Origin of the sequence: Phytomonospora endophytica (genome assembly GCF_014202425.1) — a bacterium.
GTDB lineage: Bacteria > Actinomycetota > Actinomycetes > Mycobacteriales > Micromonosporaceae > Phytomonospora > Phytomonospora endophytica.
In genome coordinates this window covers 1-54,959 of the sequence record NZ_JACHGT010000010.1, presented here as the reverse complement: position 1 = coordinate 54,959, position 54,959 = coordinate 1, and the positions used below count along the sequence as shown (strand labels likewise).

The 54,959-nt window shown below is 70.4% G+C and carries 55 protein-coding genes and 1 pseudogene (1 of these 56 running past the window's edge); 28 read left to right on the top strand and 28 right to left on the bottom strand.

Features of this window, described 5'->3' with window-relative positions:
* Together HNR73_RS22665 and HNR73_RS40820 are read left to right on the top strand one after the other, a co-directional pair.
* Window positions 1-448 carry the 3' end of a cytochrome P450 family protein gene (locus HNR73_RS22665; RefSeq protein WP_184789601.1) on the top strand. The gene continues 767 nt to the left of window position 1, outside the view, so the window shows 448 of its 1,215 coding nt (coding positions 768-1,215); its start codon lies beyond the left edge, outside the window; its stop codon occupies window positions 446-448.
* 10 nt (window positions 449-458) lie between these two features.
* Entirely contained in the window at window positions 459-1,673 is a 1,215-nt protein-coding gene (locus HNR73_RS40820) for a cytochrome P450 family protein (RefSeq protein ID WP_184789600.1), read from the top strand.
* Between the two features lie 295 nt (window positions 1,674-1,968).
* On the opposite strand, the gene dacB is transcribed toward HNR73_RS40820, so the two are convergent.
* Entirely contained in the window at window positions 1,969-3,585 is a 1,617-nt protein-coding gene (gene dacB / locus HNR73_RS22655) for a D-alanyl-D-alanine carboxypeptidase/D-alanyl-D-alanine endopeptidase (RefSeq protein WP_184789599.1), read from the bottom strand.
* A 162-nt stretch (window positions 3,586-3,747) separates the two neighbouring features.
* Here dacB and HNR73_RS22650 point away from each other — a divergent pair, with 162 nt between their 5' ends.
* The gene (locus HNR73_RS22650; RefSeq protein ID WP_184789598.1) at window positions 3,748-4,224 is read left to right on the top strand and encodes a pyridoxamine 5'-phosphate oxidase family protein; all 477 of its coding nucleotides are present in this window, start codon (window positions 3,748-3,750) and stop codon (window positions 4,222-4,224) included.
* A gap of 87 nt (window positions 4,225-4,311) precedes the next feature.
* Complete coding sequence (locus tag HNR73_RS22645) at window positions 4,312-5,913, top strand: CLIPPER-2 domain-containing protein (RefSeq protein WP_184789597.1); 1,602 nt, start codon at window positions 4,312-4,314, stop codon at window positions 5,911-5,913.
* A 629-nt stretch (window positions 5,914-6,542) separates the two neighbouring features.
* On the opposite strand, the gene HNR73_RS22640 is transcribed toward HNR73_RS22645, so the two are convergent.
* A complete protein-coding gene (locus HNR73_RS22640; RefSeq protein ID WP_184789596.1) occupies window positions 6,543-7,283 on the bottom strand; it encodes a MarR family transcriptional regulator in 741 nt (246 codons plus the stop codon).
* A gap of 226 nt (window positions 7,284-7,509) precedes the next feature.
* Between HNR73_RS22640 and HNR73_RS22635 the strand changes: the two genes are divergently transcribed.
* Complete coding sequence (locus HNR73_RS22635; RefSeq protein WP_184789595.1) at window positions 7,510-8,181, top strand: DUF4097 family beta strand repeat-containing protein; 672 nt, start codon at window positions 7,510-7,512, stop codon at window positions 8,179-8,181.
* A 46-nt stretch (window positions 8,182-8,227) separates the two neighbouring features.
* Window positions 8,228-9,463: a serine hydrolase domain-containing protein gene (locus tag HNR73_RS22630; RefSeq protein ID WP_184789594.1), complete on the top strand. Its 1,236-nt coding sequence runs from the start codon at window positions 8,228-8,230 to the stop codon at window positions 9,461-9,463.
* A gap of 80 nt (window positions 9,464-9,543) precedes the next feature.
* Here HNR73_RS22630 and HNR73_RS22625 read toward each other — a convergent pair whose 3' ends face one another.
* Both HNR73_RS22625 and HNR73_RS22620 read right to left on the bottom strand, forming a co-directional pair.
* The gene (locus HNR73_RS22625; protein WP_184789593.1) at window positions 9,544-10,047 is read right to left on the bottom strand and encodes a hypothetical protein; all 504 of its coding nucleotides are present in this window, start codon (window positions 10,045-10,047) and stop codon (window positions 9,544-9,546) included.
* Between the two features lie 150 nt (window positions 10,048-10,197).
* Entirely contained in the window at window positions 10,198-11,325 is a 1,128-nt protein-coding gene (locus HNR73_RS22620) for an FAD-dependent monooxygenase (protein ID WP_239122215.1), read from the bottom strand.
* Window positions 11,326-11,415: 90 nt separating this feature from the next.
* Here HNR73_RS22620 and HNR73_RS22615 point away from each other — a divergent pair, with 90 nt between their 5' ends.
* From HNR73_RS22615 to HNR73_RS22605, 3 genes are all read left to right on the top strand, one after another.
* Window positions 11,416-12,108 (top strand): TetR/AcrR family transcriptional regulator, encoded by a 693-nt coding sequence (locus tag HNR73_RS22615; RefSeq protein ID WP_184789592.1) that lies wholly within the window; start codon window positions 11,416-11,418, stop codon window positions 12,106-12,108.
* Between the two features lie 265 nt (window positions 12,109-12,373).
* Window positions 12,374-13,798: a basic amino acid/polyamine antiporter gene (locus HNR73_RS22610; RefSeq protein ID WP_184789591.1), complete on the top strand. Its 1,425-nt coding sequence runs from the start codon at window positions 12,374-12,376 to the stop codon at window positions 13,796-13,798.
* A 25-nt stretch (window positions 13,799-13,823) separates the two neighbouring features.
* On the top strand, window positions 13,824-15,083 hold the full coding sequence (locus HNR73_RS22605) for an arginine deiminase (RefSeq protein WP_184789590.1): 1,260 nt from the start codon (window positions 13,824-13,826) through the stop codon (window positions 15,081-15,083).
* Window positions 15,084-15,090: 7 nt separating this feature from the next.
* Here HNR73_RS22605 and HNR73_RS22600 read toward each other — a convergent pair whose 3' ends face one another.
* Window positions 15,091-15,348, bottom strand: a complete 258-nt coding sequence (locus HNR73_RS22600) for a hypothetical protein (protein WP_184789589.1) — start codon at window positions 15,346-15,348, stop codon at window positions 15,091-15,093.
* Between the two features lie 335 nt (window positions 15,349-15,683).
* On the opposite strand from HNR73_RS22600, the gene HNR73_RS22595 reads away from it, so the two are divergent.
* A complete protein-coding gene (locus tag HNR73_RS22595; RefSeq protein ID WP_184789588.1) occupies window positions 15,684-16,106 on the top strand; it encodes a pyridoxamine 5'-phosphate oxidase family protein in 423 nt (140 codons plus the stop codon).
* A gap of 12 nt (window positions 16,107-16,118) precedes the next feature.
* On the opposite strand, the gene HNR73_RS22590 is transcribed toward HNR73_RS22595, so the two are convergent.
* Both HNR73_RS22590 and HNR73_RS22585 read right to left on the bottom strand, forming a co-directional pair.
* Window positions 16,119-17,306, bottom strand: coding sequence for a serine hydrolase domain-containing protein (locus tag HNR73_RS22590; protein WP_184789587.1), 1,188 nt, complete (start codon window positions 17,304-17,306; stop codon window positions 16,119-16,121).
* A gap of 75 nt (window positions 17,307-17,381) precedes the next feature.
* A complete protein-coding gene (locus HNR73_RS22585) occupies window positions 17,382-18,320 on the bottom strand; it encodes a LysR family transcriptional regulator (protein WP_184789586.1) in 939 nt (312 codons plus the stop codon).
* A gap of 71 nt (window positions 18,321-18,391) precedes the next feature.
* On the opposite strand from HNR73_RS22585, the gene HNR73_RS22580 reads away from it, so the two are divergent.
* The 8 genes from HNR73_RS22580 (at window position 18,392) to HNR73_RS22545 (ending at window position 26,870) form a co-directional block, all read left to right on the top strand.
* The gene (locus HNR73_RS22580) at window positions 18,392-19,078 is read left to right on the top strand and encodes a succinate dehydrogenase cytochrome b subunit (RefSeq protein WP_184789585.1); all 687 of its coding nucleotides are present in this window, start codon (window positions 18,392-18,394) and stop codon (window positions 19,076-19,078) included.
* On the top strand, window positions 19,075-21,015 hold the full coding sequence (locus HNR73_RS22575) for a fumarate reductase/succinate dehydrogenase flavoprotein subunit (RefSeq protein ID WP_184789584.1): 1,941 nt from the start codon (window positions 19,075-19,077) through the stop codon (window positions 21,013-21,015). The genes HNR73_RS22580 and HNR73_RS22575 overlap by 4 nt, the downstream gene beginning before the upstream one ends.
* Window positions 21,012-21,761 (top strand): succinate dehydrogenase/fumarate reductase iron-sulfur subunit, encoded by a 750-nt coding sequence (locus HNR73_RS22570; protein WP_184789583.1) that lies wholly within the window; start codon window positions 21,012-21,014, stop codon window positions 21,759-21,761. Before HNR73_RS22575 ends, HNR73_RS22570 begins: the two co-directional genes overlap by 4 nt.
* 110 nt (window positions 21,762-21,871) lie before the next feature.
* Window positions 21,872-22,456 (top strand): GNAT family N-acetyltransferase, encoded by a 585-nt coding sequence (locus HNR73_RS22565; protein ID WP_184789582.1) that lies wholly within the window; start codon window positions 21,872-21,874, stop codon window positions 22,454-22,456.
* 101 nt (window positions 22,457-22,557) lie between these two features.
* Entirely contained in the window at window positions 22,558-23,793 is a 1,236-nt protein-coding gene (locus HNR73_RS22560) for a hypothetical protein (protein ID WP_184789581.1), read from the top strand.
* A gap of 43 nt (window positions 23,794-23,836) precedes the next feature.
* On the top strand, window positions 23,837-24,808 hold the full coding sequence (locus HNR73_RS22555; protein ID WP_184789580.1) for an ABC transporter substrate-binding protein: 972 nt from the start codon (window positions 23,837-23,839) through the stop codon (window positions 24,806-24,808).
* Window positions 24,809-24,810: 2 nt separating this feature from the next.
* Entirely contained in the window at window positions 24,811-25,860 is a 1,050-nt protein-coding gene (locus tag HNR73_RS22550; RefSeq protein ID WP_184789579.1) for a FecCD family ABC transporter permease, read from the top strand.
* Window positions 25,857-26,870: a FecCD family ABC transporter permease gene (locus HNR73_RS22545; RefSeq protein WP_184789578.1), complete on the top strand. Its 1,014-nt coding sequence runs from the start codon at window positions 25,857-25,859 to the stop codon at window positions 26,868-26,870. The genes HNR73_RS22550 and HNR73_RS22545 overlap by 4 nt, the downstream gene beginning before the upstream one ends.
* Window positions 26,871-26,913: 43 nt before the next feature.
* On the opposite strand, the gene HNR73_RS22540 is transcribed toward HNR73_RS22545, so the two are convergent.
* Entirely contained in the window at window positions 26,914-27,726 is an 813-nt protein-coding gene (locus HNR73_RS22540) for a lytic polysaccharide monooxygenase auxiliary activity family 9 protein (protein ID WP_184789577.1), read from the bottom strand.
* A 171-nt stretch (window positions 27,727-27,897) separates the two neighbouring features.
* On the opposite strand from HNR73_RS22540, the gene HNR73_RS22535 reads away from it, so the two are divergent.
* Window positions 27,898-28,884, top strand: a complete 987-nt coding sequence (locus HNR73_RS22535; RefSeq protein WP_184789576.1) for a DUF6528 family protein — start codon at window positions 27,898-27,900, stop codon at window positions 28,882-28,884.
* A gap of 69 nt (window positions 28,885-28,953) precedes the next feature.
* On the opposite strand, the gene HNR73_RS40815 is transcribed toward HNR73_RS22535, so the two are convergent.
* Entirely contained in the window at window positions 28,954-30,957 is a 2,004-nt protein-coding gene (locus HNR73_RS40815; protein WP_184789575.1) for an STAS domain-containing protein, read from the bottom strand.
* Window positions 30,958-31,702: 745 nt separating this feature from the next.
* Complete coding sequence (locus HNR73_RS22525; RefSeq protein ID WP_184789574.1) at window positions 31,703-32,665, bottom strand: NADP-dependent oxidoreductase; 963 nt, start codon at window positions 32,663-32,665, stop codon at window positions 31,703-31,705.
* 91 nt (window positions 32,666-32,756) lie between these two features.
* Between HNR73_RS22525 and HNR73_RS22520 the strand changes: the two genes are divergently transcribed.
* Window positions 32,757-33,350 (top strand): TetR/AcrR family transcriptional regulator, encoded by a 594-nt coding sequence (locus tag HNR73_RS22520; RefSeq protein ID WP_184789573.1) that lies wholly within the window; start codon window positions 32,757-32,759, stop codon window positions 33,348-33,350.
* A 169-nt stretch (window positions 33,351-33,519) separates the two neighbouring features.
* Window positions 33,520-33,756 carry a DUF7489 domain-containing protein gene (locus HNR73_RS22515; protein WP_184789572.1) on the top strand — a complete coding sequence of 79 codons (237 nt, stop codon included), beginning with the start codon at window positions 33,520-33,522 and terminating at the stop codon, window positions 33,754-33,756.
* 9 nt (window positions 33,757-33,765) lie between these two features.
* On the opposite strand, the gene HNR73_RS22510 is transcribed toward HNR73_RS22515, so the two are convergent.
* Both HNR73_RS22510 and HNR73_RS22505 read right to left on the bottom strand, forming a co-directional pair.
* Complete coding sequence (locus HNR73_RS22510) at window positions 33,766-34,713, bottom strand: right-handed parallel beta-helix repeat-containing protein (RefSeq protein WP_184789571.1); 948 nt, start codon at window positions 34,711-34,713, stop codon at window positions 33,766-33,768.
* 48 nt (window positions 34,714-34,761) lie between these two features.
* Window positions 34,762-35,472, bottom strand: a complete 711-nt coding sequence (locus tag HNR73_RS22505) for a TioE family transcriptional regulator (protein ID WP_184789570.1) — start codon at window positions 35,470-35,472, stop codon at window positions 34,762-34,764.
* A gap of 81 nt (window positions 35,473-35,553) precedes the next feature.
* On the opposite strand from HNR73_RS22505, the gene HNR73_RS22500 reads away from it, so the two are divergent.
* A complete protein-coding gene (locus HNR73_RS22500; RefSeq protein ID WP_184789569.1) occupies window positions 35,554-36,687 on the top strand; it encodes an erythromycin esterase family protein in 1,134 nt (377 codons plus the stop codon).
* 72 nt (window positions 36,688-36,759) lie between these two features.
* Here the strand turns inward: HNR73_RS22500 and HNR73_RS22495 are convergent, their stop codons facing one another.
* The 4 genes from HNR73_RS22495 to HNR73_RS22480 form a co-directional block, all read right to left on the bottom strand.
* Window positions 36,760-37,038, bottom strand: coding sequence for a hypothetical protein (locus tag HNR73_RS22495; RefSeq protein WP_184789568.1), 279 nt, complete (start codon window positions 37,036-37,038; stop codon window positions 36,760-36,762).
* An 89-nt stretch (window positions 37,039-37,127) separates the two neighbouring features.
* Window positions 37,128-38,360: a cation:proton antiporter gene (locus tag HNR73_RS22490; RefSeq protein WP_184789567.1), complete on the bottom strand. Its 1,233-nt coding sequence runs from the start codon at window positions 38,358-38,360 to the stop codon at window positions 37,128-37,130.
* A 5-nt stretch (window positions 38,361-38,365) separates the two neighbouring features.
* On the bottom strand, window positions 38,366-38,836 hold the full coding sequence (locus HNR73_RS22485; protein WP_184789566.1) for a cation:proton antiporter regulatory subunit: 471 nt from the start codon (window positions 38,834-38,836) through the stop codon (window positions 38,366-38,368).
* Between the two features lie 128 nt (window positions 38,837-38,964).
* Window positions 38,965-39,390, bottom strand: a complete 426-nt coding sequence (locus HNR73_RS22480; protein WP_184789565.1) for a hypothetical protein — start codon at window positions 39,388-39,390, stop codon at window positions 38,965-38,967.
* 156 nt (window positions 39,391-39,546) lie between these two features.
* Here HNR73_RS22480 and HNR73_RS22475 point away from each other — a divergent pair, with 156 nt between their 5' ends.
* Window positions 39,547-39,750, top strand: coding sequence for an EF-hand domain-containing protein (locus HNR73_RS22475; protein WP_184789564.1), 204 nt, complete (start codon window positions 39,547-39,549; stop codon window positions 39,748-39,750).
* 3 nt (window positions 39,751-39,753) lie between these two features.
* On the opposite strand, the gene HNR73_RS22470 is transcribed toward HNR73_RS22475, so the two are convergent.
* Together HNR73_RS22470 and HNR73_RS22465 are read right to left on the bottom strand one after the other, a co-directional pair.
* Window positions 39,754-40,605 carry an alpha/beta hydrolase gene (locus HNR73_RS22470; protein ID WP_184789563.1) on the bottom strand — a complete coding sequence of 284 codons (852 nt, stop codon included), beginning with the start codon at window positions 40,603-40,605 and terminating at the stop codon, window positions 39,754-39,756.
* A 69-nt stretch (window positions 40,606-40,674) separates the two neighbouring features.
* On the bottom strand, window positions 40,675-41,220 hold the full coding sequence (locus tag HNR73_RS22465) for a DinB family protein (protein ID WP_184789562.1): 546 nt from the start codon (window positions 41,218-41,220) through the stop codon (window positions 40,675-40,677).
* A gap of 173 nt (window positions 41,221-41,393) precedes the next feature.
* On the opposite strand from HNR73_RS22465, the gene HNR73_RS22460 reads away from it, so the two are divergent.
* Entirely contained in the window at window positions 41,394-41,693 is a 300-nt protein-coding gene (locus HNR73_RS22460) for a hypothetical protein (RefSeq protein WP_184789561.1), read from the top strand.
* A gap of 42 nt (window positions 41,694-41,735) precedes the next feature.
* Here HNR73_RS22460 and HNR73_RS22455 read toward each other — a convergent pair whose 3' ends face one another.
* Window positions 41,736-42,155, bottom strand: coding sequence for a VOC family protein (locus HNR73_RS22455; RefSeq protein ID WP_184789560.1), 420 nt, complete (start codon window positions 42,153-42,155; stop codon window positions 41,736-41,738).
* Window positions 42,156-42,387: 232 nt separating this feature from the next.
* Between HNR73_RS22455 and HNR73_RS22450 the strand changes: the two genes are divergently transcribed.
* Window positions 42,388-43,326 carry an MBL fold metallo-hydrolase gene (locus tag HNR73_RS22450; RefSeq protein WP_184789559.1) on the top strand — a complete coding sequence of 313 codons (939 nt, stop codon included), beginning with the start codon at window positions 42,388-42,390 and terminating at the stop codon, window positions 43,324-43,326.
* On the opposite strand, the gene HNR73_RS22445 is transcribed toward HNR73_RS22450, so the two are convergent.
* Window positions 43,323-44,993 carry an FG-GAP-like repeat-containing protein gene (locus tag HNR73_RS22445; RefSeq protein WP_184789558.1) on the bottom strand — a complete coding sequence of 557 codons (1,671 nt, stop codon included), beginning with the start codon at window positions 44,991-44,993 and terminating at the stop codon, window positions 43,323-43,325. The two genes, HNR73_RS22450 and HNR73_RS22445, sit on opposite strands and share 4 nt — an antisense overlap.
* A 79-nt stretch (window positions 44,994-45,072) precedes the next feature.
* Window positions 45,073-45,372, bottom strand: a complete 300-nt coding sequence (locus tag HNR73_RS22440) for an ArsR/SmtB family transcription factor (RefSeq protein ID WP_184789557.1) — start codon at window positions 45,370-45,372, stop codon at window positions 45,073-45,075.
* A gap of 80 nt (window positions 45,373-45,452) precedes the next feature.
* Here HNR73_RS22440 and HNR73_RS22435 point away from each other — a divergent pair, with 80 nt between their 5' ends.
* Both HNR73_RS22435 and HNR73_RS22430 read left to right on the top strand, forming a co-directional pair.
* Window positions 45,453-46,523: a questin oxidase family protein gene (locus tag HNR73_RS22435; RefSeq protein ID WP_184789556.1), complete on the top strand. Its 1,071-nt coding sequence runs from the start codon at window positions 45,453-45,455 to the stop codon at window positions 46,521-46,523.
* 77 nt (window positions 46,524-46,600) lie between these two features.
* The gene (locus tag HNR73_RS22430; protein ID WP_184789555.1) at window positions 46,601-47,593 is read left to right on the top strand and encodes a methyltransferase; all 993 of its coding nucleotides are present in this window, start codon (window positions 46,601-46,603) and stop codon (window positions 47,591-47,593) included.
* Here HNR73_RS22430 and HNR73_RS22425 read toward each other — a convergent pair.
* Window positions 47,590-47,784: a hypothetical protein gene (locus HNR73_RS22425; protein WP_184789554.1), complete on the bottom strand. Its 195-nt coding sequence runs from the start codon at window positions 47,782-47,784 to the stop codon at window positions 47,590-47,592. The genes HNR73_RS22430 and HNR73_RS22425 overlap by 4 nt on opposite strands.
* 125 nt (window positions 47,785-47,909) lie before the next feature.
* Between HNR73_RS22425 and HNR73_RS22420 the strand changes: the two genes are divergently transcribed.
* On the top strand, window positions 47,910-48,698 hold the full coding sequence (locus HNR73_RS22420) for an alpha/beta fold hydrolase (RefSeq protein WP_184789553.1): 789 nt from the start codon (window positions 47,910-47,912) through the stop codon (window positions 48,696-48,698).
* Between the two features lie 82 nt (window positions 48,699-48,780).
* Here the strand turns inward: HNR73_RS22420 and HNR73_RS22415 are convergent.
* From HNR73_RS22415 to HNR73_RS22390, 6 genes and pseudogenes are all read right to left on the bottom strand, one after another.
* Window positions 48,781-49,221, bottom strand: a pseudogene (locus HNR73_RS22415) (ATP-binding cassette domain-containing protein); the annotation flags it as partial.
* Entirely contained in the window at window positions 49,170-50,555 is a 1,386-nt protein-coding gene (gene ltrA / locus HNR73_RS22410; RefSeq protein ID WP_239122217.1) for a group II intron reverse transcriptase/maturase, read from the bottom strand. The pseudogene HNR73_RS22415 and the gene ltrA, both read right to left, overlap by 52 nt.
* A 597-nt stretch (window positions 50,556-51,152) precedes the next feature.
* Complete coding sequence (locus HNR73_RS22405) at window positions 51,153-52,319, bottom strand: hypothetical protein (protein WP_184789550.1); 1,167 nt, start codon at window positions 52,317-52,319, stop codon at window positions 51,153-51,155.
* An 85-nt stretch (window positions 52,320-52,404) separates the two neighbouring features.
* The gene (locus HNR73_RS22400; RefSeq protein ID WP_184789801.1) at window positions 52,405-53,142 is read right to left on the bottom strand and encodes an SDR family NAD(P)-dependent oxidoreductase; all 738 of its coding nucleotides are present in this window, start codon (window positions 53,140-53,142) and stop codon (window positions 52,405-52,407) included.
* A gap of 549 nt (window positions 53,143-53,691) precedes the next feature.
* On the bottom strand, window positions 53,692-53,892 hold the full coding sequence (locus tag HNR73_RS39130) for a hypothetical protein (protein ID WP_203686490.1): 201 nt from the start codon (window positions 53,890-53,892) through the stop codon (window positions 53,692-53,694).
* 686 nt (window positions 53,893-54,578) lie between these two features.
* Window positions 54,579-54,959: transposase (locus HNR73_RS22390; RefSeq protein WP_184789549.1), on the bottom strand; the 381-nt coding region annotated here is incomplete at its 5' end.

Genomic DNA, 54,959 nt, shown 5'->3' with positions numbered 1-54,959 from the left:
CAACGACGACTACAGCGGCGACCTCACCGCCGGTGCCGTCAGCGTCCGCCGCGCCATGGAGAAGGCGCTGTGGGAGGCCAGCCCGCTGTCGACCTTCACCTTCCACTTCGCGATCAGCGACACGCGGCTGCACGGCGTCTTCATCCCCAAGGGCGTGCCCGTGATGATCAGCCACCACGCCACCAACACCGACCCGTCGCTGCCGTCGACGATCTCCTACGACTCCCGCGCCCACCTCGCGTTCAGCGCGGGCGAGCACCGCTGCCCCGTCCCCGTGCACGCCGCGATCATCACGCAGGAGGCCATCACCGCCGTCCTCGAACATCTCTGGGACGTCCGGCTCACCGACCGCGGGCGGATCCCCAACCGGCCCGGTCTGTTCCACCAGTGCCCCGCCCACCTGAACGTCGCGTTCACCCCGGCGGCGGCCGCCACCCCCACCAGGTAAGGAGCACGACGTGAACCACCCCTCCACCGCTCCGGTCCTTCTCGACTCCACCGGCACGAAGTTGTATCAGCAGACCGAGGAGCTGCGAGGCTTCGGCGATGCCACCCGCGTGGCCCTGCCCGGCGGTTTAACCGCGTGGTCGGTGACCTCCACGGCGATGATCAAGTCGCTGGCGACCGATCCCAGGGTCACGCGCGACCCCCGTCGCGGATGGCCCGGTTTCAGTGAGGAGACGCAGCCTCCGTGGCTGATGCCGTGGACGCCGGCGTCGATGTTCAACGCGACCGGGACCGACCACGGCCGGCTCCGCAAGCTGATCAGCCCGGCCTTCACCGTGCGGAGGGTCGAGGCGATGCGCCCGGCCATCACCGCCATCGTCGACGAGCTGCTCGACGCGCTGGGGACGACGCCGCCCGGTACGGTCGTCGATCTGCGCGAGACCTTCTCCTACCGGGTGCCGATCACGGTCATCTGCGATCTGCTCGGGGTGCCGCAGGATCAGCGTGCGCTCATGGCGGAGGTGATGGAGGCGGCGGTCAACACCTCGCTGTCGGCGGAGCAGGCCGTCGCCAACGGATACGCGATGTTCAAGGCCGCCATCGACCTCATCGCCTACAAGCGCGAGAACCCCGGCGATGACATGACCACGCGGCTGCTGGGCATCCACGAGGACGGGGACCGGCTCACCGAGCAGGAGCTGGTCGCGATGGTGATCACCACCGTCGGCGCCGGTTCCGAGACGGCGGTCAGCCTGATCGACCACTCGGCGGTCGCGTTGCTCACGCACCCCGGGGCCCTCGCCGCCGCGCAGGACGGTGACCGCTGGGACGACGTGCTCGACGAGTCGCTGCGCCGGGATCCGCCGATCATGCACATCCCGCTGCGGTACGCCCTCGACGACATAGAGACGCCCGACGGGACGGTGATCGCGAAGGGCGATCTCATCCTGATCGGTTTCGGCGCGGTCGGGCGCGATCCCTCGGCGCTGGCCGACCCGGACGTGTGGGACCTCGACCGGGAGGACAAGTCGCACCTGGCCTTCGGGCACGGGATCCACTTCTGCATGGGCGCGCCGCTGGCGCGGCTTGAGGCGACGGTGGCGTTGCGGCGGCTCTTCGAGCGCTTCGACGTGGAACTGGCCGTCAAGCCGGACGAACTGCGGCGGCAGCCGTCGTTCATCGGCAACGACTACAGCGCGGTCCCCGTCCGGCTGACGCGCCGCTAGGGACGGCGAGGATTCGAGCCCCGGGCCGCGACGGTGCCCGGGGCTCGCCCGTCGGGGCCATCGTCGCGCGTTCTGGCGGGCGATACCTGCGCGGTCGAGCGCCTGGGCGAGGCGATGTGGGCGTTCCCGCCGCCGAGGTCCCGACATCGGTCCACGGGCTCGTGCCGCGGCCGCGCGAGGTGGTGGGCAGTCGGTAAACCCGGCGCCGGTAAGCGGCACGACCTGAGCGGCCGCCTCCCCTCGGGAACCCGCCGGGGAGGCGGCCGCGTTCCTCGACCGGCCGTGAGGCCGGGGCTCAGAGCGTCAGGTAGGCGGCCGTGGCGATCTCACCCATCGCCTGGGCGACCACGCCGCCGTGGGCCATCGGGTCGCCACCCGGCAGGCGCTGGTTCATGAACAGCCCGAAGGTGACCCAGCGTCCACTGGGGAGGCGCACGAACCCGGCGAGGGCCTTGTTCAGGGCCACCGGGGCCGGGTCGCCCGGCGGCGGCATCAGTGCCGCCGTGCCGGTCTTGCCGTAGACGTGCCCGGCGGCGGGAGAACCGGGCTGGACGTCCTTGAGGCTGCCGTCGACGCCCATGATCGGCAGCGCCTCGCGAAAGCGCCGGAAGTCGCGCCGGCGCGAGACGTGCCGGAGGAAGGTGGTGAACGTCGCCGGGGTGTAGAGGTCCCCGGGCGACTCGGCGGTGTCGGGGTCCAGCCCGGCCTCGGCGAAGAGTTCCCGGCGCAGGGCGGAGTAGCGGGCCTTGGGTGCGGCGGGGTCGCCGCCGGCCGTCGCGCCGACCACGTACGGGAAGGTGACGGTGTGCAGGTTCGAGCTCACCTTGAGCATGACCTTGACCTGGTCGTGCAGCGGCGGTGAGACGTGCTCGGCGAGCAGGTGCCTCCCGTCGTCTCCTCCGGGGGTCTCGGCGGAGGGCCGGGCGTGCACGCCGTGCCGCCGCAGCGACTCCGCGAAGAGTGTCGCGGCGAAGCGGGTGGGCTCGGCCACGAAGTAGGCGATGAACTGGTCGGGGCCTCCGGCCGTCACGTCGCCGGTGAGCGTGACGGTGCGGGAGCCGTCGGGGGCGGCGGTGTCGGCGGTGAAGGCGAGCCTGCGGGGTTGTCCCGTGCCGTCGGTGGTGGTCACGTCGTTTCGGACGGTGACGTGGCCGGTCCGCGGCGAGACGCGCAGGCGGGCGAGGTCGCCGGGACGTGCGCCGGGGACGACGGTGACGTCGACGATGTTGTCGTTGACCATGATCGGGGAGATGGTGGCCTTGAGGCCGCCGTTGGCCATGTCCTCCTGTGCCTCGCGGAACAGCGACGTGTCGATGAGGACGCGGCCTTCGACGCGTCGCAGTCCTTGGCGTGCGACCTGCGCGGCGAGGTCGTCGACGACGGCGAGGGGATCGCCGGGCGCGGGCCGCGCTCCGGGCATGGTGCCGTAGGAGTGGTCGGGTTCCGGGAGGGCGATCGTGCCGTCGCGGCGCAGGCGCCCGCCGATGAGCAGGTCGCCGCCGGCGACGAGGACGAGGTCTCCGTGGAGGACGCCTTTGACGACGCGGCCGGTGCGGTGGACCGTCGTGTGGAAGCGGCGGTCGGCGCCGAGCGCGGCGAAGGCCGTCCCGGCGACGAACACCTTCATCGAGGAGGCGGCGGTGAAGAGGGTTCCGGGTTCGACGGAGTACGCGGCCTCGCCGGTGTCGGCGTAGCGGAACTCCATTCCCCAGTGGGCTCCGGCGAACTCCGGGCGGCCGGTGATCGCCCTGACCCGCGCGTCGAGGTCCCGGGACGATCCGGCGGCCGTGGCGGTGTGCGGGCCGAGCAGCGATCCGGCGGCGGCGAGGGGTGCCGCGCCGAGCATCCCGAGGACCGAGCGCCTGCCCCAGCGGGGCGCCTGCGTCCGGGGGTGCGGGGGGACTTGAGCCATGGGACGGACTCCATCCGTCGAGGTGGGAAGGTCCGCCCAGTTCTACCGGCGGGAACGTATGGCGGGCGAACCGCTGGAACATACGCGGGCGATATGCCGACCGTGGGCCATCGTACGGTCGTGCCACAGTGGTCGGTCACCGACGACCGAACGGAGCCGTACATGAACGAGTTCGCCGATACCGCCCGCGCACTCATCGCCGAGAACAAGTACATGGTGCTCGGTACCGCCGACGCCTCCGGGACACCGTGGACGACCCCGGTGTTCTTCAGCCCGGACGGGCATCGCGACTTCTACTGGGTCTCGGGGCCGACGACCCGCCATTCGCGCAACATCGCCGGCCGCCCCGAGGTCTCGATCACCGTGTTCGACTCGCGCTGCGAGATCGGCACCGCCGAGGCCGTGTACATGAGCGCGACGGCCGCCGAGGTGCCCGCGGACGAGCATGAGCGCGCCCTGCGGATCTTCAACGCCAAGCTGGACGTGGCCAGGCACTTCACGGTCGCGATGGTGCGGGAACCCGACGTGTTCCGCCTGTACCGGGCGCGGGTGACGGAGCACTCGGTGCTCATCGGCGGCAGCCACCCGCTCAACGGGAAGGGGCACGACTCGCGCGTGGTGGTCGACCTGACGGCATAGACGCCGAGGTGAAAGCCGCCGGGACCGGCTCCCGCCCGGCGGGAGATCTCCGCATGAGCAGGAACTGTCTCCTTTAGACTGTTTTGCATGCTTCTCTCCGCAAAACGGATGTTCGCCGCCCTGAGCGCGCTCGCGGTCTCCGCCGTCGTGGCCTGCCTGCCCGGCGCCGTCGAGGCGGCCCCCGCCGCCGACGGAACGCTGCTGGTCGCCGAGCCGTTCACCGGAGCGAGTGCCGACGCCCGCTTCCGCGCCTATGGGAGCGCCTGCCTCACCGGTGCCGCTCCCGGCTCGACACCCCCGGCGGGCCTGCACCCGCTGGGCGCGTGTCCCGACGGCCGCGTCGGTCCCGTCCCGCCGGCCGACGGTGCGCCCTACGGCTTTCTCCAGCTCACCGACGCCGGCAACGACCGCACCGCCGCCGTCCTCTTCGACCAGGCGCTCCCCGCCGAGGAGGGCGTCGAGGTCACCTTCGACCAGTACCAGTACGGCTCGACCTCGCTGCCCAATCCCGCCGACGGCATCTCCTTCTTCCTCGTCGACGGCTCCGGCGGGCTCACCGCGCCGGGTGCCTTCGGAGGCAGCCTCGGCTATGCCCAGAAGCAACCCGACAGCGACCCCTCCCGGCCCTTCATCCCCGGTGTCGACAACGGCTACCTCGGCATCGGCCTCGACGTGCTCGGCAACTACTTCGGCGACTGGGAACGCCGCGGCGACGACTGCGACGAGCGCTCTCCCTCCGGGACCGCCTTCTACGTGCCGGCGCCGGGCCGGAACATGGTCACCGTGCGCGGCCCGGGCAACGGAACCTCGGGCTACTGCTTCCTCACCGCGACCACGAGCAACTTCTCCACCACCGGCCCGTGGCCGTCGACGCTCCCGGGCGAGCTGCACGGCCCCCTCACGAACATGCCGGCGGGAACGACGCCGCAGCAGGCGGCCGCGCTGCTCGCGCCGTCGAAGCGGACGGTCACCGTGCGGATCACGCCCGGCCCGAACCCGCGGGTGACGGTCGCCATCGACTTCAACGACGGCGCCGGTTCGCAGCAGGTGCTCGCCTTCGCCGCGCCCGAGCCGGTCCCGGCGACCTACAAGTTCGGTTTCGGCGCCTCCACCGGCCTGTTCACCGACGTCCACCTCATCGGAGACGTCACGGTCCGCTCCCTGCGCCCACTGGCGATGCTCGACCTGGCCAAGGACACCGACACCGAGCGCGTCTACCGTCCCGGCGACGAGGTCGAGTACACCTACGCCGTCACCAACGTCACCGGCGTTCCGGTCCCCGACATCAAGGTCGTCGACGACCGTCTGACCGGTGTCACCTGCGACTCCACGAGCCTCACCCCGGCCGGCACCGACGGGGACTCGACGACCTGCAGGGGGACCTACACGGTCACCGCCGCTGACGCCACCGCCGGGAAGGTCACCAACACGGCCCACGCGACCGGCGACGACGACCGGGTGGTGTCACCGGACGACAGCGTGACGATCAAGGTCGAGGCCGGTCCCGGCCCGAGCCCGTCGTCGCCCGATCCCTCGTCGGCGGGTCCGGTTCCGCCGGCGGAACCGGAGCCGCCGAACCTCGCGGTCACCGGGACGAGCGTGTGGCGGATCGCGGCCGCGGGCGGCACGGTTCTCGCGGCGGGCGCCCTGCTCATCCTGGTGTTGCGCAGGCGCGCGAACGATCACTGACCGCGCGACGAGCTCCGCCGGCCCGTTCCCGGCGGGGCATCCCGCTCGGCCCCGGACAGGGCCGTCGGCGCACTGGGTAATGACTCCGTCACATCCTTCGTTTCGCCCTCGACGCCTCCGGCGGACCGTCACCTACCGCGATGGCATCCCCGCCGGAGGTCGACCACGGTCCCTCCGCCGAATGAACGACCGCTACCGGGTCTCCGGACCCGGGACCCGCCACTCGCGCAACGTCGCCGGACGGCCCGAGGTGTCGATCACGATGTTCGACTCGCGCCGCGAGGTCGGCACCGCCGCGGCGGTCCACATCGGCGCCACCGCCGCCGAGGGGCACGAGCGCGCCTTGAGGTCGTCAACGCCAGGCTGGACGAGAGCGGGCACTTCACGGTCGCGATGGCGCGTGGGCCGGACGTCTTCCGCCTGTACCGGGCGAGGGCGAGCGAGCACTCGGTGCTCGTTCGCGGCAGCCGCCCGCTCAACCGGCAGGGGCGTGACTCGCGGGTCGTGGTGGATCTTCGTGAGCAGGGCCCATCGGCCCGCGGTGTCCTGACCTGGGCGCGGCTCACCGCCACCCTCACTCCAACACCACACATCGTCGATCCTCCCGGCGCTGGAGCTCCGATGCCTCCTCAGCCGGCAGCGTCATCCTCGCTACCGGCGGGCGGCTGGGAGTGGAGGAGTTCGCGGACCTGGTCGGCGGCGCGGATGATGCTCTCGCCGATGTGGTCGCCGAAGCGGGCCATGTTCTCCAGGCGGCCGCCGGCCGGGGTCTCGCGGCCGAGGACGGTGACGCCCTGGCGGGCGACCTCGGCGAGCCGGAGCATGCCGCGGGCGCTTTCGATCGTGGACTCGTACCAGACGTCTCCGTCGACGAAGTAGCGCTCGCGGCGACGGTCTTCGCGCTCTCGGCGGATGAGGCCCTGGCCTTCGAGACCCGCGATGGCCTTGGACACGGTCGCCGGGCTGACTGCGAGGCGCTGGACGAGTTCGGCGGCGGTGACGCTGCCGGTGTCGGCGATGAGCAGGCAGGTCATGACGCGGGCGGTCATCGTTGGCATGCCCTGCTGCATCAGGAGAGCGGTGAACGTCTCCTCGTACTCGTGCACGGCCGCGTCGTCGCGTCCGAAGCCCGGCGCGGGCGCTCCTCGCCGTGGCGGTGCGGTGCGCTTCGGCCGGCGGACGCGTCGCTCGGTGGCGAGGTGGGCCAGGTCGGCGCGGTAGCCGTTGGGGCCGCCGTTGCGCATCACCTCCCGCGTGATGGTCGAGGTGGGGCGGTCGAGTCCGCGGGCGATCTCGGCGTAGGGAAGGTCTTCGGCCAGCCCGCGCGCGATCCGCTGCCGCTCCTGCTGGGTCAGTCTTCGTCCCGACACCGTCGTCTCCCATCGTGTCGGCCGCGTGGCCGACGGCATAGCGTTCGATTTCAAACCAACGCAACGGTATCACCCATTGCGTTGCGTTAGATTTACCCGGCTCGCAACAGTTTCAGGCCCTTGACCTGCTTATTTATGGATTCCACGCCGCCATCTTGTTGCTGTACATCTGAACGCAACGTAGCGTTCCTCATGTCAGAAACAAACAGAGCACGAGGAGAAGGTCATGCGGAAGTTCGAGACCCCGACCCCGATCACCGCCGTCATCAACGTCCCCGCCGGGCGCGTTCAGGTCATCGCCGCCGACCGGAACGACACCACCGTCGAGGTCCTGCCCGCCAGGTCTGGCAGGGGTCGCGACGTCAAGGCCGCCGAACAGACCGCGGTCGCATGCGGCGACGGATCGCTGAAGGTCACCACCACATTGGCGGGCGGGCAGATTCTGGGCCCATCCGGCTCGGTCGAGGTGACCGTCCAGGTCCCGTCCGGCTCGAACATCGAGGTCGAGTCCGGCGGCGCCGAGTTCCGGGGCGTCGGGCGCTTCGGGGATCTCAAGGTCAACGGGGTGGCCGGGGCGGTCAAGGTCGACGAGGCGGCGAGCGTCCGTCTGGCCGTCCTCGGCGGCGACGTCACCATCGGCCGGCTCACCGGTCCCGCCGAGATCAGCACTCACCAAGGCGACGTCCGCATCGGCGAAGCCGACTCCGGCTCGCTCGTGCTCAGCACCCAGATGGGCGACGTGATCGTCGACGCCGCCCCCGGCGTCTCCGCCACCCTCGACGCCCGAACCGGCCTCGGTCGCATCCACAACGCCCTGAGGAACACCGAAGGCGCCACGGCCGCCCTGGCGATCCGCGCCACCAGCGGCCATGGCGACATCACCGCCCGCAGCCACTGACCCCACCCGACTTCCACCGATCGACCACTGAGCGAGGAGATCCACCATGACGAACGACAACGGCTTTTCGAAGACCGGACTGACCAAACTGCACGACCTACTGGCGCGGCGAGTCGCATCCGGGAAGATCCCGGGCCTGGTCGCGCTGGTCAGCCGCGGCGGGGAGACCCACGTTGAGGTACACGGGACGATGCACCACGACGGTGGCGCGCCGACGAGCCGGGACACGATCTTCCGGATGGCATCGACGACCAAGCCCGTCGCGGTCTCGGCGACGATGGTGCTGCTGGACGAGTGCCGGTTGCGGCTGGATGACTCGGTCGTGGAGTGGCTCCCCGAGCTGGCCGACCGCCAGGTGCTCACCGACCCCAACGGTCCACTGGACGACACCGTGCCCGCGGCGCGTCCCATCACCGTGCGGGACCTGTTGACCTCGACCTTCGGGCTCGGCATCGACATGACCGCACGGGAATCCCCGTTCCTGGGTGCGCTGTTCGAGAAGGGCGTCTACGGCCAGGAGGACGGCTGGATGCTGCCCGGGTGCGACCCGGATGAGTGGATGCGACGCCTGGGCACCATGCCACTGCGATACCAGCCCGGCCGGCGCTGGCAGTACCACATCAGCGACGACGTGCTCGGGGTGCTGGTCGCCAGGGTGACAGGCCGGCCGTTCGAGGAGTTCCTGCGGGAGCGCATCCTCGACCCGCTGGGCATGAAGGACACCGGTTTCCACGTCCCCGCAGGCAAGATCGACCGCTTCGGGCCGCTGTACGCTCCCAACGCCGAGACCGGAGAATTCCACGTCGAGGACAAGGCCGTGGGCGGACACCACGACCGGCCGCCGGTGTTCCCGTCCTGCGGTGGCGGACTGGACTCCACCGCCGACGACTACCACGCCTACTTCCGGATGCTCCTCAACGGCGGCGTGCACGACGGCGAGCGGATCCTGTCCAAGGCGGCCGTGGAACTGATGACCACCAACCGCCTCACCCCCGAGCAGCTGGCCGACCGCGTGGAATTCGGTCGCAGCCTCGCTCACCTGGCGCACGGCCTGGGACAGCACGGCGGCTGGGGCTTCGGTATGGCGGTGCGCACCTACCGCAACGACTACGCGCCCGTCGGCCAGTTCGGCTGGGACGGCGGAGCGGGCACCACCGCCTACGCCGACCCGCACAACGGGCTCACCGGCATCCTGCTCACCCAGGTCGGCATGTCCAGCCCGGACTCGGCCCTGCTCATCAACGACTTCTGGACGACCCTCTACCAGGCCATCGACGACTGACACCGCACCCGATCACACCGGCACCCGTGCGCAGCGGCCATCGAACCGATGGCCGCTCCACGGCGTTCTGGTGGAGACGATCACGACGGCGGAGCCGACAGGTGATCGACCCAGGACCCGGTCGTGGCGTCCGGGTCGGGGGTGGGTGCCAGCAGCGGGGTCAGCACGAGGACCCAGGCGCCGTCGCCTCGCGGGTTGAGCGGCAGGGCGTACGTCGAGCCCACCGCCAGGGGATCCACGTCCTCGACCAGCCAGGTGTCCTTGCCGTCGGTGCCGCCCGTCTGCTGCACGAGGATGTGCCCGGTCGCCGAGCCCTTCAAGGAGTCGGTGACGGTGACCTCGAAGACCGTGTGGGGCGGTGTACCGCCGTCGTGATGGAAGTCGGCGATCCCGGTGACGGTGGCGATGACGACGGCCTCGGAGTGGGCGACGACCTTGTCGGGGTCGGTGACGTCGAAGGCGAAGGAGGCCTCGACGGTCGTGGTCTCCCCCGGCCGGAGTCGTTCGAAGGCGAGCCAGCCCACTGCCGCCAGGGCGATCGCGACGATCCCTCCGAGCAGTGATCCGACCTTGCGTTTGCGCATGCTCGCCCCCACCGTCGCGGAGGGCTCGGCGAACCCTCGCGTCCATGAGACGCGGGGTCCGGCCTCAAGGGTCCCGATGACGCGGCATCCTCTGCCCGGCGACGGTCGCGGGTGGGCCGGGCCCGTACGCCTGGGCCCGGCCCACGGCCCTCAGGCGGCGATCGGCGGCGTCCACTCGTAGGCCGAGCCGATCGAGCGCATGCTCATCGAGATCGGCGTCATCCCCGCGACGGCGTCGCGGACCAGCACGGCCGCCGGGTTGCCGACGGTCAGCATCCGGCCGAGCCTGCCCGAGGCCGCGGCGATCCGCTGGGTGCGGGGGCGGCGCTGTGCGTCGTAGTCGGCCAGGTCGCGGACCGCCGCGAGCACCACACCGTCCTCGATGGCCAGGCAGGCGCCCTGTCCGATGTCGGGGGTCACGGCGTGCGCGGCGTCGCCGAGCAGCGCGACCTTCCCGGCGGTGAAGGCCGCCAGCGGGTCGCGCAGGTAGTGCACGTCGTGCCGGATCATGTTCGCGACGGGGGTCGCGGCGAGCAGTTCGGGGATCGGGCGGTGCCACCCTGCGTAGCGCTCGGCGAGCGCGGTGACGTCGTGCCGGGGTCGTGCGCCCTCCGGGGCGTTCTCCATGGCGTACCAGTAGACGCGGCCGTCGGCGAAGGGCACGGTGCCGAATCGGCGTGCGCGCCCCCAGGTCTCGCCGATGCGCGGGGCGACGTCGATGCCACGGGCGGCGTCGGCGGGCACGATCCCGCGCCAGACGGTGTATCCGGCGTAGGAGGGGCCGGGGTGGGCGGGGAACAGGTGGGCGCGCACCCGGCTGCGCACGCCGTCGGCGGCGACCACCAGGTCGGCCCTGCGCCGGTGCCCGCCGACGGTGAACTCGCCGTCGGGGGTCACGTCGGTGACGGTCGCGCCGGTGTGCAGCGGCACGTCGCCGATGGCGTCGCGCAGGATTCGGTGCAGTTCGGCGCGGTGCAGGGAGTAGAGGGGGGTGCCGTAGCGGCGTTGGAGCATGTCGCCGGGCACTCGGGTGAGGGTGCGGCCGCCGCGGGTGCGGACTTCGAGGCCGTCGAGGCGCATCGCGACGGCGTCGAGGGCTGCGGCCAGTCCGATCGAGGCGAGGGCTTTGACGGCGTTGGGGGCGATGGCGACGCCGGCGCCGACCTCGCCGAGGGTGTCGGCCCGTTCGAATACCTCGACGTTCCAGCCGGCCCTGCGCAGGGCGACCGCCGCGGTGAGCCCGCCGATGCCGCCGCCGATGATCGAAGCGTCCATCATGAACCTTCCGTTAGAGGGGCTAACGTACGTTAGAGACTCTAACAGGCGCGAGATGGTCTATCGTTGCCTCGGTTCGAGGAAGGGACACCGATGGCTCAGGACAGGCGCGCCCGCCAGCGCGAGGCGATGCTCGCCGAGATCCGCACGACCGCCCGCACGCTGCTCGTGGACAAGGGCGGCGAAGCGGTCACCGTCAACGCCGTCGCCCGCGAGATGGGGCTGTCGGGCCCGGCGATCTACCGCTACTACAGCGGGCACGACGAACTCGTCGGCGCCGTCACGGCCGACTTCTACGCCGAGCTGACCGCCGTCATCGACGCCGCTCGCGCAGGCGTCCCCGCCGCAGAGCACCGCGCGCGTCTCTTCGCGATGTGTCGCGCCATGCGGGCCTGGGCCATCACCCACCGGCCGGAGTTCGGCTGGATGTTCGCCCGTCCCGTCAACGCCGCCGACCTCGACCGCGACTCGCTCCGCCAGACCGTCGGCCGCGACTTCGAGCGCCCCTTCTTCGAGGAGACCGCCGCCATCTGGGAGACCGCGCCTTTCCCCGTCCCCGCCCTGGCCGACCTCGATCCGAGCCTGCGACGACAGCTCCGTGCCAACGCCGCCGCCATGGGCGGACGCCTGCCGCCCGAGGCCGTGCACGTGTTCCTGGGGCTGTGGATCCGCCTCTACGGCCTGCTGTGCATGGAGGTCCTGCACCAACTCGACTTCGCCTTCACCGACGCCGAGCCGCTCTTCGAGGAGTGCCTGGAGGAGGCCGCGCACAGGCTGGGGCTCTGAGGGCGTCACCGGGAGCGGGGGCTCCGGAGCCGGAACGGCGCCCGGCCCGCGTGGGCGCGCCGGGGCGCCCGAGACCCGGCAGTGCGCCCGCCGTCCACGAAGGACCCCGCCGTCGGCGGGAGTCGTGATGAGGACGGCGACGACGGGCCGAGATCGGCGCATCGCACACCCCGGCACCCGGTGGATCGAGCAGCTTCCCGATTTCAACGCGTAACGCGCAATACGGGATAAAATGACTCCACTTCAACTGGGGAATCGAGTCCATATGGCCCACGAAGCTCCCGGCGGCGGGACCGTCAAGCTGTCACTGCCGACGCTCACCGCGCTCGTCGTGGGCTCGATGGTCGGTGCCGGCGTCTTCTCGCTTCCCGCCCGCTTCGGCCAGGTCACCGGCGTCGCGGGCTCGCTCATCGCGTGGGTCGTCGCCGGCGCCGGCATGCTCATGCTGGCGCTGGTCTTCCAGACCCTCGCGATCCGGCGTCCCGCGCTCGACGCGGGCGTCTACGCCTACGCCAAGGCGGGCTTCGGCGAGTACCTGGGGTTCTTCGCCGCGATCGGCTACTGGGCCAGCGCGTGCGTCGGCAACGTGACCTACTGGGTCCTGATCATGTCCACGGTCGGCGTGCTCGCGCCCGCGCTCGGCGACGGCGACACGATCCTCGCGGTCGCGCTGTCCTCGGTCGGCCTGTGGGCCTTCTTCTTCCTCATCAAACGCGGGGTCAAGGAGGCGACGGCGATCAACCGGATCGTCACCGTCGCCAAACTCGTGCCGATCATCGTCTTCGTGATCCTGGCGCTGTTCTACCTCGACCCGCGGGTGCTGGCCGACAACTGGGGCGGCGCCGACTACGCCGGATCGCTCTTCTCCCAGGTGCGCGGGACGATGCTGATCACGGTCTTCGTGTTCCTCGGCGTCGAAGGCGCCAGCGTCTACTCACGACACGCCCGCCGCCGCGAAGACGTCGGGCGTGCCACCGTCCTGGGCTTCCTCAGCGTCTTCGCCGTCTTCGCCTCGGTCACGATCGTCTCCTACGGCATCCTCCCCATGGCCGAGATCGCCGAACTGCGCCAGCCGTCCATGGCGGGCGTGCTCGAAGCCGCCGTCGGCACCTGGGGCAAGGTCTTCGTCAGCATCGGCCTGATCATCTCGGTCCTCGGCGCCTACCTCGCCTGGACCCTCATGGCCGCCGAGGTCCTGTTCGTCGCCGCCAAGGACCACGACATGCCGCGCTTCCTCGCCCGCGCCGACCGCAACGACGTCCCGGTGCCCGCGATGGTGCTGACCACGGCCCTGAGCCAGGTCGTCCTCGTCCTGACGCTGTTCTCCGCCGACGCGTTCAACTTCGCCCTCGACATGACCAGCGTCCTGTCGCTCATCCCGTTCCTGCTCGCGGCCGCCTACGCGCTGCGCATCGCGGTGGTGCCCACGGACGGCACCCGGCGCGGCGGGGAGATCATCGTCGCCGGACTCGCCACGCTCTACATCGCGTTCCTGCTCATCGCCGCCGGCCTTGAGTTCACGCTCCTGTCGCTGCTGCTGTACGCGCCCGCGACGATCCTGTTCGTCATGACCCGGCGCGAACAGGGCCGCCGGGTCTTCAGTCCCGCCGAGGCGGTCGTCTTCGCGGTCGTCGCCGCCGGAGCCGTCGTCGCGGTCGTCACCTTGGCCACCGGAGCGGTCACGCTCTGAAAAGACCCGACGAGAGGCTCGCATCATGACCGGGAACCAGGCAGCGCCTGCGACGCACGGGGTCCACTCCGAGGTCGGGCGCCTGCGGAAGGTGCTCGTCTGCGCGCCGGGTCTGGCACACCGCCGCCTGACGCCCACCAACTCCGACGACCTGCTCTTCGACGACGTTCTGTGGGTCGACAACGCCCAGCGGGACCACGCCGACTTCGTCAACAAACTCACCGCGCGAGGCGTCGAGGTCGTCGAACTGCACGCGCTGCTCGCCGACACCCTGCGCGTGGCCGGCGCCCGCGACTGGCTCCTCGATCGCAAGATCGTGGCCGACGAGGTCGGCGTCGGCCTCGTCGAACCCACCCGCGAGTTCCTTGAGACCCTGGATCCGCAGAAGCTCGCCGAGTACCTCATCGGCGGCCTCGCCACCGGCGACCTGCCCGAGGAGTTCCGGCCCCCGTACATCGCGCTCGCCCGCGAGGGCACCGGCATCCGCGAGTACCTCATGCCGCCGCTCCCGAACACCCTCTACACCCGCGACACGACCTGCTGGCTGTACGGCGGCCTCACGCTCAATCCCCTGTACTGGCCCGCCCGGCACGGCGAGACCCTGCTGATGAAGGCGGTCTACCGGTTCCACCCCGACTACACCGGCAGCCGGATCTGGTGGGGCGACCCCGAACGCGACTGGGGACAGGCGACCTTCGAAGGCGGCGACATCATGCCCGTCGGCAACGGCGTGGTGCTCATGGGCATGAGCGAGCGGACGTCGCGGCAGGCGATCACCCAGGTGGCCGCGGCCCTGTTCGCCGAAGGCGCCGCCGAGCGCGTCATCGTGGCCGGGATGCCGAAACTGCGGGCGGCGATGCACCTCGACACGGTCTTCACCTTCGCCGACCGCGATGTGGTGACGCTCTATCCGGCGATCGTCGACGGCATCCACTCCTTCACGCTGCTGCCATCGGACAAGGCACCGGGCCTCGACATCGTCGACGAGGGCGACAGCCGCTTCACCGACGTCGTGGCGGGCGCGCTCGGCCTGCCGAAGCTGCGGATCATCGAGACCGGCGGCGACGCCTACGCGAGCGAACGCCAGCAGTGGGACAGCGGCAACAACGCCGTCGCGGTCGAGCCGGGCGTGGTCTTCACCTACGACCGCAACACGCTGACGAACACGCTCCTGCGCAAGGCCGGGATCGAGGTCATCACGATCGTCGGTGCCGAACTCGGGCGCGGGCGCGGCGGGGGCCACTGCATGACCTGCCCGCTGGTGCGCGACCCGGTGTCCTACTGAGACACCGCTACTCCGGGTCGACGCTGGGGATGTCGAGCGGCTGCCACGACAGGATCGTCAAGGTGACGGCGTCGGGGTTGGCGCGGCGCAGTTGCGCGGCCAGCAGGTCAACATCGGCCGGAGTCGCGATGGGGCCTTCGGTCTGCGTCGTCGTCGACTGGAGCCGCCACGGGCGGGCCGGGTCCACCACAGGACCGGCGACCTCGACGAAGAAGGCCACGTAGTAGGTGTACGGACCGGTGGACGGCGTCGTCTGGTGCGGCATGATGTGTGGTTCCTTCCTGGGGCTGAAAGGCGTCCACAGCAAGGCCGTAGGACTGCCTAGATCGTAACGGTTGGTGATTTCGCGCGTGCGCGTCGTCCGGACCGAGCAGTCTACGACGTCGCCTCGGCGAGGGCACGTTGGTCGACCCGGCCACGGTTCCGCAGGTCGGCCCAGAGGGCGGGTGGGGTCGCGGTGCCGAGGGCGGGTGGGGTCGAGCCACCGACGTCCCGCCGCCGAGCCGTCCGATCAGTGTCCCTTTTGTTCCGTGCGGCAGTGGCGCGGCCGCGCTTTGGCTAGGTTGCCCCCATTCGTTCACCGTCCACATCGGAGTGACCATGGCAACCCTGTTCACCGACGCCGAACTCGCCTACCTGGGCGCCCACCGGCTCGGCCGCCTCGCCACCGTCGGCGCGGGCGGCACACCGCACGTCGTGCCCACCCTCTACCACTTCGACACCGCGAACGGTTCCTTCCGCATCGGGCAGGGCCCGCTGGAGGGACGCGGCCAGCAGCGCCTCTACGTCCGCCACGTCGCCGCCAACCCGCGTGCCGCGTTCGTGATCGACGACGTGGTCACCGATCCCGACTACGCCCCACGCGGCATCAGCGTCAAGGGCACCGCGGTGGTCCACACCCAGGGCGGCGAGGCCTTCGGCCCCGAGTTCGGTCCGCAATGGGTCGAGGTGGTCCCCGACTGGGTCTCCTCCTGGGGCATCGACACGGGCTCCTACACCCCCGCCGTGCCCCGGAAGGCCTGAGACACGGGCCTTCTAGTCGTCGAGCGCCTGGTACACCGAGGTCCAGAAGTCCGAGACGACCGGTGGGGCGCTCGACGAACTGAACATGCGATTGGTGAGCAGGACCCCGGTCAGCCGTTCGCGCGGGTCGTTCTTCCAGGAGGTGCCGAGCCCGCCGTCCCAGCCGTACTGTCCCTCCGAGACCGTCGGGCCGAGCCGTCTCGTCGCGACCGCGACGCCGTAGCCCCAGCCGTATCCGGCTTCGAGGATGAAGTCCCCGGCGGCCTGTTCGGGTGTCAGGTGGTTTTGGGTCATGTCCGCCACGGAGGTCCGGCCGAGCAGCGGGCGGCCGCCGGCGAGGAGCATCCGCGCGAAGGCACCGAAGTCCTCCACGGTCGACACCAGATCACCGCCACCGTCGGGGAAGACGGCCGGCTCGGCCCACTTGCTGTCGGCCGGGTCATCGTAGAGGGTCAGACCGCCGCCCTCCGGGTCCTCCCAGTAGACGCCGGTCAGCCGGTCCCGCCGCTCCGCCGGCACGTGGAAGCCGGTGTCCTTCATGCCCAGCGGGGTGAAGATCCGCTCGTTCAGGAACTCCGCGAACGGCTGTCCGGAGGCCCGGGCGATCAGCACGCCGAGAACCGCGCTGCCCGAGTGGTACATCCACTTCTCGCCCGGCTGGTGCATCAGCGGGAGGGTGCCCAGCCGCCGCATCCACTCGCCCGGCTCGGGCACGGACCCGAGCTTCGGGGGCCCGACGGCCACGCCGAGACCGCTCGCGGCGTCGAGGATCGGGTAGGTGCCGGGCGCGGCGAACAGCGCCCCGAAACCGAAGGTGAAGGTCAGCAGGTCCCGCACGGTCACCGGCCGCGAGGCCGGGACGGTGTCGCTCAGCGGCGACGTGAGGCTCCGCAGCACCTTCCGCTCGGCGAGCTCGGGCAGGAGTTCGTCGACCGGGTCGTCGAGGCGGATGCGGCACTCCTCGACGAGGATGAGCGCGGCGACCGCGGTGACGGGCTTGCTCATCGAGGCGATGCGGAAGATCGCGTCGAGGCCGAGTGGTTCGCCGCCGATCACGGGTGAGCCGACGGCGCCGTGGTGGGTCTCGCCGCCGCGGCTGACGATCCAGGCGGCGCCGGGGACACCGCCTTTCTCAACGTGTCCGGTCACCGCCTCTTCGATGCGGCCGAGGCGGTGGGCGGCGAATCCTCCAGAGCTCATCGACGGTCTCCTTCGTGGTCGGAGCGTGGTTCGGTGGTCGGATTCAGGCTAGTGGCCGGCTGTGACAAAACGGACTCAGCGGTTCTCCCGGAACACGCTCGGATCCCGGGAGACGCCCGAGAGCGGTTCGGCCTCGGCGACGTGGGCCAGCAGGGTCGCACGCAGCGCGGCGGCGGCGTGGCTGAGCGGCGATTCGCGGCGGTGGGCGAGCGCGACGGTCCGGCCGATGCCGGGTGGTGCCAGGGGTGTGGCGCGCAGGCGGGGTCGGCCGGCGAGGACCATGCCGGGGACGACGGCGACGCCGAGTTCGGCCTCGACGAAGCCGAGGACGGTGTCCATCTCGCCGCCTTCGACGACGAAGCGGGGTTCGAAGCCTTCGCGGCGGCAGGCCTCCAGGGTGGCGTCGCGCAGGTCGTAGCCCTTGCGGAACATGACGAGGGGCCGGTCGAGGAGGTCGGCGATGCGCAGGGGTCCGCGGATCTCCTCTTCGCCCGCGGATACCACGACGAGGCTTTCGCGGAGGATCGGTTCGGCGAGCAGGGCGGGGTCGGTGCCCTGCTCGGGGAGGATGATCAGGGCGAGGTCGAGTTCGCCGCCGGTGAGGTGGCGCACGAGGTCCTGGGAGCCGCTCTGTTCGACGTGCAGTTCGACGCCGGGGTGGGCGGCGCGGAAGCGGCGCAGCACGGGTGGGACCAGGGAGGCGGCGAGGCTCGGGGTGGCGCCGAGGCGGACTCGTCCGCGTCGCAGGCCGACGAGTTCCTGCACTTCGCGGCGGGCGGTGTCGGCGTCGGCGAGGATGCGGCGGGCGATGGGCAGCAGGATCTCCCCGGCCGGGGTGAGTGCGACGCCACCGCGCTCGCGGTGGAAGAGCGGGGCCCCGAGGTCCTCTTCGAGGGTGTGAATCTGCTTACTGAGGGTCGGCTGGGCGACGCCGAGGTCGGCGGCGGCGCGGGTGAAATGTCGGTGTTCAGCTGCGCTAACGAAATATCTGAGGTGCTGGATCTGCACCTTCATAGCTTATAGCTATCGCCAAAGGAAAAAACGAGCATTGGACGAATGAATCGGGTCCTCCTAGCCTCAGCCTTATGGATCTAGCTACCCGCCGCGTGACCCGCTCGACGGTCGGCAAGAAGGCCGTCATGGCGGTGACAGGTGTCGCCATGGTGCTGTTCCTGCTGCTGCACATGCTGGGCAACCTCAAGATCTTCGTGGGCGCCGAGGACTTCGACCACTACGCGCACTGGCTGCGCACGATCGGCATGCCGGTGCTCCCCGAGACCTGGTTCCTGTGGATCCAGCGCGTGGGACTGCTCGTCGCCGTGATCGCCCACATCTGGTCGGCGACCTCGCTGGCGCTGCGCGCCCGCGCCGCCCGCCCGGTCAAGTACGCCCACCGGCGCCCGGTCAAGGGCAGCTACGCCGCCCGGACCATGCGCTGGGGTGGCGTGATCATCGTGCTCTTCGTCGTCTACCACATCCTCGACCTGACCACGGGACATCTCAACCCGGTCGGCGACAGGGCGCACCCGCACGCCAACGTGGTCGCCGACTTCGCACCCGAACGCTGGTACGTGACCCTCTTCTACGTGCTGGCCGTCGTGGCCTTGGCGTTCCATCTCCGGCACGGCGTGTTCAGCGCGCTGCGCACCCTCGGGCAGCACACCCAGTCGGGTGAGCGCCGCGCGAGGTTCTTCGCGCTGGCCGTCGCGGTGGTCATCGCCGCCGGCTTCCTGTCCGTACCCATCGCCGTCACGACGGGAGTGATCCAGTGACCCTGTACGTAGAAGGCGACCCGGTCGCCGACACCAAGGCCCCCGACGGCCCCATCGAGACCCGCTGGGACCGCCACCGCTTCGAGTCGAAGCTGGTCAACCCGGCCAACCGCCGCAAGCGCACGATCATCGTCGTGGGCACGGGCCTGGCCGGAGGCGCGGCCGCCGCCACACTCGGCGAGGCCGGGTACCACGTGAAGTCCTACTGCTACCAGGACAGCCCGCGCCGGGCGCACTCGATCGCCGCGCAGGGCGGGATCAACGCCGCCAAGAACTACCGCAACGACGGCGACTCCATCCAGCGGCTCTTCTACGACACCGTCAAGGGCGGCGACTTCCGCTCGCGGGAGTCGAACGTGTACCGGCTCGCCCAGGTCTCGGTCGAGATCATCGACCAGTGCGTCGCGCAGGGCGTCCCCTTCGCTCGCGAGTACGGTGGCCTGCTCGACAACCGCTCCTTCGGCGGCGCGCAGGTGTCGCGGACCTTCTACGCGCGCGGCCAGACCGGCCAGCAGCTCCTCCTCGGTGCCTACCAGGCCCTGGAGCGCCAGGTCGCCGCCGGGACGGTCGAGATGCACGCCCGCCACGAGATGCTCGACCTGATCGTCGTCGACGGCCGTGCCCGCGGCATCGTCGTCCGCGACCTGGTCACCGGCGAGATCGCCACCGACTTCGCCGACGCCGTCGTGCTGGCCTCCGGCGGCTACGGCAACGTGTTCTTCCTGTCGACCAACGCCAAGGGCTGCAACGTCACGGCGACCTGGCGCGCGCACCGTAAGGGCGCGCTGTTCGCCAACCCGTGCTTCACGCAGATCCACCCGACGTGCATCCCGCAGTCCGGGGATCACCAGTCGAAGCTGACGCTGATGTCGGAGTCGCTGCGCAACGACGGCCGCGTGTGGGTGCCCAAGGAGAAGGGCGACCCCCGCAAGCCCGGCGACATCCCCGAGGGCGAGCGCGACTACTACCTGGAGCGCATCTACCCGTCCTTCGGCAACCTGGTCCCCCGCGACATCGCCTCCCGTGCCGCCAAGAACGTCTGCGACGAGGGTCGCGGTGTCGGTCCCGGTGGGCTCGGCGTCTACCTGGACTTCGCCGACGCCATCGAGCGTCTGGGCAAGGACGCGGTCTCGGCGAAGTACGGCAACCTCTTCGAGATGTACGAGCGCATCACCGGGGAGGACCCCAACGAGGTGCCGATGCGCATCTACCCGGCCGTGCACTACACGATGGGCGGGCTGTGGGTCGACTACGACCTGCAGTCGACGATCCCGGGCCTGTTCGTGACCGGTGAGGCGAACTTCTCCGACCACGGCGCCAACCGCCTGGGCGCCTCGGCGCTCATGCAGGGTCTCGCCGACGGCTACTTCGTGCTCCCCAACACGATCAGCGGCTACCTGGCGGAGAACAGCAAGCTGGAGCCGGTCGGGGCCGACCACCCGGCGGCCGTGGAGGCCCGCTTCGCCGTGGAGCGGCGGGTGGCGCGTCTGCTGAACATCGACGGCGACCGCACGGTCGACTCCTTCCACCGCGAGCTCGGCCGGATCATGTGGGACTACTGCGGCATGGAGCGCACCGACGAGGGCCTGCGCAAGGCCATCGAACTGATCCGCGGGCTGCGTGACGAGTTCTGGCGCCGGGTGAAGGTCCCCGGTTCGGCCGACGACCTCAACCAGGCCCTGGAGAAGGCCGGGCGGGTCGCCGACTTCTTCGAGCTGGCCGAGCTGATGTGCGTCGACGCCCTGCACCGCACCGAGTCGTGCGGCGGGCACTTCCGGGGCGAGAGCCAGACCCCCGAGGGCGAGGCGCTGCGCGACGACGAGAACTTCAGCTACGTCGCCGCCTGGGAGTGGTCGGGTTCGGAGGCCCCTCCGGTGCTGCACAAGGAAGAGCTGAACTTCGAGTACGTCCACCTCAGCCAGCGGAGCTACAAGTGAACCTGACCTTGCGCATCTGGCGCCAGACCGGCCCCGCCGACAAGGGGCGCATGGTGAAGTACCGGGTCGAGGACGTGTCGCCGGACATGTCCTTCCTGGAGATGCTGGACATGCTCAACGAGCGGCTCACGCTCGACGGTGACGAGCCGGTCGCCTTCGACCACGACTGCCGTGAAGGCATCTGCGGCATGTGCAGCCTGATGATCAACGGGGCGGCGCACGGTCCGGAGCGAGCGACGACGACGTGCCAGCTGCACATGCGGCACTTCGCCGACGGCGACACCATCGACATCGAGCCGTGGCGCGCGCGAGCCTTCCCCGTGGTCAAGGACCTCGTGGTGGACCGCACCGCCTTCGACAAGATCATCCAGGCCGGCGGGTACATCTCGGCGGCGACGGGCACCGCGCCCGACGCCCACGCCGCGCCCGTGCCGAAGGCCGACGCCGACGCCGCCTTCGAAGCGGCGACCTGCATCGGCTGCGGTGCTTGCGTCGCGGCCTGCCCGAACGGTTCGGGGATGCTGTTCACCGCCGCGAAGGTCACGCACCTCGGCCTGCTCCCGCAGGGGCAGCCGGAGCGTCGTGAGCGGGTGCTGAACATGGTCGAGGCCCACGACGACGCCGGTTTCGGCGGCTGCACCAACACCGGTGAGTGCACCGCGGTCTGCCCGAAGGGCATCCCGCTGACCGCCATCGGCCAGCTCAACCGCGACTTCCTGAAGGCGTCGACGACCTCGGCTCGCTGACGACCGTGTAGCGCACACGGCCCCGGTCCTTTGCGGCCGGGGCCGTCTCGTGTCCCCGCCCGGCCCGACTCTAACTCCTCAAGGCATGGTTGCCTGTTAGCCTCTGGGGCATGAGCGGCGCGAAGTCGGAGCAGACCGTCCGCGTCGAACCCGCGGTGGCCGGGCTTTGGCCGGATGTGGTCACGGTGATGGGCACCCGCGGGGATCCCGCATCGTGCTGGTGCCAGTTCTTCCGACTGCGGGGGCAGGCGTGGCACGACGCCACCAAGGCGGAGAACAAGGCGGCCCTGTGCGAGCAGGTCGAATCCTCCCCCACTCCCCCGGGCGTCCTCGCCTACCGCGACGACGAGCCGGTGGGCTGGTGCGCCGTCGGCCCCAAGCGCGACCAGCCACGGCTGCTGGCCTCCCGCCTGAGCGCCGGCGAGGTCGCCGGGATCTGGTCGGTGACCTGCTTCGTCGTCAAGGTCGGACACCGCCGCCAAGGCATCGCCGGCGCCCTCCTCACCGGCGCGATCGCACTGGCCCGCGCCCAGAAGGCCACCACGGTCGAGGCCTACGCCGTCGACGCCTCGGTCCGCACCTCGGTGTCGGCCGCCGAACTCTTCCACGGCCCCCTCACCCTGTTCACCGAGGCCGGATTCACCGAAGTGGCCAGGCCCTCACCGACGCGGGCGGTCGTCCGGCTCGACCTCTGACCGACCGCGCCCCACCACACCGGGCGCGCAGGCCCTATCCTCGCGTGCATCGTCGCCGCGACCGGAGACCACCGCGCGGCAAGGAACATGGGGGACACGACATGGACGCCACCCAGCTGATCGTCATCGGTACCGGCGGCGTCCTCATCGCCGCCTTACTGCTCGCGCCCTTCGTGCCGGGCCTGCGCCGGATACGACTCCGCCGCATGTACCCGCCGTTTCGCGCCTGGTCCGCCCGGCTCCATCCCGACTCGCCGCATCAGGCGAGCGCGGGCCGTCGCGTCTCGCGCGATCTGCCCGACTCCTCGCGCGGGGCGGTCGTCGTCCGCACCGGCCATCGCGGCCGCCTGGTGCGCGACATCGACCTCGACTGGCGGGTGTCGCGGCCCCTCGCGCCTGTCGTGTACGCCGACGGGACGCCGGTGTCGTGGGGCTGGGGCGAGACGCGCGTGGAGCTGCCCGCGGGCAGGCACCTGATCGCCGTCGGCACCAGTCACTCGCGCTCCTACCGGGAAGTGGACGTCGAGGCGGGCGCGGTCACGGTGCTGCGTCACGCGTCCCTGCTGAGCAACGGCGCCCACGATCACCACAAGCCCGACGCGTCGGCGACCGGTGTGGAGTTCGTCGTCGAGAAGGGCTGGAGCGGGTTCTCCTGGACGGCGCTGATCGTCGCGGCGCTGCTGGCCCTGTTCACGGCACTGGAGTGGTCGATTCTCAGCGGCGCGTCACCGGCCGGGGACATGTGGGGCGTCATCGGCGTCGCGCTCGCGATCGTCGCCGGGATCGCGTTCGTCGCCTACGTGACCGTGCGGGTCGTCACCGAGATGCGCAAGGAGTCGCGCCCGGCGGTGCCGGTACCGGCACCGCCGGCGCTCCTGGTCCGCGACCAGGACTTCCCCGCCGCCGTCGAACCGCCGGCGGGCTGGTCGCTGATCGATCTCTGGTTGCGTTACGAGCTGGAACGCCTGCCACGCGAGGATCTCCGTGCGCTCGCCGGTGGCCGTCTCGGCCCGTGGCGGTGGTGGCGGGCGCGCACGATCGGTGAGCCACGGCCGCCGCGGTACCGGGCCTGGATTCCCGAACCGACGGTCAGCGTCGACGGGAACCCGGTGCGCGCGGGATGGACGCGCTGCTCGCTGGCGGTGCCGCCGGGCGAGCACGAGGTCGTGGTCACCGTGGACGGTCCGCCCGGATCGCCGGGCGAGGGTGTGACCTCGGTGCGGAAGGTGTCCACCATGGCCGGTGCCCGCGCGGAGGTCGAGGTGGTCGCCGACGTGCTCGCGGTGTCGCGCGCCGACGGGCCGGGACTGGCGCGTTTCGAGGTCTCGATGCGTTGACAGGCCACGAAAGCCGATCTAGGACTTAGGTTACGCTAACCTAATGCGACGCCCCCATCGCCTTCTCCTCGCCGCCTTCGGCGCGACGTCCCTGCTGGTCACGACCGCCTGCGGCGCCGCCGGGCAGGCCTCCGACGAGGACGCCAGGAAGCTCCCCGCCCCCGTCTCCGTCGAGCACCGCTTCGGCACCACCACCCTCGACACGGTCCCCGAGCGCATCGTCACGATCGATCTCCAGTGGACCGACGTGATGTTGTCGATGGGCGTCGAGCCCGTCGGCTACTCCGTCGACACCCTCATGCCCGAGACCGGCGTTCCGTGGGAGACCATCCCGGAGGGCGCGACCGCGCTGTCGCTGACCGACGGAGTCCCGGTCGAGCAGATCCTCGCCCTCGACCCCGACCTCGTCGTGGCCTCCTTCTCCCTCACCGACCAGGCGACCTACGACCTGCTCTCGGCCCGTGTCCCCACCATCGCCGGCCCGCCCGACGCCGACACCGTCATCCCCTGGCAGGAACTCGTCGGCACCGCCGGAAAGATCCTCGACAAGACCGAACAGGCCACGCAGGTCGTCTCCACCGTCGAGGGACAGGTCGCCGCGACAGCGGCCGAACTGCCCGGCCTCGCCGGCAAGACCTTCGTGCTCGCCCAGTACGTCGTCGGCGACGGGCTCACCGTCGTCGCCGACGAACAGGACGGCTCCAGCCTGTTCTTCCAGCAGCTCGGCATGACACTCCTCCCCGAGGTCAAGGCCGAGGGCGAACGCACCGGCGACGCGCGGATCCAGCTGAGCACCGAGCGCATCGACCTCCTGCGCGGCGACCTCCTCGCCTTCCTCATCAACGGTGGCGACGAGAGCGACCTCGCCGACATCCCGGGCTTCGGCGAGCTGCCCGGCACCGTCGCGCTGCTCGACTACCCGACCATCGTCGGCCTCAACACGCCCTCACCCCTGTCACTGCCCTACTCGCTCACACAACTGCGGCCGCACCTCGACACCGCCGCCGCGGCCTGACCGTGAGCCGCACGCTCGACCCGGCGCGACCCGTCACCACGGCGACATCGAGACGGTCGCGCCGGGGACTTCTCATCGGACTCGCGGCCCTGTTCGCCGCCCTGCTCACCGTGTCGGTGCTCAGCGTCGCCGTCGGCGCCCAGTCCGTTCCACTCGCGACGGTCGCCGACGCCCTCCGCGACCTCCACTCCGATGACACCGCCCACCAGATCGTCGCCGGGCGGCTCCCGCGACTGGCCGCCGGGCTGCTGGTCGGCGTGGCCCTCGGCCTGGCCGGGGCGATCATGCAGGGAGTCACCCGCAACCCGCTCGCCGACCCCGGCCTCCTCGGCGTCAACGCCGGAGCCTCCCTGGCCGTGGTCGTCGCCATCAACGTCTTCGGGATCACCACCGCCGCCGGGTACATCTGGTTCGGCTTCGCCGGCGCGACGCTCGTCGCCGTCCTCGTCTACGGCGTGGCCTCCTTCGGCCGCGACGGCGCCACGCCCGTCAAGCTCCTGCTCGCCGGCGCGGCGATCGGGGCCGCGCTCATCTCGATCACCACCGCCGTCCTGCTCACCGACGCCACGACGTTCAACCAGTACCGCTTCTGGACGGTCGGATCCCTGGCGGGCCGCCGCTGGGACCTCATCGCCCAGGTCGCGCCCTTCGTACTGGCCGGCGCCGTGGCGGCCCTGCTCACCGGACGGCTGCTCAACACCCTCTCGCTCGGCGAGGAGGTCGCGCGCGGACTCGGCCAGCGCGTCCACCTCGCGCGCGTCACCGCGGCCGCCGCCGCGGTCGTGCTCTGCGGCGCCGCGACCGCCATCGCCGGGCCGATCTGGTTCGTCGGGCTCCTCGTGCCGCACATCGCGCGGCAGTTCACCGGACCCGACCACCGCTGGATCCTGCCCTACTCGATGCTGCTCGCGCCGGTCCTGCTGCTGGCCTCCGACGTACTCGGCCGGGTCATGGCACCACCCGGCGAGGTGCAGGCCGGGATCGTGCTGTCCTTCATCGGCGCGCCCTTCCTCATCGCGCTGATGCGCCGCCGACGGGCGGCGGCCGCGTGAGCGTCGTGCGGCGACTGCGCCGCCGCACCCTCGCGCGCGTCGTGACCGTCGCGTGTGGACTGGCCGTGGCGGTCGCGGCCATCGCCGTCTACTCCCTGTCGCTCGGCGAGATCGACATCCCCGCCGCCGACGTGGTCAACGCCCTGCTCGGCCTCGACGACGGCGGCAGCGCCTACATCGTCAACGAACTGCGGCTGCCGCGGGCGCTCGTCGCCGTCCTCGCCGGGGCGGCCTTCGGCATGTCCGGCGCGATCTTCCAGAGTCTCGTGCGCAATCCCCTCGCCAGCCCCGACATCATCGGTGTCACCGCGGGCGCCGGGGCCGCGGCGGTCGTCGCGCTGTTGCTGTTCGGCTGGAGCGGCGTGGCGGTGTCGGCCGCGGCCCTCGTCGGCGCCCTGGCCACGGCGGCCTCCATCTACCTGCTCGCCTGGCGCGACGGGGTCACCGGCGGGCGCCTGGTCGTCATCGGGATCGCCATGGCGGCGATGCTCACCGGGATCGTCTCCTTCACCATGACCCGCGCCGACGTCTACGACGCGCGCGACGCCTTGGTGTGGCTGACCGGCAGCCTCAACGCCAAGACCTGGGCGACCGTGCGGATCCTCGCCCCCGCGCTCGCGGTCCTCTTCGCCCTGGCGCTCCCGGCCACCCGGTGGCTGCGGGCCCTGCGCATGAGCGACGAGGCGGCACGCGGCATCGGCGTGCCCGTCGAACGCGCCCGGCTCGGCCTGATCGCCATCGCGGTGGCCCTCGCGGCCGTGGCGACCGCCGCCGTCGGCCCGGTCGCGTTCGTCGCCTTCGTGTCCGGCCCGATCGCCCGGCGCCTCACCGGCCCGGGCGGTCACACCGCGCTGGTCCCGGCCGCGCTCGTCGGCGCGCTGGTGCTGTCGGCCGCCGACCTCGTGGCACAGCACGCCGTGGCCTCGACGGCGTTCCCGGTGGGCGTGGTGACCGCGATCGTCGGCGCGCCCTACCTGCTGTGGCTCCTGGCCCGCACCGGACGTGAGTGAGGGGCGGTACAGCCCGTACCGCCCCTCATGGTTCATCCGGGGATCAACAGGCGCCGAGCGCCTGCCACACGCCCCACTCGCCGGTCTTGCCGGGCTCCTCGCCCTGCGTCCACCACTTGGCGCGCCACTTCTGGCCGCCGTGGCCGACCTCGGCACCGCCGTTGTAGGTCGCGCCGGAGCTCCACACGGGCAGGCCCGAGCAGGTGCCCGGGTCGGGGTCGCCCGGGTCGGGGTCACCGGGGGAACTGCCGAAGACCACGTCGGAGCACGAGTAGAAGGCGTTGGCCGTGTCGTGGACCGTCCACACCGCGACGATCAGGTGCCGGCCGGTCTTGCCGGTCGGGAGCGTGCCGGTGTGGCTGTAGTCGAACGGGGGCTGCGCGCCGCCGTAGTCGACCTTGGCGAAGGGCACCAGGTCGAGCTGCGCGCGGGTGAGCGGGTTCAGCGGGTTGTAGCTGCTGTTGGTGATGAAGTACTCGAACTTGGTGGTGCGGTGGGCGGCGGTGAAGTGCCAGCTGAAGGTGTACTGCTGGCCGGCCTGCACGGTCTGCGCGGGCCACGCGCCGCCGCGCGGGTTGTCCAGTGGCGCGAAGCCGCTGTTGCCGCCGGCGCAGATCTGGCCGTCGGCCGGACCGGCGGCGGGGAAGCCCTTCGGGCCCTCGACGCTCTGGGGTTCGTACTGGATCGGGCCGCAGTTGGCGACCGCGCCGGTCGAACACTGCAACTGGCGGCTGACCGGGCCGTTGGTGTAACCGTGGGCCGAGGCCGGTCCCGCACTGGCGAACGTGAACACGACGGCCGTGGCGACGCCCGCGAGCGCCGCTAAGGCGGTGCGCACTCCTCTTCGGACGGACATGGGAACTCCTTCTCTGCCGGAAACTTGCTTGAAGGTTTCCTAATGGTAGAGGTGGATCTCCCCTCGGTCCAGCCCCGCCGGAAATATCGCGCGGGGAGCGTGAACCCCGCGGGCCCGAAGCCGCATCTACCTACCTGCAAGCCATCCGCATACGACAGGGGAGGTGGCAGGATGCACCGAAGGGCACTGCTGCGCGGGGTGATCGCGGCCGGAGCGGCCGCTCCGCTGGGAGGTCTGCTGGTCCCGGCCGGCGCAGGGGCCGAGGAGACGGGGGCCGCCGCGGTGAACTTCCGCGTGGCGATCACCGACGTCGCCGCCAACAAGATCCGCGTACTCGACCGGACGGCGAACTTCGACACCGGGCGCGTGCACTGGAGCTTCAGCCCGGGCAAGAGCGCCGGCTGGGCCGAGATGATGGAGGTCCGCTTCCGGCAGATCCCGACCTACGGCTGGGTCGCCCTCGTCGCGTCCCGCAAGGGCAAGGCCGCGATGATCAACGTCAAGAAGGACAAGCCCGCCGCCGGGCTCGGCGACGTGATCTGGTCGGTCAACGCCGGACCGCACAACCACGGTATCGAGTACCTGCCCGGCACCGGCGCGGTCGTCGTCGCCGCCTCACGCTCGGACAAGCTCACGCTCTACGCCCCCAAGGCGGGCCAGGGCCCGAAGACGCTCGCCTACGTCCACTCCTACAAGCACGTCGACGCCCACACCGTGTGGTGGGACCCCGACTACAAGGTCCTGTGGGCCTACGGGGGCACGAAACTGTCGTCGTACCGGGTCACCGGAAGCGGCCGGGGCACGCGGCTGGTCAAGTGGAAGAACGACGTGACGGTCAAGACCAACGGCCACGACCTCCACCAGGACCAGGCCGACAAGGGCAAACTCACCCTCACCAACAGCGGCACCGTCATGCACTTCGACAAGGCGTCGCGGACCTATGTGAAGTTCCCCGGCGCGATCGGCGAGCTCAACGGCGTCAACTCCTTCGTGCGGCACTCCTCCGGCCAGCTCATGTGGACGCAGAAGCGGGCGGAGAACCCGAAGGACCCGCACTGGTGGGCGAGCCCGACGGTGCGCTTCTCGGCCGGCGGGAACCGGACGCGGAAGGGCGCGCGGATCTACCGGGCGCGGATCGTGCCGAACTTCATGGATTGAGGCCGGGGGGAACGGTTGTCGCCACCCCGCCGGCCCGCCTCCAAGAGAGCGGGTCGGCGGGCGTGCCGATCACGACAATCGGCGATGGGCGGCGTCGATGTCCGGAACAATATCGAGGACCTGGTTGGTTCCGGTGATGCGCATCAGGAACAGGATGCGCTCGTAGGAGCAGACGACGATCAGCGCGACATGGGCTTCACGAGCACGTCTCTGGCTGCCGATCAGCACCCCGAGCCCGGTGGAATCGATGAAGCGCGTCAAGGTCATGTCGATGATCAGCCTGCCGTCGGTCTTGCTCAGCGCCGCCTTCACCGAATCGCGCAACATCGGTCCCGTATAGACGTCGAGGGCTCGGCCCGTGGCGATCACTCGCGCGCCGCCGGACGCTACATGTTCTGAGATCTTCGGCCGCGCATCGTGGAGCCGTGGGATGTGCACCGCGTCCTCCAAGACGTTCAGCCATGCCATCCCCATCTCGATGCGCACCCGCCCGCGATCGGACTCACCGTCGAGCGCGGCGGTCCGACTGATCCATTCGCGTACGGCCTGGACCGCGAGGGTGCGCCGATGTTCGGTCGGTGGATCCAGAGTCGGCCTGTTGTGCATCGGCTTGATCGTGTGGAGTTCCCTGAACACCACGGCCGTCTGCGACGGGCTCATGGGCGTGGTGAAGAGCTTGGCGGTCTCCGCCTCGTCCGGTCGTGCCCAGATGGCCAGGGCACGCAACTCTTCGAGCAGCCGCGGGCGGAATCTTGGGTCGAGTGCGCTGGTCAGCCGGGCGACGTCGACGAGTTCGGCCTTTACTTCGACGGCGCGGTCGAGCTCACCGCGTTTCGCGTGACGCCTCGCCTGCTCGGCCAGCAGGCTTCCTCGGAGCTCCAGCCGTTCCTGGTCGGGGTGGGGTTCGTCGCGGAGTTCGCGGCGGAGCAGGTCCAGCGCCTCGTCGGCCAGGTCTGCGCACCGCCGGTCGATCGCGCGAAACTTCCGCATCAGCTCGTAACGCTCGATGGGGCCGCCCTGTGTCGAGGCCGAGCGGAACACCAGTGGGAGAACGTCGGGCCGGCTCCTGTTTCGTTCCCCGAACAGCCATTCGGCGAGCCGGTCGGGTTGCAGGGAACCCCACCAGTGGGTTCCGCCGGGGTACAGGTCCCGCAGCCAGTTCGCCGCCTTGAGGCGTTCATCTTCCCGAAGGTCGCGCAGCCCGGGCACGGTGGCGAGGACGGATCGCGCGGCGTCGATTCCGTCGGCGGGAACGAGCGACGCCGCCGCGACGGCCGAACGCATGGTGTCAATGGTGAGGTTGAGTCCGTGTTCCCTCGCGGTATCGCTCCAGTACCTGCCCTCGTGGTCGAGGATCCGTCCCTCGGCCGCGAGTCCGGCGCCCGGATCGGCTCCGGCGGCGTGGTCGAGCAGTGTTCCCAGAACGTGCATGTGCAACCCGAGGGCGTCCCGAAAGTCGGGTGATCCGTGTGGCGAGGACACCAGGCGGCGCGGATCCCGGCCCTGGAGATCGAATGTGGGGTCGAGCCCTTTCAGCTCCTTGGCGTATTCCGTGGCCATCACTTCCGCGACATCGTACGTGTGGGGGCCTCCTCCATAAAGCGGATCCAGTCGCATGACCTCCGCGGCTTTGAAGAGGCCCGTGCCAGGTCGCATGGCGTCCCGCCAGCCATCATCACCGCGCGCCAGCATCAGCACCCGGACGGGTTCATCCGAGGGCAGGCATTCCGCCAATAGATCGAGTTGCCTTCGACGGGTTTCGGCGTAGTCGACGACCACCAGCAACGGAATGCGGACCGATCTCAGGCGATCGAGATCATCCGGCCGGCGCGGGTCATCGCGCAGGTGAAGTACCGCCCATCCCGCCGTGCGCATCCGGTGCCCGAGCTCGCGGGCCAGGCGCGACTTCCCCGCGCCGCCGGGAGCGGTGATCAGCTGCGCCGCGCGTTGCGGACCGGTCTCCGCCCAGGCCCGAAGAGACGCCAAGGTGCGTTCTCTGCCGGCCTGGAACGCGGTCGCCTCCACATCAGCGCGGAGCAGCATCGCCGGGGAGACCGCGGTGACGTCGGGCACTTGGAGGCGTTCGAGCTCGACGTCCCGCATTCGCGGCCTACCGCCGATGATGTCGACGAACCCTCGGTCGGCGAGCAGGTCCGACACCGGTAGCGCCAGTAGTTCCCGGTCCTCCCAGCGGGACGAGACCTGGGTGATGACGCCTGTGAAGATCCCTTCGCAGAAGACCGCCGCTCCCGAGTAGCCGCGCCAGCCTGAACCCTCGTGCGGCGCGGGAGGCGGGGTGATCGGCATCAACGCGAGATGGCCGTGCCCGAGCCAGGAAAGCGTGCGGACACGCGCGTCGAGGTGGTGGCTGTGGCGCGAACGATGGTCTCGGCTGAGGGCGGGAAACCCCACCGCCTCGGCCGGAACGGCGGGTTCGCTTCCCACCAGGCGTCCCCAGGCCACATCGGACATGCTTGGGAGCGCTTCTTCGAGCCGGATGACGGCTCCGTCCACAGGCGAGGCACCACGCCACACGGCTACGCCGGCGATCTCGGGTGCGGCCTTTAAGCCCGGAAAGGACAGCATGACCTGCGCGCCTTCAGCGCCGACGCAATGTCCGGCGGTCACCACGTGCCGGTCGTCAACGAGAAAACCGGATCCGAGCGTCGGACGCTCGCGACCCGGAATCCGCGAGGATGTTCGGCATACCCGCTTCGCTGGAATCATCGGCCCCCCTCATCGCGTCGGAATCCATTCTGTCTGCTTCGACGCTTGGACAGGGGATTCTGGGCGCGGCCCGGCGGACCGACTTGTTCCCTCACATCCGAACCACCAGCTTCCCCGTCGAGTGCCGCCGGGCGAAGTCGACGACGGCCCGCGGGCCGTCGTCGAGTCCGTAGCGGCGGCCGATCGTCGCCTTGAGGTCGCCGCGGGCGGCGGCGTCGGCGACTTCCGCCATGCCGCCGAGGGTCCCTTCCATGTCGAGGACGAAGGTGAGTTCGACGTCGTCGCGGCCGAGTTGGTCGGGCTGGGTCACCGGGAAGGTGATCGTCGTGAGGCGGCCGCCGGCGCGGAGTGCGGCGGCCAGGTCGCGTAGTTCGTCGCCGGGGAGGGTCAGGTTCATGGCGACGTCGACGTCGCCGGGGTAGTCGCCGTAGGCGATGGTCTCGGCGGCGCCGAGGCCGAGCATCGTCGCGGCGTCCTCGGGGGTCGCGGTGGCGATCACCTTGGCTCCGGCGGAGGCGAGCAGCGGGACCACCGCGGTGCCGACGCCTCCGGTCGCCCCGACGACGAGCACCGTCTCACCGGCTGCCACCGGTGTCGTGGCCATCAGGGCGCGTGCGGTCAGGCCGACGGTGGGCAGGGCCGCGGCGTCTTCGACGCTCAGGCCTTGGGGCCGGTGCGCCAGGAACGGCGTGTCGGCTTCGAACACCGCGTACTCGGCCAGCGATCCGGTGCTCAGGGACGGCCGCGAACTCCCGGCCATGGCGCGGATCGCGCGCGGCACGGCCTGTCCGAAGATCTCGTCGCCGACGCGCCAGGCGCTCACGCCGGGCCCGAGCGCGGTGACGGTCCCGGCGAAGTCGTTGCCGGGCACGTGTGGGAACGGCAGCGGGAAGCTCTCGCGGAAGTCGCCGCTGGGCAGGCGCACGTCGGCGGGGTTGATCGAGGCGGCGGCGATGCGTACGAGGATCTGTCCTGGCCCCGGGACCGGGATCGGGATGTCGGCGAGGGTGTAGGTCTCGGGCGGGCCGTAGTCGTGTGCGACGACTGCCTTCATGTTGCGTCCTCCAGAAACGGACCGAGCGGTCATGTTCGTCGGGACGCTAGCACTAAGCGGACCGCACGGTCAACTTGCTACGCTGGCTCCCATGACCCGCCCCCTCCGCGCCGACGCCGCCCGCAACCGGCGCTCGCTCCTGGCCGCGGCCGCCGACGAGTTCGCCGAACACGGCCTCGACGCCTCCGTCGCCGACATCGCCCGCCGCGCGGGCGTCGGCAAGGGCACGGTCTTCCGCCACTTCGCCACCAAGGACGACCTGATCGCGGCGATCCTCACCGACCGCATCGACGAACTCAACGCCCTCGGCGAGCGCCTCATCGACGGCGACGACGCCGGTGCCGCACTCGCGGAGTTCCTCACGGCCGCCGCGCGCCAGCGTCAGGAGCGGGACCTGTCGTTCCTCGCCGAGGCGAGCGAGTCGATGACGGAGGTGACGCGCGTCCGCACGCGCATGCTCGACACGCTCGACCGCCTCGTCGCCCGGGCCCGCGAGCAGGGCGCCGTCCGCGACGACATCACCGGCGCCGACGTCTTCCTGCTCATGTGCGCCCCGAACTACGTCGCGGGTTACGTCCGGGACGCCTCGCCCGACCTGTGGCGCAGGTACCTCGGGATCATCCTCGACGGGCTGCGCCCCGAAGGCGCCCGGCCGCTGCCGGAGAAGGCGCCGAACCTGGGCTGAGGCGTGTCCCCGCGCGCCTTTGGCTTTTGCACGACCGTCAGCAACCTCGCCGGGCCCGCAGCGCCCGCGCGCGTTTCGCGTGCCCGGCGGTGAGGACCGCCGCGGCGTTTTCGACGATCACGCCGCCCCGCCCGCACTTCGCGAGGCAGCATGATCACGAGGAGGGGCGATGTTCGGACGCGGAAAGCACAAGGACGAGGCCTGGGCGGGCGTGGTCGCGGGGAAGGAGCGGTCCTCACCCGACGGGCAGAACATGTACCACCACGTCTCGGTCGAGCTGGCCGACGGGCAGCTCAAGGACGTGCGCGTCAAAGGCCGGCTGTGGCGGACCCTGGAGGTCGGCGACCGGCTGAGCAAGACGGCCGGTGAGAACGAGCCGGTGAAAGTCGACGGCACGCTTGGGTAGCCCGGCCGTTCACGACAGCACGTTGCCGCTGCCGGTGAGTGCCGAGGAGCACTTGGCCAGGCCGTCCTCGGCGCCGGAGCCGATGATGCGCTGGCCGCTCGCCCCGGTGTGGAAACGCCCGTCATAGGTGTTGCCGACGGCCCGGTTGCCCGTGCCGCAGGTTTCGGCGGCGGTGAATCGCCAGAAGGTGATCAGGGCGCGGTCGGTTCCGGGCAGGCCGGAGTCGGTGAAGGTGTTGTCTTCGACGAGGTTGTCGTCGGTGCCGTTGCGCAGCCGGACGGGGTCGCCCGTGACGCGACTGAACGTGTTGCCCCGCAGGAGGTTGCGGCTGCTTCCGGTGGCCGCGTAGACGCCGTGGACGCAGCCGGGGCAGTCGGTGTTCTCCAGGTCGCGCATGATGTTGTTGACGATCGCGTTGTCGTCGGATCCGAGCAGGTGCACCGCGGCGAAGCCGGAGCCGTCGGGCACGTACTTGTTGCCGATCCGCTCGAAGATCATGTTGCGCACGGTGTTGCCGCTCGTGTCGAGCCGCAGCGCGCCGGTGCGGTAGTTGCGCACGGTCAGTTCGCGCACGTCCAGACGCGGCCCTCCCGCGGTGTTCATCCAGTACCGGGTCGTGCCCGTGACGCGGGAGCCGTCGAAGACGGGCCGCTGCGTCCCTTCCCGCCGAAAGAGCAGCAGGTCCTGCGGAACGCCGCTCCAGCTGACCATCGCCGTCTCGTAGTAGGTGCCGGCCCCGACGACGACCGTCGCCGTCGTGGCGGTGCTACCGGCCAGCAGCGACTTGACGCGGGTGAGGGATCGGACGGGCGCGCCCGCACCACCGTCGGCGGAGTCACTGCCTGTCGGGCTCATATGGAGGGTCACCGACGCCGCCTGGACGGCCGCCGGTGCGGCGAGCACCGCCGATGCCGCGCACACCAGGGTGAGTACGGCTCGTGTCAGGAATCTCCACATGGGCTGCCTCCCGGCGTCGACGACGGGGCACACGTTAGTGCACTTCGCTTACGGCGCAAGGGTTTCGCCGAGGCGAAGGTAGCGGCCGAGGTGTCCGGCGGCGTCGAGCATGGCCAGGCCGCGCGCGGTCAGCCTGCGCCTCCAGTCGTCGAGGGCGCCCGACAGCGAGTCGGTGCCACCCGCGGTCCGGACCTGCTCGACGACGGTGGCGATGTGGTCGAGGGGGTAGCCGCCGCGCCGGAGGAGGTGGGCGAGCTCGGCGTCGCGGACGTCGCCGTCACCGAAGACGCGGTAGCCGGTGGCCGGGTCCCGTACCGGCGCGAGGATCCCGGCGGTCTCCCAGTTGCGCAGGGTCGCCGGGGTGAGGTCGAGGCGGTGGGCGAGTTCGCCGATGGTGCGTGGCGTGGGGGTGTGCGAGGGTGCGGTGTAGGTGGTCAGGTCGCCGATGGCCTGGGTGACGGCGTGGAGGGTGCTCCGGTCGCGTCGCAGCTGGGCGTGGCCCTGGTCGATGGCGGCGAGGGCGTCGTCGAGTCGTCCGTCATGGACGGCGACCATGATCCGGCCGCCGATGGCGTGGCCGTGGGCGGTGATCAGTGAGAGGAACGCGCGGAGGGCGGCGGCGTGGGTCTCGGTGTAGATCCGGTAGCCGCTTTGTGTGCGGTCGGCGGGCGGGATGAAGCCGTCGCGCTCGTAGTTGCGGACCGCCTGGGTCGAGATGCCGTGTTCGCGCGCGAGGACGGCGGGCCGCAGGTTTTTCATCGCTTTGAGACTTTACCGGAGTTCTAGCTGCTGAATGCCTGCCAAGCATCAATCGAGCTTTCAACGATACGCTTCATACACATGACAAGAGAGATTCTCGACCACGTCGGCCGTTCCTGCGAGCTCCTCGCCCTCGGCGAGCCGACCCATCAAGACCCGGTCTTCGCCCGGATACGCAACGGCCTGCTGCCGCGGCTGGCCGAGCGCGGCTTCCGCTCGATCGCGCTGGAGATCGACCGCGTGGCCGCCCTGGCCGTCGACGACCACGTCCGCCACGGTGTCGGCGAGCTCGACGTGGTCATGCGCGAGGGCTTCTCCCATGAGTGGGGCGAGCGGGAGGAGAACCGGCGCCTGGTGGTGTGGATCCGGGAGTACAACGAGGGCCGTCCGGCGGCGGAACGACTGGCCTTCCACGGTTTCGACGCGCCGACGGAGAACTACAGCGCGCCGAGCCCGCGCGGCTATCTCGAAGCCGCCCGCGATCATCTGGGCCTCGACGTCGACATCGCCGGTCCGGCCGGTCCCGACGAACGCTGGAGCCGCACCGAGGCGATCCTCGACGCGGCGATGTCGCCCGGGGCCACCGAGGAGGCCGAGCGGCTGCGGGTCGTCGGCGAGGAGCTGCTCACCGCTCTCGACGAGCGCGGGCCGGGCGGCTCGCCGGAGGCCTGGGATCGGGCGAGGACCCGGCTCACCGCGGGTCTCTGGCTGCTGCGCTACCACAAGCAGGCGTCGCGGCCGCTCGAACCGAACCTGCGGGTGTCGCGGCTGATGGCCGTCCGCGACGCGCTGCAGGCGCAGAACCTGCTCGACATCCGCCGCGTCGAGGCCCGCCGTGGGCCGACGCTCGTCTTCGCGCACAACAGCCATCTCCAGCTCAGCCCGAGCAGGCTCGTGGCCGGTGAACTGGATCTGCGATGGGTCGGTGCCGGGTCGATCGCGGGCGCGCTGCTGGGTGAGAAGTACGTCTACATCCCCGGCAGTCTCGGACGCTGCGCGGCCATCGACCTTGACGCTCCGGCACCGGAGACCTATGAGGGCCTGCTCGGCGAGCGTGTTCCCGACTGGGGTTTCGTGGACGCGGCGACGGTCGCGCCGGGTGTGGTGCGGTCCGACATGAAGCCGCGGCAGGGGTACTACCCGCTCGATCCGGCGGTCCTGGAAGGCGCCGGGGCGGTCTGGCATGTCAACGATGCGGCGAGCGCGCGGGTCTGACCGGGCGCACTCCCCCGGTCGGCGTGGTGCGGGGCCGCCTCCCCCGTCGGTGAAAGGCGGCCCCGTGTTCGGCTAGGGGTTGGTGTACACCCACAGGGCGTACCTGCCGCCGCCGAGGGACCGGCACTCGTAGCGAAGCGCCCAGTCCTTCGCCAGGTACTCCTCGCCCTTCTTGCGGCACGCGGCCAGGGTCGTGTGGTCGGAGATGTGGTGCCAGCCGGGTGCGGCCTGCACCTGTCCCCCCGTTTCGGACGCGTCGTGGGCCTGGGCCGGTGCCGACAGTCCGGTGACGGCGAGCGCGGCGGCTCCCATCAAGAGCGTGGCGGCGGTGATCCGGATCTTTGCGCGCATGTCCCCTCCAAGGTGGTGTCTGTGGCGGGAAAGCTATCGGCACCGGGTCTCATATCGCTGTCATCGCTGCGTCACCGCAGGCCGGGGGCTCAGGGCGAGTGCACTCCTCCGTCGCTTCCGGCGGTCGCGGTGATGGCCTCGGGTGGCGTTTCGGTGGGCTTCCTGCGCCGCAGCCGTCCGATCCGTTCGGCGAGGGGCTGGACGTAGCGGGCGGTCAGCGGTCCGGCGATCACGAGGATGAGGACGTAGGCGGTGGCGAGCGGCCCGAGTTCGGGCGCGACCCCGGCGGTCACGGCGAGGCCGGCGATGACGATCGAGAACTCGCCGCGCGCGACCAGCGTTCCGCCGACGCGCCAGCGTCCCTTGCCGGGTATCCCGGCGCGCTTGGCGGCCCAGTAGCCGGTGGCGATCTTCGTCGCGGCCGTGACGACCGCCAGGATCGAGGCGGGTAGCAGTACCGCGGGGATGCTGGCCGGGTCGGTGTGCAGGCCGAAGAACACGAAGAACACCGCCGCGAACAGGTCCCGCAGTGGGCTGAGCAGCGCGTGCGCGCCTTCGGCGACCTCGCCCGACAGTGCGATGCCGACGAGGAACGCGCCGACCGCCGCCGAGACCTGGAGGGCCTGGGCGATTCCGGCGACCAGGAGTGTCAGGCCGAGCACGACCAGCAGCAGCTTCTCGGCGTCGGAACTGGACACGAAGCGGGAGATGACCCGCCCGAAGCGCAGGGCGACGAACAGTACGGCGCTGGCCACGGCCAGGGCGATCGCGAGGGTCAGGCTGCCGGCGGCCCAGCCGACACCCGCGACGAGCGCGGTGACGATCGGCAGGTAGACGGCCATGGCGAGGTCTTCGAGGACGAGGATGCTCAGGATCGTCGGAGTCTCGCGGTTGCCGACACGCCCGAGGTCGCCGAGGACCTTGGCGATGACGCCGGAGGAGGACACCCAGGTCACGCCCGCGAGGACGACGGCCGCGACCGGTCCCCAGCCCATGAGCAGCGCGGCGATGGCGCCGGGGACGGCGTTGAGCGCGAAGTCGATGAGGCCGGCCGGGTACTGGGTTTTGAGGTTGGTGACGAGGTCGCTAGCCGAGTACTCCAGGCCCAGCATGAGCAGCAGGAGGATGACGCCGATCTCGGCGCCGATGGCGACGAACTCCTCGCTGGCGCCCAGCGGGAGCAGTCCGCCCTCGCCGAAGGCGAGACCGGCGAGGAGGTAGAGCGGGATGGGCGAGAAGCTGAAGCGGCCGGCGATGCGTCCCAGGACCCCGAGGGCCAGGATGATCGCGCCGAATTCGATGAGGAACAGCGCTCCGTGCATGCGCGTCAGTCCCGCAGCAGGATCGACGCGGCCGCCTCGACGCCCTCGCGGGTGCCGATCACGATGAGGATGTCGCCGCCGGCGAGCCGGAACCCCGGGCCCGGGGAGGGCAGCGCCTCGGCGCGCCGGAGGACGGCGACGATGGACACGCCGGTCTCGGTGCGGATGCAGGCCTCGCCCATGAGGCGGCCGTTCCAGTGTGAGACGCCGGGCAGTTCGATGCGTTCGGCTACGAGGCCGAGGTCGGTGGTGTGCAGGACGCTGGGACTGTGGTGTGCGGGCATGAGGGCGTCGCGGAGCAGTTCGGCCTCGGTCGGGCTGAGGTGGACCGACTGGGCGCAGTCGTCGGGGTCGTCGGTGCGATGCACGCTCACCGTCCGCGATCCGTCGCGGTGGGCGACCACCGAGACGTGACGGTTCTCCCGGCTGTCGAGGTCGTAGCGCACCCCGATCCCCGGCAACGGCGTTGAGCTCATCCGCGAAGACGGCACCTGATTCCCTTTCGTCGTGGCTGCGGGCGAGGCCCGCGAACGCGACAAGGGTTTCACATGTCGATCACCATGCATCGAAGCCGGTCGAAGTCCTTGGGGCCGGCGGTACCGTGCTACACGCGATCGAAGGTCAGGTCGAAGTCCTTGCGCCAGGTGGCGCCGCGGTCCTCCGACATGTCGGTCCGACCGTCGATCCGGTCCGGTCCGGCGACCACAAGGGTCAGGGTCTGGAAGAAGTCGGGATCCTCCCGCCGCATCTCCAGCGTCGTGCCGTCGAAGGTCGCCGCGAAGACACGGCAGACACCGCGCTCGTCGTGATAGAGGGCGGAGTACTCGTCGCGCGCGTCACTGCGCCCGAACACCACGGTCATCTCACCATCGAGATCCAAGCGCATGGCCAGCAGCCCTTCGCCCAGCCACGCGAAGGCCGCCGTGCCCTTGACCTCGGTCCCGGCGGGCTCCAGGAACCAGGCGTCCGACAGCGTCACCGCGTAGTTCCCGACCAGACCGTCGAGCCCGGCCATCTTCTCGTTACGCACGGGGACTCCTTTTCCTGGGGCGTCGAGGACCCCCATCGTGGCAGAAAGGCCGCACACCGGGAGAACACTTCACGACCGCCGCAGCGACCCACCACGCGTGTGCGTAGTGTCGGTAACCTGAGCCACGAGATCACCGACGCCACAACGGGAGTGACCATGAGCGAGCTCGACGACGCGGTCCGCGCCTTCAACGACATCGACGCCGACGGCGACGGGTTCATCACCGGCACCGAGATGAAGAAGTACTACGAGGGCATCCTCACCGCCGAGCAGGTCGACCTGATCTTCAAGCTCACCGACAGCGACCACGACCGGCGCATCACCCTCGAAGAGTTCGCGCCGCTGCTCAACAACCGCTGACCCTCACTCCCCTTCCGCCGGACGCCAGATCCACCTGATGGCGTCGGGCAGCAGGACGCCGCCGTGGTTCGGGCTGTGGCCTCCGTCGCCGAGCACCAGACGGAAGTCGTACCCGGCCTCGGCGAGGGCCGCGGCGACGCGGAGGTTCTCGGCCAGCCAGTTCCACTTCGGTTCGTTCCAGTACAGGTCGCGGTGCCCGGCCTGCAGGAACACGCGCAGGTCCTTGCGCGGGACCTCCGGGATCAGTGCGGGGTAGGGGTTCCCGCCCGGCATCTGCGCGAAGCTCGACAGGAAGCCGATGACGCGGCCGAACACGTCGGGGCGCAGCCAGGCGGCGGTGAAGGCGCAGTCGCCGCCGCTGCTGCCGCCGCAGATCAGGCGGCGCGCGGGATCGTCGCTGATCGAGTACCGCTCGGTGACCTGCGGGATGATCTCGGTGAGCAGGAAGTTCACGTAGCGCTCGTCGAAGGCGTCGTACTCCTCGTTGCGGTTCTTCGGTTCGGCGCGGTCGGGGAAGACGCCCGGGTCGACGAAGAGCCCGATCGTGGCCGGGATGTCCCCGTGGCCGATCAGGTTGTCGAGGACGACGCCGCCCCGGATCTCGCCTTCGGGGTCGAGGTACCACCACCCGTCTTGGAACACCGCCAGCGATGCCGGTTCCGCCGGATCGCAGGCGGCCGGGACATGGATCCAGAACTTGCGATGCGTCCCCGGATAGATCGTGCTGTCGCGCCATTCCAGCTCGATGGTCTCACCGGCGCGAACACCGTCTTGGGGTAGGGAATCGGGGCCGTGGGCGTAGCGGACGTCGGCCTGGTCGAGCGGAAGCGGTCGGTACGGCACCTCGTCACTCATGGCCGCAACATAGCCACGGCGGCCCACCGCGGCAATCGTTTTCCGCCGCGGTGGGCTCGGCGCCGAAGGCTAGCCCCAGCTCTGGCCGCTCTCCTGGGCGACGAGCTCGAAGGCCGTCTTCCCGTCGAGGGACTCGCGGATGATGTCGGCGTGCCCGGCGTGCCGGTCGACCTCGCTGATCAGGCGCAGGAGCACCCACCGCAGCGAGACCTCTTCCTTGGGGAACCAGGGCTGGTCGGGCAGCGGGAAGGTCGTGTCGAGGCTGTCGGCGGCCCGGATGAAGGCCTCGGTCTCGGCCGCGACGCGCTCCCAGTAGGCCAGCTGCGAGGCGACGGTCTCCTCGCCGACCAGGCGGAAACACTCGTCCCAGTTGGCCTCGGTGCGCTCGATGGCCGGCTCCTCCCGCTTCGCGCGGGCGATCCAGCCCTGCTCGACCTCGGCGACGTGCTTGAGCAGTCCCGACAGCGACAGCTCGCTCGCGCTCGGCTTGCGGGCGGCCTCCTCGTCGCTCAGCCCGAGCAGTGCCCGGCGCAGCCCGCCGCGTCCCTCGGCGAGGAACGCCAGCAGGGCCCCGCGCTCGTCGCCCTTGGCCTCCGCGCGAACGTGAGTGACCATGTCTTCCGCCTTTCTCCGGGTGGGACACCGCGCCCCGCCTCATCTACATCCACAGCCTAAGTAGCCTTGCGGTCAGCTTCTGTCCGCAAGGGGAATCGGACCGGAAAAAGCTCGCGCGCGTGGCCGGATCGCTGGCGGACACCCGGCTCGGCGACCCGCTAGGCTCACGCCCTATGACCGATGACCCTGAGCGGACTTTCGCGCTCGCCTGGAAGAACCGGCGCATCTTCGCCGTCCGGGAGAACTGGCCGGCCGGCGCGCTGGAGTCCTGCGAGGCGATCGAACGCGAGTTCCCCGACGTGCATCCGGTGTGGCACAAGGGCGGGCTGCCCGGCGCGTGGGGCGAGGCCGGGTTCTACGGAACCGTCCGCGGGCTGCCCGGAGCCGGGCGGACGGTCTTCGCGCCGACCGCCGACGAGCTGCGCGCCACCCTCGCCGCCCGCCCCGCGCGCGGTACGAGCGCACGCAAATGACCGCCGGCGGGCGCGGGGTGTCCCTCGCGCCCGCCCATCGCGTCACGGCCGGGCGGCGGCGATGTCGACGACCCAGGTGACGCCGAAACGGTCGGTGAGCATCCCGTAGAGCGGCGCCCACGGGGACGGAGCGAGCGGAACGGCGACGGTCGCGCCGTCGGCGAGCCGCTTCCACAAGGCGGTGATCTCGTCGGCGGAGTCGCCGCGCAGGGAGACGAAGAACGGGTCCTCGCCACGGCTCCAGAGCCGCGACGAGGGCACGTCGTAGGCCATCACGCGAAAGCCGTTCTCCGCGTCGACCTGGCCCCACACCAACTGCTCGGCCTCGGCGGGGTCCTCCACGGCGTCCATGTCCCGGTAGGTGAACAGGCTCAACTCTCCCCCGAACACCTCCCGGTAGAAGCCGAGAGCCGCGCGGGCGTCGCCGCGGAAGTTGAGGTGGGTGACTGCTGTGACGGTCATGATCGTGCCCTTCGACTGGTGGCCGGGCCGCGTCGTGCGGCCCCACCGGGGCAGTCTCGGGCGGATGTAGGTCGGGTCAGGTCCTCCTTGACCCGCTCGCGGCCGGAAGTTCTGTGGCGGTCGGCACGCCGAGGGCCACCACGAGCCCCGGTGAAATCCCTTGCACTCCGGTCCGGTCCCCCTGTTACCGTCGGCCGTCCGCAGACCCCCTCGCGCTCCACAAAGGACGGTCATGACGCACGAGCCGCCCGACCTCCTCGGCAAGGGGCATCCGTTCCGCCAGTGGAAGACCTGGACGATCCCGGGCACCGGGTACACCCTCAGCGGCTACTCACGCGCGGGCGACAAGACCTTCTTCCACATCCCCGAACTGCGCTGCGCCCTCGACGCCGGGCTCTGCGAGGGCCGGCGGGCCGACACCGTCCTGCTCACCCACACCCACGCCGACCACGCCAAGGACCTCGACTACCTGGCCGGCCCGGACGCCGACGTCTTCCTCCCCGCCGAGGCCGTGCCCTACGCCGACGACTTCATCCGGGCCTCGGCCCGGCTCAACCACGGTGCCGGATACGACCCGCGACTGACGTCCCACCGCCTGCACGGCGTGGTCGACGGCGACGAGTTCCGCTTCGGGAAACGCGAACACCACGTCCGCGTCGTCGGCTGCGACCACAAGGTCCCCTGCGTCGGTTACGCCGTCTCGCAGGTCGTCAAGGCGCTGCGGCCCGAGTACCGCGAACTTCAGCGGGAGCTGACCACCGCCGGGCGCGGCGCCGAGTTCGGCAAGACGATGGCGCGGTTGCGCGCCGAGGGCACCGAGGTCGACGAAGAGGTCCGCAAGCCCGTGTTCGCCTTCCTCGGCGACACCGCCGTGTCGGTCTTCGACCGCAACGCCTGGCTACTGGACTTCCCCGTCGTCATCACCGAGTGCAGTTTCCTGCACGACAGCGAACTGGCGCGCGCCGACCGCGACGGCCACACCGTCTGGAGCCGGCTGCGGCCGATCGTGGAGGCGCACCCGCGGACCTTGTTCGTGCTGACCCATTTCAGCCTGCGGCACACCGACCGCGAGGTCGCCGACTTCTTCACCGCGCCGGGAATGCCGGGCAACGTGCTCACCTGGGCGCACCCGGAGAGCCGTCTGCCCGAACAGCACCGGCGCGAGTCCTAGAAGATCAGCTCCCCGGCGGGAAAGCCGTAGCCGACCTGCTTGCGGGCTGCGTATCCGCCCGCGCCGTCGCCGGCGTAGAACCACAGCCCACCGGCGGTGTCGCGGCCGACCAGGTCGGCCCGGCCGTCGCCGTTGACGTCTCCGGCGGCGACGAGCGCGTCGTAGATCTGCCAGCCCGTCCCGATGCCCACTTTCGCGGCGAAGCCAGCCGCGCCGTTTCCGGCGTGGAACCACAGCGCTCCGGCGCTGTCGCGGCCGATCAGGTCGCTTTCGCCGTCGCCGTTGACATCGCCCGGAGCGAGCAGCGCGCCGTAGATCTGCCAGCCCGTGCCGATCCGGGCCTTGGGGGCGTACCCGCCCGTGCCGTTGCCCGCGTAGAACCACAGGTCCCCGGCGGCGTCGCGGCCGAGCAGGTCGGGTTCGGCGTCGCCGTTGAAGTCTCCGGGCGCCAGCAGCACGTCGTAGACCTGCCAGCCCGTACCGATCTGGCGGCGCGTGCCTCCCGAAAAGGATCCCGACCCGTCGGCGGGGTACAGCCACAGAAGGCCGCCCGCGTCGACGGCGACGATGTCCTCCGAGCCGTTGCCGTCGAAGTCGCCGTGGCGGACGACGGTCGTCATCATGTTCCAGCCGGTACCCGACTTGCAGGCCGGCGCGACCGTGCCGTCGGGCTTGCCGGAGTAGCGGTACAGGGCACCGGTGGCGTCGCGGCGGATCACGCCCGCCGTGGTCGTGCCCGGGACGCCGCAGTCGCTCCAGGTCGCCGCACCGCGCAGCAGCCGGTGGTCGGAGAGCCTGGTGTCGAGCGGCATCGAGTCGCCGACGACCTTCGTGAAGTACCGCTCGCCGAGGAACAGGTAGTCGATCTTGGAGTCGGCGTCTTTGCCGTCGAAGGTGAACTCGCCCGCGCGGCAGCGCGTGACCGATGCCGGGTCGCAGCCGCCCTGGGCGAAGTAGTCGGCGTCGGACTCGTCGGCCTCCCGGAAGGCCCCGGCGCCGCCGGGGAGGGCGGTGCCGTAGAAGGAGTTCATGGTCGGCTCGTCGGGGAAGGCGTTGAAGTCGCCGCCGAGCACGACCGGGATCCCGGCGTCCTGCCAGGCCTTGGCCTGTGCGGCGAGCTCTTTCGCCTCGGCGACGCGCAGGGGCTCGTTCGACCAGTAGAGGTGGACCGAGCAGGCCCAGTTGGCGCGGTTCTGGGTGTAGGTCTTGACGCAGGGCGCGTCGATCTCCTCGGTCTCACCGCCTTGGGTGAGTTCGAGGACGATCGAGTCGGCGATCGTGCCTTTGACCAGGATGGCCATCCCGTAGTCGCCGCCGGCGCAGACGTCGCTTCGGCCCCAGACGGTCTTTTCGAAGAGGCCGTTGAATCCCTTGGCGCGCAGGCGGCCGAGCAGGGTGTCGTACTGGGCGCGGCACACTTCCTGGAGGTGGATCTGGTCGGCGTTCCAGCCGCCGCCGTCGGTTTGGGCGACGATGTAGTCGAGGCGCCGGGCGAGGTCGAACTTCTGCGGGTCGGAGCAGACGTTGCCGCACATGTTGTAGCTGACGAAGCGCAGCGGCGGTGCCGCTCCCGGTGTGACGACGTCGGCGTAGGCCGCCGGTGCCGCCACGAGCGTGGTCAGCCCCACCAGGGCCGCGAACGCTAAAGACAACAGCCTCGAACGCATTGTGACCGTCCTCGCACAGAGTCCAATGTCGACCTTCGCCGTGGATCATACGGTCCCGGGTCGGTCGATGGGTGGTCGTTCAGCGCGCGGTCGTGACGCCGGTGAGATCGCCGAGCAGGCCGGCCAGCGGCGCGAGCGCCCGCTCGTCGAGCGAGTAGCAGATCGTGGTGCCCTCCCGCCGGGTCGTGACCAGGCCGGCCTCGCGGAGGGTGCGCAGATGCGCCGAGATCGTCGGCTGTGAGACGGCGAAGAGGTCGGTGAAGTCGCAGGCGCACGTGCCGGGTTCGGCGGCGAGGCGGCGCAGCACGCCGAGCCGGATCGGATGCGCCAGGGCTTTCAGGATCTCGACCTCGCGGCCGACGCTGTCGTCGTTTCCCACGAGCGCCAGTCTATCGCGCTCCGGCTATATATGCTTTACTCAATATAGAGACACGACTATATAGCTTCGGAGAGTCCCCCATGAGCTCCACCACCCCATCCGAACAGGGCATCCTCGACGAGGCCTACGGGCGCCTGCACGACTCCGGGCCCGAACGCGTCGGCGGCTGGCTCACCAACCACGCCCCGATGACCGTCGAGGCCCTCGCTCGCCACGGCCACGCCGACGCCGTCCACCACTGGATCGACGTCTACGCGCCCGCCCTCGACGAGGTCCCGCGCGGCCTCGACCCGGTCACCGACGACAACTGGCGCGAGGCCCTCGGCGACCCGAAGAGGCTCGGCGACTGGCCCGTGTGGTTCCGCCGCCACCTCGCCGAACGCGCCTGGACCGACGTGCTCGCCGAATGGTGGCCCCGGCTGCTCCCGGGCATCGCCGCCGGCGCCACCCACGGCGTCATCCGCGTCGGGCACGCCGTGCGGACCCTGCGCGAAGACGGCGTCAACGACGTCCGCCTCGAAGAGTTCACGCAGGCCCTCGCCTACTGGGCGGCCCGCTGGCAACCGGTCACCGGCGTGACCGCCCCGGCCGGCCGGCTCGACCCCCTGGCCGCACTCGACGGCGTACCGCGCGTCCCCGACCAGACCGGCGGCATCAACACACGCCTCGACCAGCTCAACGGCGTCGCCGCCTGGACACCCGCGCTCGCCGCGCTGCGCCCGGCCGCCGACCCCGACGACGGCCACCGGCGACTCACCGACGTCGTCTCGGCGGCCACCGCCCGCTACCTCGCCTTCGGCCACGGCAACCCCACGATGCTCGTACACGGCGCGACGGCACCCAGCGCGGTCCTGCGCGTGCTCCCGTCACTGCCCCGCGACCAGTGGGTCACCAGCGCGAACATCGGCTGGGCCGCCTCGGCCGCGGTCTTCGCCGCCTACGCGCCCACCGACCCGGCCGACACCGCCGAACTCCCGACGGTCGCGGAGGGAACCGACCCCGCCGACGTCTTCGCCGCGGCCGCCGCACACGGCGACGAACACGTCGTCAAACTCGCCGACACCGCACTCGACGTCTACGACTGGACCGGCGACACCAGCGCTCTCGCCGCCGCCCTGCACGCCCGCGACCTCCACGACCCGCACGGCTGACCCACTCCCCCACCCGTTCCACGCCGACGCCCCCTCGCCCGCCGCCTCGCGTACTACTGTGCAGGCGAGGAGGCGCCATGACCGAGTCCACGTCCGGGTGGGGCGGCGGCCTGTGGGCCGCGGCCGACCTGGTGACCCCGATGGCCGTCCGCGTCGCGGCGACCCTGCGCCTGGCCGACCACATCGCGGCCGGGACACGCACCGGCGCGGCCCTCGCCGAGGCCGCCGGCGCCGACCCCGACGCGCTCGCACGGCTCCTCGGCCATCTCGTGACCGCCGGAGTCCTCACCGCCGACGGCGGCGTCTACGCGCTGACCTCGATGGGCGAGCACCTCCGCGACGACGACCCGGAGGGCATCCGCGCCTGGCTCGACCTGGAGGGCGCGGTCGGATACGCCGACCTGTCCTTCGTGGAGATGCTGCACACCGTCCGCACCGGCGAGCCGGGGTACCCGCGCCGCTACGGGCGCGCCTTCTGGGAGGACCTCGCCGACGATCCGGCACGGTCGGCGTCCTTCGACGCCCTGATGGAGGCGCAGAAGACCGGCGAGGCGCCCGCGATCGCCGCGGCGTACCCGTGGGGCGAGCTCGGGCACGTCGTCGACGTCGGCGGGGGCAACGCGACGCTGCTCATCGCCATGCTGGAGGCCCACGACGGGTTGCGCGGCACGCTGCTGGAGCTTCCCGGCCCGGCTGCCCGCGGCGCCGAGGCCATCCGCGCCGCCGGTCTCGCCGCGCGCGCGAGCAGCGTCGCCGGGAGCTTCTTCGACGTGATGCCTCCCGGTGCGGGCGGGTACGTCCTGTCGTCGGTGCTGCACAACTGGGACGACGAGGACGCCGTCCGGCTCATGCGCCGCTGCGCCGAGGCCGTGGCGCCCGGCGGCAAGGTGCTGGTGGTCGACCACTTCGGCGTCGCGGGCGATTCCGAGGGCGACCTGCGGATGCTCTGCTACTTCCGCGGGCGCGAGCGCGGCCTTGAGCGGCTGACCGAGCTCGCCACGGTGGCGGGGTTGTCGGTCGAGACGGTGCGGCCGGGCGGTTCACGGTCGATCGTCGAGCTGCGGCGCTAGGACACCTTCTTCTTACGCGCACCGATCACGATCAGGACGAGTCCCACGATCGCCGTCGCCGGTCCGATCACGACCCAGATCTTCTCGCCGTTCATGCCGCCGCTCTGGCCGAGCAGGTCGAGACCCTGGAGGGTCCAGACCGCGCCGGACAGGACGAGCAGCGCACCGATGATCAGCCAAACCCAGCGCATGGACGGCTCCAGACATGTGTGTCCCGTTGGTCGGCCCATCGTCCCACGCCGTGCGGGCTGGCACCACCACGCGCCCCCGTATACGATACCGGGGGTAGGTATCTATCAGTCCCTTTAGGAGAGTTATGGCCGACCGATTCCTCACCCGCGACGGTGCCACGATCGCCTACGACATCACCGGCGAAGGCCCCCTCGTCGGATACGCGCACGGCGTCTTCCTGAGCCGCGCAGCCGTCCGCCGCCTCGAACTCCTCGACCTCGACGCCCTCGGCGAAGGCCGCCGCCTGCTCACCTACGACCAGCGCGGCCACGGCCGCTCGACCGGCCGGCCCCTCGCCGCCGACTACCGTTTCGAGGGCTTCACCGCCGATCTCCTCGGCGTCCTCGACGCCGTCGCACCCGGCGAGCCGATCGACTTCACCGGCTCCTCCCTCGGCTGCGCGGTCGCGCTGCACGCCGCCGTCGCCGCGCCCGAGCGCTTCGGCCGGCTCGTCGTGATGATCCCGCCGGTCGCCTGGGAGTCCGGGCCGAACCCCGCGCGGCAGTGGTACACCGACGCCGCCGAACAGATCGAGCGCGAAGGCGCTCCCGCCTGGCGGGCGGCCTGGGCCGCCGCCGATCCGCTGCCGATCTTCGCCGACTACCCGAAGTTCGACATGACGCCGGAGATCCCCGACGAACTGCTCGCGCCGATCCTGCGCGGCATCGGCGAATCCGACCTCCCCTCCCCCGAGGCCGTCGCCACGATCACGGCCCCGACGCTGATCCTGACCTGGGACACCGACCCCCTGCACCCCGTCGACACCGCCGAACGGCTGCACGAGTTGCTCTCCGACTCGCGCCTGCACGTGGCGAGGAGCCCCGGCGACGTGCAGACGTGGTCGCGGCGGATCGGCGAGTTCCTGGCCGAGTGAGACCGGGGCTCGTCGATCGGGCCTCTGTTGGTCGCGGTGGCCGAACCCGCTTCGGCGCTGAGTTCACGACGTGCGTGTGACTTCAGGGACGCTCGTGCAGGTATCCCAGGGCTTGGAGGTTGAACAGTTCGGCGTAGCGGCCGTCTTGGGCCATGAGCTGGTGGTGGGTGCCGTTTTCGATGAGGCGTCCGCGGTCGAGGACGTAGATGGCGTCGGCGTGGTGGACGTTGGCGAGGCGGTGGGTGATGAGGATGGTCGTCGCCTTCCCCGCGCGGGCGCGGAGGTGTTCGAAGAGAGTGTGCTCGGCGCGGGCGTCAAGGGCGGCGGACGGTTCATCGCAGATGAGGATGGGGGCGTCGCGGAAGAAGGCGCGGGCCGCGGTGAGGCGTTGCCACTGCCCGCCGGACAGGTCGTGGCCGTCTTTGAAGGAGCGGTCGAGAAGGGTGTCGTAGCCGTACGGGAGCTCAGAGATCATGTCGTGGGCACCGGCGGTCTCGACCCGGCCGTTGCCCTCGGCGGTGGTACGTCCGATGTGGTTGCGCCCCGGAACTCCAGCCCGTCGTAGGCGAGTTTCCAGCTGCCCGGCAGGCAGTACCCACGGCGTAGCTGTTTCCAGTTCAAAGGGTTGCCCCTCCGGGAGAACTTCAGCCGTATCCAGTGGGTCATGCGTCGCCAGGCATACCAGTCCAGGCTGTGGAACACCTTCCTGGACACTCCGTGTCGGAAGTACCTCGCCCACCCGCGCAGAGTCCGCCCCAGGCTGTCAAACAGCCACCGGACGTCTTCGTTGAGGGTGTGTCGGCGTGTTCGGTCTTTCACCGTCGCCTTCATGGCCGCGATCGCCTTCGCTGACGGCGTGGTGTAGACGTACTGCTTGTTGGTTCCGCGTTTCCGTCTCCTGTGGATGTGGAAGCCGAGGAAGTCGAAGCCCTCGTCTATGTGGACGGTGCGGGTCTTCTCCTCTGCCAGTCGCAATCCCACCTGAGCCAGCACGGTCGCGGCCTCATCGCGTAGCGCTTCGGCGTGGTGGCGTTCGCCCGCGACGACCAACACGAAGTCGTCGGCGTAACGGATCAGCCGCCAGTTGCCCATGCCGACGCGTGTGCGTTTCTGACGCGTCCATCGCGGGCTCATGTCTCGGTGCCATTGACGCTCGAAGTGCTCGTCCAGCACCGAGAGTGCGATGTTGGCCAGCAGCGGGGAAAGGATCCCGCCTTGGGGTGTGCCTGTCACGGAGTCTTCCCTGTCGCCGGTGGCCGTCATGACCCCCGCCTTCAGGAACGCCTTCACCAACGCGTTGACGCGTTTGTCCTTGATCCGGTTCCTGACCAGCCCCATCAACGCGGTGTGGTCGATCTCGTCGAAACACGCCCTGATGTCGGCTTCCATGACCCACTCGTAGGTCCTGGATGTCAGGTACTGGATCTCGGCAATCGCGTCGTGCGCGCGTCGCTTGGGGCGAAACCCGTATGAGCACGGCTTGAAGTCCGCCTCGAAGATCGGTTCGAGGACCAGCTTCAGGCTCGCCTGCACCACCCGGTCGGTCACGGTCGGTATCCCCAAGCGACGGACCTTGCCGCTGTTGCCCTTGGGGATGAACACCTGCCTGACCTCCACCGGCTCAAAGACCCCTGTCCGAAGCTGGTCTTGGACGTGGCTGAGGAAAGCCTCCACCCTGTTCCGGGTCTTGATGCGCGTCACCGTCACACCGTCGACCCCGGCCGTTCGTGCCCCATCGTTCCTGGCCACCACCTCGAAGGCGTGCACCAGGAAGGCCGGGTCATACACGAGGTTGAACAGGTCACCAAACCGGCGCAGACCATCGGCCTGCGCCCACTGATGCAACTTGATCTGCATTCTCTGTACCGCAGCCCACGCCGAGTCTTCACTCGGCCAGACCACGACGCCCGTGTTCACGAGCGTGTCTTCAGACATTGCACTCTTCTCCTTGCGTAACACGCTGCCGCCCTTCCCCATGTGATCGGCTTTCCCGACCTCGGAGTACTACGGCGGCTCCGCCCCGCACGCACCCTTCGGTAGGCGTCGCACCTATCCCCACCCACGGCTCTGGCTGAGCCGTGGCGAGGAGCGACCACGTACGGTTCCCACGTTCACCGATGTTTCGCTCGACGAGGGAGGCATCCGGCTTAACCCCTGCGGCATCGTCGTGGCTACGCCGTAGACCTTCACCACGACCTCCCGGCGAGTCAGCCTTAGACCCACCTAGAGTTCCCCGACCTGCCGAAACACGATCGGGTGCGCACCGCTTCCCAGCCCAAATCCACCGGGTTAGAGCTGGTTCGAACTTAAGAGGCATCAGACACCGGTTTCTCGCGTATACCTTCTCGTCTCGCTTGCCAGACCCAGCCGGTCCGGCAGTACCCGGCCGTCCTGGCGTTGTCAGAGCTGCTTTCCGCCCCACCCGGCGACCCCCGGGAAGGACTGCTCTCAGCTTCAGGCCGCTGCTACGACAGCGACCCGGCAGAGGTCTCTCACCTCCACTCGAAACATCAGCGCTTCGTGGCGCACCAGGCCGAGCTCGAACAGCGAGTTCACCGCCATGATCAGCAGACTGAGGCTCGTCCGTCCACTTTGGAGTGCCAGCACGGCGGTCGCCGCCGCCGACAACGGGACCGCCCCGATCAGCATGAGCCACCCGAGTGCCGCGTAGACCCCGATGCCCGCGAGTCCACCGGCCGCGCCGCCGATGGCACGGCTGAAGGTCTGGGTGCGCAGCACGTCGAAGTCGGCGCGGGTCTCCGTGGTCACGACCTTGCGATGCTCACCCATCAACCAGGCCGCGAGCGACAGGGACCGGACCTCGGCGGCGGAGTCGCGAGAGGCCATCAGGGTCTCCAGGATCCAGATCCTGCGCCGCCGTGCGATCCGGGTGAACCAGGAGACGTACTCGACGCGGGCCGCGCGCACCGCCGCCCATCCGGCCGGGAACGCCGCCGCGACCAGCAGGGCGAGCAGCACGGGGTGGATGATCACCAGGGCTCCGGCGACCGCGGCCACACCGGCCAGACCGGTGATGACGTCGATCGCCTTCTGGACCAGGGTCATCATCGCTTCGGCGCCACGTTGCCTGCTCTTGCCCATGTCGTCGGCGAGGGCGGCATCGTCGAACGCGGCCAGCCGCATGGTGGTCGTCGTGGCGAAGAACTCGGCCTCGACGGCGTTGAGCACCAGCGGCCGCAGGCGGGCCTGCGCCCACCCGGCGGCCATCGACAGTGCCGAGCGCGTCGCCATCGCCGCACCCACCACGACAAGCGACGGCACGGCGGCGCGAAGCCGTTCGGGCGTCGCGCCAGCGGACAGCAGGGCGGTGGCCACGCCCTGGGTGGCGAGCAGCCCGAAGGTCGTCGACACCCCCGCGGCCAGGTTCAGAGCCACACACGTGACCGTCATGGCCGGCGACGCCTGCCACGCCGAACTCAACGCCCGCGACACCAGAGCGGGGAGACGCCGGGCCATGGTGAGGAAGCTCGCCTCCACGAGCGCCTTGTCATGGGTCTGCCAACCCTGCGGCTCCAGCTCGGGCAGTGCCACGACCTCGGCGTCGACTGTGTCGTCGTCTCGCTGCCGCCGGGACGCGATGATCCCCCACAGTCGACGCATGATGTGCCCCGTCCTCGACCAGCCCCGACCGTGACTTTAGGAGGTCGGATGGGTTGAGGCCGTCAGGAATCGGACTGGAGGAGAGTCAGCGCCCGAGCATCGCCCCGCCGTTGCTGTTCAGGAACTCACCCGTGATGTAGCGCGCTTCCGGCGAGGCCAGGAAGGCGACGGCCGCGGCGATGTCGTCCGGTTCGCCGACCTGGCCGAGCAAGGTCTGCGCTCGCCGCCTGGCGAGCTCGTCCTCATCCGCGGGTCCGCCGAAGAACTCGGTGCCCGCGACGAAGCCCGGCACGACGACATTGGCGGTGGCGCCGTGCGGTCCCAGCTGCTGCGCCAGCGTGTGGTTCCAGGCCAGCAGGGCCGCCTTCACCGCCCCGTAGGCGCCGTTGCCGCGCAACGCGGCGATGGAGCTGAGAGTGACCACTCTGCCGCCGGGGCGGGCCAGACGCGGCAGGAGCGCTTCGGTGAGCAGGACGACCGGCAGAACGTTGTTGTCGAAGTCGCGCCGCCAACGCTCGGCGAACTCCTTCAGACCGCCCTCCCCCGCGGGCGTACCGCGCGCACCAGCGTTGTTCACCAGGACATCGACACGCTCAGGGAGTTCGGCCAGCTTCTGTTCGACCTCCTCCGGCGCGGAAAGGTCGACCGCGACGACCTCCACCGGGTGCGCCCCTTCGATCTCCCGGGCCGCCTCGCGCAGGACATCCGCTCGCCTCCCGAGGATGGTCACCCGGTCGCCCTGCGCGGCGAACCTCGCGGCGATGGCGCGGCCTATCCCGGTGCCACCGCCGCTGATCACTACCGAACGATCCGTGCCTGCCATGAGACCTCCCGATCCTCGCCGCTCACCATGCCACGGGCGTTCGGCATCCCGACGATCACGCCCACGGCGAGTGCGGCTGGTCGCAGGACGACCACGCCCGAAGCGGGTGCGCATGGCACCAAGAGACTTCAGTTTCATGGTCTTCGCAGCCGGGTTCCTCGTGGGGTAGACCTGGGCGGGAGCCTGTGAGTACAAGGGCGCGATACTGGGAATGAAGCAGTGACCTCGTCCGTGTCAGGGTCGTCCGGTCATGCCTCTGACCTGCGGAAAGAGTCGATCGGCAGGTCGGTCAGGCCGTTTGGGGAACGTTCAACGCCGTTGGCTGCGGTTCGGCTTCGCGGCCTGCTCCCAAATCCGCTGGGAGCAGGGGTCGCCAAGGTCCGTGACTGCAGGACGAGGTCGGCGTTGAGGGTCAGTGCGTGTCCCCGGCCTGGCTGGGGGTCTTGCGGCGGCCAAAAGCGCTTCTATCCTGCACAAGGCCAACCCTGGCCGAAGCGGAACCAACCGGACGCCGTCGGCAGAACATCCCGCCACCGCGGGCACTGCCGGTTACTCGTCGTTGTCGTGTCCGGCAATGATGCCGAGGTCCGCTTCGGACATCCCGAGGACCTTGGCGACCTGCTGGGTAAGAGCCGGTATCGGGTTGAGTGCTCCGTTGCGAAGCATGTAGATGGTGGACATCGATCGGAAACTTCCCGCTGCCATCGCCTTGACCGAGATCCCGCGCACATCCATCAGCCCGGTGAACACCTTCGCGAACGGATGCTGCTCCCGGCTGCCCTGCCGGGGTCGTGGCAGGGCCCAGAACCATGTCGCCGATCTTGGCCTGGAACCGGACCAGCCGGTCGGCGGTAAACCCGACCTTCGCGACGAAGGGCACTGCCTCGCCGCTGCTGGAGCCGACCAGGCCCGGCACCGACACCTCCGTCAACCGAGAGGGGTTGCTGCGGTAGTCGGTCTCGACCTCCACGGGTCGACCCGGTTCGACGTGGACAACCTTCCAGTCACGGTTCCACCAGACAAGCCCTTGCAACAGTCCGTTGAAGAAAGGCGGTAGGACGGTGAGGTCAACCGGCTCGGGAGGGTTCATCTGGCCCCCCCAGACGACACCGGGCCAGTACGTCAGTGCCGCGATCACATCGGCCGACAGCGTGAGATTGGCAAACTCCATGACCACACACTCCCACCAACCACCAGAACTGCCGCCCACGGCCAGAGCGGGTCCACTGATCATCCGATGGCGCCCAAGGAACGGGTGACTCAGCGTTAGCGATGTGGAACACCAGGACCGAACCGGCGGGCGCAGGAGCTGGGTGATTGCGGTGTGGCCATGGGGCAACCAGCGGCTTCGCCAACTGCGGGCACGAGCTCCACAACCCACTCACCATCCACACCACACTTGCAACAAGGACTGCACTTTTCAGTCTCTAGAGCTTCTAACAGGATCTTGGTAGTCGTCTCAGGCAGATGAGTGCGCAGGCCAGGGATACCAGGGCGTCGTGGATGTCGAGGCGGCGTTCCCAGCGGATGGCGAGGCGTTTGAACTGGTGCAAGTGGGAGATCGTCTGTTCGACGACGTAGCGGAGCTTTCCCAGGCCGGCGATGCCGGTAGTGCCTCGGCGAGGGATGATCGGCATGATCTGGCGTGCGGTGATCTGGGCGCGGACGCCCTTCGAGTCGTAGCCTTTGTCGGCAAGGAGCGCTTCGAAGCGGCGCCGGGGCCTGCCAGGTCTCCCTCGGACGGGCCGGATCCCGTCGACCAGCGCGATCGCCTGGGTGACATCGGGGATGTTCCCACCGGTGGTGATCACCCGCAA

Excerpts from the sequence above, each read along its gene's own strand:
- dacB (WP_184789599.1), bottom strand. The coding sequence starts at position 3,585 with ATGGCTCAAGTCCCCCCGCACCCCCGGACGCAGGCGCCCCGCTGGGGC.
- HNR73_RS22650 (WP_184789598.1), top strand. The coding sequence starts at position 3,748 with ATGAACGAGTTCGCCGATACCGCCCGCGCACTCATCGCCGAGAACAAG.
- HNR73_RS22645 (WP_184789597.1), top strand. The coding sequence starts at position 4,312 with ATGCTTCTCTCCGCAAAACGGATGTTCGCCGCCCTGAGCGCGCTCGCG.
- HNR73_RS22635 (WP_184789595.1), top strand. The coding sequence starts at position 7,510 with ATGCGGAAGTTCGAGACCCCGACCCCGATCACCGCCGTCATCAACGTC.
- HNR73_RS22630 (WP_184789594.1), top strand. The coding sequence starts at position 8,228 with ATGACGAACGACAACGGCTTTTCGAAGACCGGACTGACCAAACTGCAC.
- HNR73_RS22625 (WP_184789593.1), bottom strand. The coding sequence starts at position 10,047 with ATGCGCAAACGCAAGGTCGGATCACTGCTCGGAGGGATCGTCGCGATC.
- HNR73_RS22620 (WP_239122215.1), bottom strand. The coding sequence starts at position 11,325 with ATGATGGACGCTTCGATCATCGGCGGCGGCATCGGCGGGCTCACCGCG.
- HNR73_RS22615 (WP_184789592.1), top strand. The coding sequence starts at position 11,416 with ATGGCTCAGGACAGGCGCGCCCGCCAGCGCGAGGCGATGCTCGCCGAG.
- HNR73_RS22610 (WP_184789591.1), top strand. The coding sequence starts at position 12,374 with ATGGCCCACGAAGCTCCCGGCGGCGGGACCGTCAAGCTGTCACTGCCG.
- HNR73_RS22605 (WP_184789590.1), top strand. The coding sequence starts at position 13,824 with ATGACCGGGAACCAGGCAGCGCCTGCGACGCACGGGGTCCACTCCGAG.
- HNR73_RS22600 (WP_184789589.1), bottom strand. The coding sequence starts at position 15,348 with ATGCCGCACCAGACGACGCCGTCCACCGGTCCGTACACCTACTACGTG.
- HNR73_RS22595 (WP_184789588.1), top strand. The coding sequence starts at position 15,684 with ATGGCAACCCTGTTCACCGACGCCGAACTCGCCTACCTGGGCGCCCAC.
- HNR73_RS22590 (WP_184789587.1), bottom strand. The coding sequence starts at position 17,306 with ATGAGCTCTGGAGGATTCGCCGCCCACCGCCTCGGCCGCATCGAAGAG.
- HNR73_RS22585 (WP_184789586.1), bottom strand. The coding sequence starts at position 18,320 with ATGAAGGTGCAGATCCAGCACCTCAGATATTTCGTTAGCGCAGCTGAA.
- HNR73_RS22580 (WP_184789585.1), top strand. The coding sequence starts at position 18,392 with ATGGATCTAGCTACCCGCCGCGTGACCCGCTCGACGGTCGGCAAGAAG.
- HNR73_RS22565 (WP_184789582.1), top strand. The coding sequence starts at position 21,872 with ATGAGCGGCGCGAAGTCGGAGCAGACCGTCCGCGTCGAACCCGCGGTG.
- HNR73_RS22560 (WP_184789581.1), top strand. The coding sequence starts at position 22,558 with ATGGACGCCACCCAGCTGATCGTCATCGGTACCGGCGGCGTCCTCATC.
- HNR73_RS22555 (WP_184789580.1), top strand. The coding sequence starts at position 23,837 with ATGCGACGCCCCCATCGCCTTCTCCTCGCCGCCTTCGGCGCGACGTCC.
- HNR73_RS22540 (WP_184789577.1), bottom strand. The coding sequence starts at position 27,726 with ATGTCCGTCCGAAGAGGAGTGCGCACCGCCTTAGCGGCGCTCGCGGGC.
- HNR73_RS22535 (WP_184789576.1), top strand. The coding sequence starts at position 27,898 with ATGCACCGAAGGGCACTGCTGCGCGGGGTGATCGCGGCCGGAGCGGCC.
- HNR73_RS22525 (WP_184789574.1), bottom strand. The coding sequence starts at position 32,665 with ATGAAGGCAGTCGTCGCACACGACTACGGCCCGCCCGAGACCTACACC.
- HNR73_RS22520 (WP_184789573.1), top strand. The coding sequence starts at position 32,757 with ATGACCCGCCCCCTCCGCGCCGACGCCGCCCGCAACCGGCGCTCGCTC.
- HNR73_RS22515 (WP_184789572.1), top strand. The coding sequence starts at position 33,520 with ATGTTCGGACGCGGAAAGCACAAGGACGAGGCCTGGGCGGGCGTGGTC.
- HNR73_RS22510 (WP_184789571.1), bottom strand. The coding sequence starts at position 34,713 with ATGTGGAGATTCCTGACACGAGCCGTACTCACCCTGGTGTGCGCGGCA.
- HNR73_RS22505 (WP_184789570.1), bottom strand. The coding sequence starts at position 35,472 with ATGAAAAACCTGCGGCCCGCCGTCCTCGCGCGCGAACACGGCATCTCG.
- HNR73_RS22500 (WP_184789569.1), top strand. The coding sequence starts at position 35,554 with ATGACAAGAGAGATTCTCGACCACGTCGGCCGTTCCTGCGAGCTCCTC.
- HNR73_RS22495 (WP_184789568.1), bottom strand. The coding sequence starts at position 37,038 with ATGCGCGCAAAGATCCGGATCACCGCCGCCACGCTCTTGATGGGAGCC.
- HNR73_RS22490 (WP_184789567.1), bottom strand. The coding sequence starts at position 38,360 with ATGCACGGAGCGCTGTTCCTCATCGAATTCGGCGCGATCATCCTGGCC.
- HNR73_RS22485 (WP_184789566.1), bottom strand. The coding sequence starts at position 38,836 with ATGAGCTCAACGCCGTTGCCGGGGATCGGGGTGCGCTACGACCTCGAC.
- HNR73_RS22475 (WP_184789564.1), top strand. The coding sequence starts at position 39,547 with ATGAGCGAGCTCGACGACGCGGTCCGCGCCTTCAACGACATCGACGCC.
- HNR73_RS22470 (WP_184789563.1), bottom strand. The coding sequence starts at position 40,605 with ATGAGTGACGAGGTGCCGTACCGACCGCTTCCGCTCGACCAGGCCGAC.
- HNR73_RS22465 (WP_184789562.1), bottom strand. The coding sequence starts at position 41,220 with ATGGTCACTCACGTTCGCGCGGAGGCCAAGGGCGACGAGCGCGGGGCC.
- HNR73_RS22460 (WP_184789561.1), top strand. The coding sequence starts at position 41,394 with ATGACCGATGACCCTGAGCGGACTTTCGCGCTCGCCTGGAAGAACCGG.
- HNR73_RS22455 (WP_184789560.1), bottom strand. The coding sequence starts at position 42,155 with ATGACCGTCACAGCAGTCACCCACCTCAACTTCCGCGGCGACGCCCGC.
- HNR73_RS22450 (WP_184789559.1), top strand. The coding sequence starts at position 42,388 with ATGACGCACGAGCCGCCCGACCTCCTCGGCAAGGGGCATCCGTTCCGC.
- HNR73_RS22445 (WP_184789558.1), bottom strand. The coding sequence starts at position 44,993 with ATGCGTTCGAGGCTGTTGTCTTTAGCGTTCGCGGCCCTGGTGGGGCTG.
- HNR73_RS22435 (WP_184789556.1), top strand. The coding sequence starts at position 45,453 with ATGAGCTCCACCACCCCATCCGAACAGGGCATCCTCGACGAGGCCTAC.
- HNR73_RS22430 (WP_184789555.1), top strand. The coding sequence starts at position 46,601 with ATGACCGAGTCCACGTCCGGGTGGGGCGGCGGCCTGTGGGCCGCGGCC.
- HNR73_RS22425 (WP_184789554.1), bottom strand. The coding sequence starts at position 47,784 with ATGCGCTGGGTTTGGCTGATCATCGGTGCGCTGCTCGTCCTGTCCGGC.
- HNR73_RS22420 (WP_184789553.1), top strand. The coding sequence starts at position 47,910 with ATGGCCGACCGATTCCTCACCCGCGACGGTGCCACGATCGCCTACGAC.
- ltrA (WP_239122217.1), bottom strand. The coding sequence starts at position 50,555 with ATGCAGATCAAGTTGCATCAGTGGGCGCAGGCCGATGGTCTGCGCCGG.
- HNR73_RS22405 (WP_184789550.1), bottom strand. The coding sequence starts at position 52,319 with ATGCGTCGACTGTGGGGGATCATCGCGTCCCGGCGGCAGCGAGACGAC.
- HNR73_RS22400 (WP_184789801.1), bottom strand. The coding sequence starts at position 53,142 with ATGGCAGGCACGGATCGTTCGGTAGTGATCAGCGGCGGTGGCACCGGG.